This window comes from Bradyrhizobium sp., assembly GCF_035570375.1.
Lineage (GTDB): Bacteria > Pseudomonadota > Alphaproteobacteria > Rhizobiales > Xanthobacteraceae > Bradyrhizobium.
In genome coordinates, this window is the sequence record NZ_DATMLW010000259.1 from 1 (window position 1) to 46,636 (window position 46,636).

General features: G+C 61.0%; 34 protein-coding genes, 1 tRNA gene and 2 pseudogenes. 16 read left to right on the plus strand and 21 right to left on the minus strand.

Annotated elements, in window-relative coordinates; all coding sequences use genetic code 11:
* A pseudogene (locus VNX23_RS28740) lies at positions 1–281 on the plus strand (hypothetical protein); the annotation flags it as partial.
* A gap of 1,907 nt (positions 282–2,188) precedes the next feature.
* On the opposite strand, the gene VNX23_RS28745 reads toward VNX23_RS28740, so the two are convergent.
* Positions 2,189–3,958, minus strand: coding sequence for an adenylate/guanylate cyclase domain-containing protein (locus VNX23_RS28745; protein WP_325634961.1), 1,770 nt, complete (start codon positions 3,956–3,958; stop codon positions 2,189–2,191).
* Positions 3,959–4,497: 539 nt separating this feature from the next.
* On the opposite strand from VNX23_RS28745, the gene VNX23_RS28750 reads away from it, so the two are divergent.
* The gene (locus VNX23_RS28750) at positions 4,498–6,243 is read left to right on the plus strand and encodes an adenylate/guanylate cyclase domain-containing protein (RefSeq protein ID WP_325634962.1); all 1,746 of its coding nucleotides are present in this window, start codon (positions 4,498–4,500) and stop codon (positions 6,241–6,243) included.
* A 261-nt stretch (positions 6,244–6,504) separates the two neighbouring features.
* Here VNX23_RS28750 and VNX23_RS28755 read toward each other — a convergent pair whose 3' ends face one another.
* From VNX23_RS28755 to VNX23_RS28775, 5 genes are all read right to left on the minus strand, one after another.
* Entirely contained in the window at positions 6,505–7,005 is a 501-nt protein-coding gene (locus VNX23_RS28755; protein ID WP_325634963.1) for a hypothetical protein, read from the minus strand.
* Positions 7,006–7,786: 781 nt separating this feature from the next.
* Positions 7,787–10,777: a phage/plasmid primase, P4 family gene (locus tag VNX23_RS28760; protein WP_325634964.1), complete on the minus strand. Its 2,991-nt coding sequence runs from the start codon at positions 10,775–10,777 to the stop codon at positions 7,787–7,789.
* A gap of 1 nt (position 10,778) precedes the next feature.
* The gene (locus tag VNX23_RS28765) at positions 10,779–11,399 is read right to left on the minus strand and encodes a DUF3102 domain-containing protein (protein ID WP_325634965.1); all 621 of its coding nucleotides are present in this window, start codon (positions 11,397–11,399) and stop codon (positions 10,779–10,781) included.
* Positions 11,396–11,647 (minus strand): hypothetical protein, encoded by a 252-nt coding sequence (locus tag VNX23_RS28770; protein WP_325634966.1) that lies wholly within the window; start codon positions 11,645–11,647, stop codon positions 11,396–11,398. Before VNX23_RS28770 ends, VNX23_RS28765 begins: the two co-directional genes overlap by 4 nt.
* Positions 11,648–11,756: 109 nt before the next feature.
* Entirely contained in the window at positions 11,757–13,019 is a 1,263-nt protein-coding gene (locus VNX23_RS28775) for a tyrosine-type recombinase/integrase (protein WP_325634967.1), read from the minus strand.
* Between the two features lie 530 nt (positions 13,020–13,549).
* Here VNX23_RS28775 and VNX23_RS28780 point away from each other — a divergent pair.
* Positions 13,550–14,812, plus strand: coding sequence for a PQQ-dependent sugar dehydrogenase (locus tag VNX23_RS28780; RefSeq protein WP_325634968.1), 1,263 nt, complete (start codon positions 13,550–13,552; stop codon positions 14,810–14,812).
* A gap of 106 nt (positions 14,813–14,918) precedes the next feature.
* On the plus strand, positions 14,919–15,515 hold the full coding sequence (locus VNX23_RS28785) for a c-type cytochrome (RefSeq protein WP_325634992.1): 597 nt from the start codon (positions 14,919–14,921) through the stop codon (positions 15,513–15,515).
* Positions 15,516–15,665: 150 nt separating this feature from the next.
* On the opposite strand, the gene panE is transcribed toward VNX23_RS28785, so the two are convergent.
* From panE to VNX23_RS28805, 4 genes are all read right to left on the minus strand, one after another.
* Complete coding sequence (panE, locus tag VNX23_RS28790; protein WP_325634969.1) at positions 15,666–16,589, minus strand: 2-dehydropantoate 2-reductase; 924 nt, start codon at positions 16,587–16,589, stop codon at positions 15,666–15,668.
* A 217-nt stretch (positions 16,590–16,806) separates the two neighbouring features.
* Complete coding sequence (locus tag VNX23_RS28795) at positions 16,807–17,544, minus strand: SDR family oxidoreductase (protein WP_325634970.1); 738 nt, start codon at positions 17,542–17,544, stop codon at positions 16,807–16,809.
* 120 nt (positions 17,545–17,664) lie between these two features.
* The gene (locus VNX23_RS28800; RefSeq protein WP_325634971.1) at positions 17,665–18,273 is read right to left on the minus strand and encodes a 2-hydroxychromene-2-carboxylate isomerase; all 609 of its coding nucleotides are present in this window, start codon (positions 18,271–18,273) and stop codon (positions 17,665–17,667) included.
* A gap of 69 nt (positions 18,274–18,342) precedes the next feature.
* A complete protein-coding gene (locus VNX23_RS28805) occupies positions 18,343–18,951 on the minus strand; it encodes a DUF2239 family protein (protein ID WP_325634972.1) in 609 nt (202 codons plus the stop codon).
* 153 nt (positions 18,952–19,104) lie between these two features.
* On the opposite strand from VNX23_RS28805, the gene VNX23_RS28810 reads away from it, so the two are divergent.
* Positions 19,105–19,770, plus strand: coding sequence for a glutathione S-transferase (locus VNX23_RS28810; protein WP_325634973.1), 666 nt, complete (start codon positions 19,105–19,107; stop codon positions 19,768–19,770).
* 8 nt (positions 19,771–19,778) lie between these two features.
* Here the strand turns inward: VNX23_RS28810 and VNX23_RS28815 are convergent, their stop codons facing one another.
* The 3 genes from VNX23_RS28815 to VNX23_RS28825 form a co-directional block, all read right to left on the minus strand.
* Complete coding sequence (locus VNX23_RS28815) at positions 19,779–20,675, minus strand: NAD(P)-dependent oxidoreductase (protein ID WP_325634974.1); 897 nt, start codon at positions 20,673–20,675, stop codon at positions 19,779–19,781.
* 99 nt (positions 20,676–20,774) lie between these two features.
* Positions 20,775–22,520 carry a gamma-glutamyltransferase gene (ggt, locus tag VNX23_RS28820; RefSeq protein ID WP_414643104.1) on the minus strand — a complete coding sequence of 582 codons (1,746 nt, stop codon included), beginning with the start codon at positions 22,518–22,520 and terminating at the stop codon, positions 20,775–20,777.
* 71 nt (positions 22,521–22,591) lie between these two features.
* Entirely contained in the window at positions 22,592–22,777 is a 186-nt protein-coding gene (locus VNX23_RS28825; protein WP_325634994.1) for a hypothetical protein, read from the minus strand.
* On the opposite strand from VNX23_RS28825, the pseudogene VNX23_RS28830 reads away from it, so the two are divergent.
* A pseudogene (locus VNX23_RS28830) lies at positions 22,731–24,033 on the plus strand (MFS transporter). The gene VNX23_RS28825 and the pseudogene VNX23_RS28830 overlap by 47 nt on opposite strands.
* 136 nt (positions 24,034–24,169) lie before the next feature.
* Here VNX23_RS28830 and purH read toward each other — a convergent pair.
* The 3 genes from purH to VNX23_RS28845 all read right to left on the minus strand — a co-directional run bounded on the left by purH (position 24,170) and on the right by VNX23_RS28845 (position 29,208).
* Positions 24,170–25,762, minus strand: coding sequence for a bifunctional phosphoribosylaminoimidazolecarboxamide formyltransferase/IMP cyclohydrolase (gene purH / locus VNX23_RS28835; RefSeq protein ID WP_325634976.1), 1,593 nt, complete (start codon positions 25,760–25,762; stop codon positions 24,170–24,172).
* A 224-nt stretch (positions 25,763–25,986) separates the two neighbouring features.
* Positions 25,987–27,702, minus strand: coding sequence for a heparinase II/III family protein (locus VNX23_RS28840; protein ID WP_325634993.1), 1,716 nt, complete (start codon positions 27,700–27,702; stop codon positions 25,987–25,989).
* Between the two features lie 153 nt (positions 27,703–27,855).
* Positions 27,856–29,208: an RsmB/NOP family class I SAM-dependent RNA methyltransferase gene (locus VNX23_RS28845; RefSeq protein ID WP_325634977.1), complete on the minus strand. Its 1,353-nt coding sequence runs from the start codon at positions 29,206–29,208 to the stop codon at positions 27,856–27,858.
* Positions 29,209–29,401: 193 nt separating this feature from the next.
* Between VNX23_RS28845 and VNX23_RS28850 the strand changes: the two genes are divergently transcribed.
* A complete protein-coding gene (locus tag VNX23_RS28850) occupies positions 29,402–29,620 on the plus strand; it encodes a DUF1674 domain-containing protein (RefSeq protein ID WP_325634978.1) in 219 nt (72 codons plus the stop codon).
* 23 nt (positions 29,621–29,643) lie between these two features.
* Here VNX23_RS28850 and VNX23_RS28855 read toward each other — a convergent pair whose 3' ends face one another.
* A complete protein-coding gene (locus VNX23_RS28855; protein WP_325634979.1) occupies positions 29,644–30,156 on the minus strand; it encodes a L,D-transpeptidase in 513 nt (170 codons plus the stop codon).
* Positions 30,157–30,584: 428 nt separating this feature from the next.
* Positions 30,585–32,537 carry an acetate--CoA ligase gene (gene acs, locus VNX23_RS28860; RefSeq protein WP_325634980.1) on the minus strand — a complete coding sequence of 651 codons (1,953 nt, stop codon included), beginning with the start codon at positions 32,535–32,537 and terminating at the stop codon, positions 30,585–30,587.
* A gap of 389 nt (positions 32,538–32,926) precedes the next feature.
* On the opposite strand from acs, the gene VNX23_RS28865 reads away from it, so the two are divergent.
* Together VNX23_RS28865 and VNX23_RS28870 are read left to right on the plus strand one after the other, a co-directional pair.
* Positions 32,927–34,096, plus strand: coding sequence for a DNA topoisomerase IB (locus tag VNX23_RS28865; RefSeq protein ID WP_325634981.1), 1,170 nt, complete (start codon positions 32,927–32,929; stop codon positions 34,094–34,096).
* A gap of 880 nt (positions 34,097–34,976) precedes the next feature.
* Positions 34,977–35,480: a DUF2059 domain-containing protein gene (locus tag VNX23_RS28870; protein ID WP_325634982.1), complete on the plus strand. Its 504-nt coding sequence runs from the start codon at positions 34,977–34,979 to the stop codon at positions 35,478–35,480.
* A gap of 184 nt (positions 35,481–35,664) precedes the next feature.
* On the opposite strand, the gene VNX23_RS28875 is transcribed toward VNX23_RS28870, so the two are convergent.
* Positions 35,665–36,078, minus strand: a complete 414-nt coding sequence (locus VNX23_RS28875; protein ID WP_325634983.1) for an EVE domain-containing protein — start codon at positions 36,076–36,078, stop codon at positions 35,665–35,667.
* Between the two features lie 239 nt (positions 36,079–36,317).
* Between VNX23_RS28875 and VNX23_RS28880 the strand changes: the two genes are divergently transcribed.
* Positions 36,318–37,079, plus strand: a complete 762-nt coding sequence (locus VNX23_RS28880) for a haloacid dehalogenase type II (protein WP_325634984.1) — start codon at positions 36,318–36,320, stop codon at positions 37,077–37,079.
* A gap of 153 nt (positions 37,080–37,232) precedes the next feature.
* Here VNX23_RS28880 and VNX23_RS28885 read toward each other — a convergent pair whose 3' ends face one another.
* Complete coding sequence (locus tag VNX23_RS28885) at positions 37,233–38,213, minus strand: NAD(P)H-dependent glycerol-3-phosphate dehydrogenase (RefSeq protein WP_325634985.1); 981 nt, start codon at positions 38,211–38,213, stop codon at positions 37,233–37,235.
* Between the two features lie 241 nt (positions 38,214–38,454).
* Positions 38,455–39,546, minus strand: a complete 1,092-nt coding sequence (tsaD, locus tag VNX23_RS28890; RefSeq protein ID WP_325634986.1) for a tRNA (adenosine(37)-N6)-threonylcarbamoyltransferase complex transferase subunit TsaD — start codon at positions 39,544–39,546, stop codon at positions 38,455–38,457.
* A 174-nt stretch (positions 39,547–39,720) separates the two neighbouring features.
* Between tsaD and VNX23_RS28895 the strand changes: the two genes are divergently transcribed.
* From VNX23_RS28895 to VNX23_RS28920, 6 genes are all read left to right on the plus strand, one after another.
* Positions 39,721–40,452, plus strand: a complete 732-nt coding sequence (locus VNX23_RS28895; RefSeq protein ID WP_325634987.1) for a uroporphyrinogen-III synthase — start codon at positions 39,721–39,723, stop codon at positions 40,450–40,452.
* A gap of 299 nt (positions 40,453–40,751) precedes the next feature.
* A complete protein-coding gene (locus VNX23_RS28900) occupies positions 40,752–41,933 on the plus strand; it encodes a hypothetical protein (RefSeq protein ID WP_325634988.1) in 1,182 nt (393 codons plus the stop codon).
* Positions 41,934–41,940: 7 nt separating this feature from the next.
* Entirely contained in the window at positions 41,941–43,611 is a 1,671-nt protein-coding gene (locus VNX23_RS28905; RefSeq protein ID WP_325634989.1) for a heme biosynthesis protein HemY, read from the plus strand.
* Between the two features lie 175 nt (positions 43,612–43,786).
* Positions 43,787–43,862: transfer RNA gene (locus VNX23_RS28910), tRNA-Thr, on the plus strand.
* A gap of 421 nt (positions 43,863–44,283) precedes the next feature.
* Complete coding sequence (locus VNX23_RS28915; RefSeq protein WP_325634990.1) at positions 44,284–44,670, plus strand: hypothetical protein; 387 nt, start codon at positions 44,284–44,286, stop codon at positions 44,668–44,670.
* Positions 44,671–45,814: 1,144 nt separating this feature from the next.
* Positions 45,815–46,636, plus strand: an 822-nt coding sequence (locus VNX23_RS28920) for a DUF4339 domain-containing protein (RefSeq protein ID WP_325634991.1), incomplete at its 3' end; no start/stop codon positions are given.

A 46,636-nucleotide genomic window follows, 5' to 3' on the forward strand; every position in this document is an offset into this window, starting at 1 on the left:
GACATCCTACGTCCTTTAAGAGGGGTGGCTTCGAACAAAAGGTGCGCTCTTGGTACATGCTAATGTTTCAACTTCGTGGCTTCGCCGAGTGGCTGGTAAGTGTCAACGATTTTAAGCTGTTCGGGCAACTGTCCGGATTTCCGCAGGAGGTTCCGAACTGGAAGGCTGATCTCGGACGACCGGAACGCCTCACCGCGGCTTTAAATTACTACCGCGCTAACATCGCCCTTATGCTTTCCTCCGACATGGCGGGCGTCACCATCCCCGTAATGGGAATCTGACTGAGCAGCAGATGGTTAATTCCGCTCAATTCTGCAAAGCTGGTTGGCGATACGAACGTATTGATAACGTCGGCCATTGGGTGCCGCTCGAAGCGTCCGAACGCTTGAACCATCTCCTCCTTGACTATCTGCGCTGACCAAGCCGACTTGTCCGCTTTAGGATTCACACCCTTGCACCGGCCAAACGGATTGAGCAAGACCACGGCGTTGAAGCCGTGGTAGCGAATACGCCGTGACCTAGAGTGCGTATCAATATTTTCGGCGCTGGTCGCGAGGGCGTTTTACCTTTTTACCTTGATAGAGCGACTCGGTCGGCATTATTTGGGCGTGTTCGTTAGACCTCCTGCACGTGAATGAATCAATGCTGCCGGACTAATGTATAAGTTTTGCGATAACCGCACCCAGCATCCCGCGGCACCAGCGATAACGCAGGAGAGGCGGTCCCACGGTGCTATTCTTGCGCACACCGTGTTCGACGACGCGGTGCTGCTCGGGATTGAGTTCGTTTAGATATGTCGCGGCTGTCAGCACGGTTGGGCCCCCAGTATAGAATCGGTGATTCTGGGGTGAAGCACAACGTGGTGTTTTGGTCTTGGCGGGTGCCACTTTTTGGGTTCGGGAGCTGCACCTTTTCACCTAATCAGCGAACGGCACGCGTCGCGCACGTTCCCGAGCTGATCGGTGCCAATCACGCCGTAGCCGACTTCGAGCGTAGCACCATGAACCTCGGCCGTGGTGTGCTCACCGCGAGGGCTAGAACTGGGAGGCCCGTTTCTCCGATTTTGTATTGGCTACCCGGTGTCCGCTGTCCTTAGGCTTGGCGACGCAGTTTCCTGCCTTGCATGGCGCGGCCTGATCTCCGTAATTCGCTCGCTCCTTCGGCCCGAGATTTGCGGCGAGTGCCGACAAAACACCGACCACACATAAGGCAGCAAGGGCGCAGACAATAAGGCTTAGGGCACCTCGCAACACGAGATCGTTTAATGCACTTCGCCAAGGGAGGTCTCTGAACATCATTGTCTCCTCTCACATCCCTATCCCTGAAACCTTAAACCGATCTTGCAATAGCTCGGCATAGCGAGCCTCGTGCTGGATATTTTTGTGGGCCGAGATGAGCCTGCAGCGCTCGGGTATCGTAAGTATACGGATGGGCCGCGAAGGCGAGCTTGGCGACTGCCCCCGGCGCGCTCAGTTATCGAGGCATCCGAACAGTCTTAATAAGGTTTGAAGGTCAGGCTGGTGAAGCTATCAAGCGACCCGCCGCTCACCGCGCGAACACGGCGCCGTGTTCTCGGTGCAACATCTCTTTTGTTCCTTCGATGGAACGCAATTTTGGACTTTCACCCCGCCTTGCCCAGTGCAAGTTTGTAAAAGACCGGGGCGGGCATTCGGTAAGCAATCAATTTTTAGGAACCCCCGGCGCGCCCCGCAGGGCGCGAATGCTCTGCGGGACATTTTTTTTCTGTAATCAGCCTCCAGAGGTCGGGGTGTCGTGGGGCAAAGGGTGAATTGACGATGAGGTCGCTGCTCATTCTTGTTGCTATCTGCTTTTCGGGCACCGTATTCGCTCAGAGTGCGCCGCCCAAAGTCGGTAACAAACCGCTGGTTCAGCTAAAGCCGAAAGCGCCGATGGGCTGCAAACTCGTTGGAACGGTCCGGGGCACAAACCTATGGGCTGGTGATTGCGTAGGGTCAGAGCTTAGGGGCTCGACAACCACGACGGAAAATCAAGTCTTGCCTGAGCCGCAAGCGACCGGATCAATCACGCCCGATCAGAAAGAGTAAAAAACTCAATGTCCGCTATGCCCCGATAACCGACCAAATTCCGCAGCGCAGCGAAGTGACGCGATGGGCCAGAAGCCGACGTGGGACAGCAGATCAACTCTGGCGCAGCACTCTAAAAGCGCTTATTCGCGCAACCCGGCTGCCTTGAGAGCGGCGCGATATTTTTGGCGAAAATCGCTCTTGCGGTAAACCGGCAGACGGGAGGAGATCGTAAACTGAGGATCGTAAGTCAAAAGCATTTCTGCTGCCGCCCTCGCCTCTTGCTCGCGATTTAGAGACATCAAGGCCGTGATCTTGACGCGATGACCTGAAGTGAACTGCGGCCCTTCATCGATGCTTTGCTGTGCAAACGCCAGAGCCTGCTCATTGTGCCCTGCAATCAGATGGGCAAAAGCGATCCCAGTCAGAGTGGAGGCCATCTCGGGATCGCGTGGACTGAGCCTTATTGAGCGCTCGAAATGCGCGATCGCACGCTCGGTATCGGTGCAGGCATAAACCTTCACCCAGCCTAGGCTCGCCAGTATCTGCGATCCGTTCACGTTCAGGCGGGCGGCCTTCTCAAGAAGCGCAATGGAACGGTCATGTTCCCCCCAAAAGCCAAGCGTGTGACCCGCCCATCGCAGGACAGAAGGATCGTCGGAACCCAGGACAATTGCCTCTCTCGCAGCGGCAAGTCCCCTCTCGGGATCGCCGGGCGCACCCCATCCTTGTATCCAACGCGTCATGTAAGTGACGGAGAGAAACGCCTTCGCAAGCGCATAGCCGGGATCGAGCGCGATTGCCTGGCGTATGTAGTCCAGGGCGGCGTCACTGCCTTCGCGGGTGTATAGAGTTGTTTGCTGAAAAGCCCGGAGATAATAGTCATAGGCGTCGAGATTGCTGGTCGGCTTCGTGCGTGCGCGATTGATCTCGGCCTGCTTGATGGTGGGCTCGATAGCGCCGACGACTCGTTCAGTCACGGCATCCTGCAGCTCAAATACATCCTCCAGGGCACCATCGAACTTTTCCGCCCAAAGGTGTGCGCCGGTTGCTGCTTCGATCAATTGCCCGCTGATGCGCACCCGACCGGCGGCTTTGCGAACGCTACCCTCAAGCACATAGCGGACACCGAGTTCGCGGCCGACCTGCTTAATGTCGACGGCATGGCTTTTGTAGCTGAAGCTCGAATTGCGCGCGATCACGAACAGCGACGTGAAACGCGAGAGCGCGGTTGTAATGTCCTCTACCATCCCGTCAGCAAAGTATTCCTGCTCGGGATCGCCGCTCATGTTCTGAAACGGCAGCACGGCAATCGACGCCTTGTCGGGAAGCGCGAGAGGTTGAACAGGGCTGGTCGAGCGGTTCGCTGGCGAGGGAGCATCGCCGTCCAGCCGTGCGCTCCAGACACGCATCGGCTCGGCAATATTCTTCAGCGTTTGTTGACCCATATCGTCGAACGCCACATCGACCTTGGTTCGGATTTGACGTTGGGCGTCATCCGAAATGCATATCCCTCCCGGTTTGGAAATACCCTCAAGGCGGGCGGCAATGTTAACGCCATCGCCGAAAATGTCGTTGTCATCGGAAATGATGTCACCGATGTGAATGCCAATACGAAATTCAATCCTTTGATCCAGCGATACGGTGGCATTCTGCGCCGCCATCTTGCGCTGGACCTCAACTGCACTGCGGACTGCATCGACGGCGCTGGCGAACTCGATCAGCATGCCGTCACCGGTCGTCTTGACGATGCGGCCTCGATGGGAAGCTATAGCGGGGTCAACGAGGGCCTTTCTGACAGCCTTTAGTCGCGCCAGTGTGCCTTCCTCGTCATTCCCCATCATGCGGCTGTACCCGGCGACATCCGCCGCCAGCACAGCTGCAAGTCGACGTTTCACGTACTCGGTGGCCAAGGAGATGCCCCCCAGACGATCCGCAAGTTGACCTCCAAATAAAAGCATAGCTGGCTGCTCACGTTCTAGAGCAAACTTCCGAAATGGGTCAATCGCTACCCGGTCGAGCTTACATCAGTTCCGGCCATGTCCGCTGTGCCCCGAAAGCGGAAGCAAGCTCGCTGCCGTGATATGCCGTTGCGGGTTGATGGTGACGCACTTGACGTCATGCGGCCCATTGAAAGCTGGCACTGTGCCGCTTCAGGAAATTTAGCGCGGATGTTGTCTCATCGTTGCCCGGGCCTGAAGCGGTTGTACCTTTGCACTTGCTTGAACCTACTTCGTTTGGTTTGGCCGCCCAGCTGCTTGACGTGCGATCTGTCCCAATTTGATGTCAGCTATCGGGGCTGAACGGGACGTGGCGCAAACATGCCGGTTTGTCTCAGCTTGACCCAAGTCGGACCTCCAGCTCTTCCGCGATTACCGCTCGCAAGTCCGCTGCAAAGTGCTAGGCTCATGCTCCCACTGAGCGTGGCTAGTCTGGTCGTTCGGAGGTCGCTGTGACAGAGCAGCGGGTTCAAAGGCGATTAGCGGCGATCTTGGCCGCTGACGTGGTCGGCTATTCCGCTCTCATGGAACGCGACGAGGAAGCCACCTACGCTGAGTTCGAGCGGCTCAAGCGAGAATTGATCGAGCCTTGCCTCTGCCGCCACGAAGGGCGGCTTATCAAGACAACGGGTGATGGCGCGCTCGCCGAGTTCGCAAGTCCGTCGGCTGCGGTGCGATGCGCGGTGGAGATACAGGAAAGCATCGCGTCAGGCCGAAGCTCCCTTAAGCTACGCATCGGGGCCAATCTCGGGGAGGTTATCGTCGCGGCTGACGGCGATCTTTTTGGCGACGGGATCAACATCGCTGTCCGGCTAGAAGGGGTCGCCGAACCGGGCGGCATCTTGATTTCCGAAAAGGTGTACAGCGAAGTCGAAGGCAAACTGGACGCCGGCTTCGAGGATCGCGGCGAGCAGCAGCTCAAGAACATCTCCAAGCCGGTCCACGCTTACGCTGTGCGCACGGGAGCCTATAGCGCGCTGACCGAGGGGCTAAGTGTGGCCCCGCCACTTCCAGACAGGCCTTCCATCGCGGTTCTGCCGTTCCAGAACATGTCCGGCGACCCCGAACAGGAATACTTCGCGGACGGAATGGTTGAGGAGATCATCACCGCGCTCTCGCGGTTCAAATGGTTATTCGTGATCGCTCGCAATTCGAGCTTTACGTTCAAAGGCAAAGCCGTCGATATAAAGGAGGTCGGACGCAGGCTCGGCGTGCGTTACGTCCTTGAGGGGTCTGTGCGCAAGGCGTCGGGGAAGGTCCGCATCATCGGGCAGTTGGTTGACGCGGTGACGGGCGCTCACATCTGGGCGGACAGGTTTGAGCGTGACCTGACAGACGTTTTTGCTCTTCAGGACGATGTGGCGGTCGCTGTTGTCTCGGCCATTCAGCCAAAGTTGCTTCGAACAGAAATTGCGATGGCAGCGCGGCGGCGACCAGAGAACCTCACCGCATATGATCTTTTTCTTCGTGCAATTCAGCAGTTTTATCTAACGACCCCCGAAGGGGTGGCCGAGACGCTCCGGCTGGCTCATCGCGCTTTGGAGCTAGACCCTCGGTTCGGCTATGTCGCTGCTCTCGCAGGTCAATGTCACATGCGAAACGTCCTTTGGGGCTATGCTGTCGATCCGCAATTCGAGCGCAAGGAAGCGGTTCGGCTTCTTCACTTAGCCTTGAGCCTCGACGATGGTGATCCGGACATATTAGCAATGGCTGCACTAACCTCTGCGTACATGGTCGGCGATTGTGAAAGCGAGATCGAAATGGCTGACCGCGCGGTCGCGCTCAACCCCAATTCATTTTATGCATGGAACAGCAGAGGCTGGGTCTATAGAATTGCAGGGCTGCCGGAGGAAGCTATCCGGAGCTATGAACGAGCCATACGAATGAGCCCGGTAGACCCGCTGCTACACCGGTCGTTTGTTGGGATGGGGTTGGCCTTTGTTGAGCTTCGTCGCTTTGACGAGGCAATTGTGGCAGGGAAGAAAGCCCAACGTCAGACCCCCTTCTATGTGATAGCTCACCGCTGTCTCGCGTCTGCTTTCGCCCACCTCGGACGTGACGCTGAGGCGCGTGAGGCGGCGGCGCGTGTGCTTGAGCTTGATCCCGCCTTTACAATATCGGCGTGGATCGCTCGGGGCGGGCTGTCACACGCGAAGCTGTTGATCGAGGGCCTGCGGAAAGCGGGATTGCCCGAATGAATGTGTGCTGCGGAGGTGATCGAATAGGCCGCGTCACTTCCGCTCTTTGGCACAAAACCGACATGCCAGAGCAGCCGGATGATGTCCGTTCATCGGCGTAAAGCAGAACTTCATCGGCGTAAAGCAGAACTCGCGAACGTTGGTCGCGCGCTCCCTTCGAGACGAGGTAGTCGCGTGACCAACACCCACCTAGCGGTGCTCGCGCGGCTGCCAAATCAAGGCAACAAACCGGGCGCGCTCACCTGCCAATCTTCGTGCGCCTCAACACGGTGCCGGGATCAAGCGTTCTTCGATCTCAGGATCGGGAAGCCACGAGTAGCCGTCGTCAATTACCTTGGCGTTCGGAAATAAGTCGAGCTCGTGCGCGTCGGCGGCTCGTTGTGCATCGGCGCGCGTAGCAAAATACGCCGGGAGAGTATCTTGAAGCATCGGATAATCGTCGCGATAGGCGAGCCAGTGACCCTGTCGATCTTGTTCGACCCGAAGAGACACGTACACGGTGTGCCTCCAGTACAAAGCGTGGTTCTCCCGCTCCCACGGCACTGGATTTTTCTTGCAGTAGTCGATGAAGGCCGGGATTGCATCGTCGAGAGACTTGACGATGCCGACATCGCTACCCTGATACGAGGGCCTGAAGCAGGAGGTCACTTCATATTGACCGTGTTGGCCGCAAAGCGGGTAAACGCGGGCAACGATGAAGTCGGCGTCAACGTTGAGGATAGCGTGATAGTAATGTCTATTGTGAAGCATGAAGGTGGTCATGGGATTATCCCCTGATGGTTAGAGTTTGGGTAGCAAATCGTTGGGGACGATTTCATTCTGCGGACGGGACGAGCCCATCCTCTTGTAACCGTGTTACCGGCTCGACCACCGGGCATGAGACGGCGCGACTTGATCGGAATGAAGTGCAGGGCCCGCATGATGACGGCAAGCCGCCGCGCTGTACCCGTGGTCGCGGGCACCCGAAGCAGATCGAGTAGCGCGGCGGTGGAAATGGCATGCTTACCGCGGACAGCAGCTGCTACCGTGCTACACCAAGGGTCCTCGTATCGCGCATCCAACTCGGCGCGGGCCTCTGCCAATTTTCCTAGAAGCGACATCGATGCTCTCCCGGGTCAGCGATCCTCGGTCCCTTTTCGCGGGCCGATCCGCTACGGGTTTTGGTTACCATAGGGCTTATTGGGAATTGCTTAAGCGGTGGCAAATGGCTGTCTGGGCCGACAGTAAGAAGACGGCAGGGTGGGACGGGAGCATCGGTGATGATCGGGATCACCCGAGTGTATGGGAAGGGTAGCGCGGTGACCTTTTTTCCTTAGCACCTTGGCAGGAACCGATTGACGATCCTCCTCGGACGCCGCCCTGCTGGCGTCGCTGCCAGCCCATCCAGCCCATTTCTCAATTGCCGCCCTAAGGAAATGATCTTTTCATCACTGCATATCCTGAAGACCTAATAGGCACCTCCCACATGCCACATTAGAGAAATGGGCTGGATGGGCTGGCAGGGCCGACCGGGAGCGGCCCGCGCGGGCCGATGTCGTGCGCGTCATGTCGTTTTAGAGGTCCGCAAGTTCTCGACTATCTCGTCGAGAGCTACATCGCCCTCGGAGGCGCTCCCTGTATCCTCGGCCGTCTGCGTGGCCGCTGCCGGGGCGGTGGCGTAGACCACAATAGGCTCATTTTTCGACGGCCTTTTGGGTGGCGGATTGCTGATGCGCGCGCCGAGAATATTGTGCACGTCACCGCCACCCTTCCGCACGCGCTGCTCCTTGACCTTGCTGGCGGTAGCAGTGTCGAGGTCGCGGTAGAACCAGCTCTTGGAGGTAGGTGGCAGGCCGTTGTCATGGGCAAAATCGAGGTAAGCTGAATACATAACATTCTTGTCGACGGTGGCGGCGACGTCCAGCGTCAAACACTCCTGCACAAATGCCATTATTGGAGAGCCTTCACGAGCCAGTTCTTCGCGCATCTCAGCCGAACAAGCGGGCTCGGCGATAGGACCCCTCTGGCGCATTCGCCGGAGACCATCGAGTGCCCAGAGCAGGATCGCCGGAAGCTCTGGCTTGATCTTGTTCTCGAATAGGTGTCGGTCTTCCCGCCCATAGAACGACTTTCGTGTGCGGAAAGTGATAATCCGGCTTGCAAGCGCACCTGAAGCATCCTTGAGCTTCGGCATCTCGTTGCTGATCAGCAACAACTTACAGGGCAACGACCCAGTCCAATGGCTCTTGTTCTTGCGGTCAATCGTGAACAGCCCTCGACCGCTGAGCTTCAGTACATGTTCAGCGAGCAAATCTTTGTCGCACTTGGAACCAATCCGCATGTCGCCGACAACGGCGAGCTGCTTGCCGATGAGCTGTGACATGCCGAAATTGGTGCCCATACTATCGAGTGTGGGTCCGCAGATTACAGTCGGCGAGAGCAAGGATTGCAGTGTGTGTCGGATCGTATCCTTGCCGCTTCGCTTGTCACCGAGCAGCATGTACACCTTCTCCTGCGATACGTCACTCGATAGGCAATAGCCAAACATCTCCTGCAATGCCGCGATCTGATCTTGCTCACCATCGAAAACCTGATCCAAAAAGTTAAGCCATTGGGTTGGCTCGGCGGCGTTGAGGTCGTAGTCAAAGCCCACACCGTGCGGCGTGAAAAGCATTGGGTCAGATGGGGTGAACTGGTTTGAATTAATATTCAGAATACCATTCGGGAAACAGATAAGGTCCGCCGGATTGGGTCCCGCGCGACTGTCGAGCCAATGCGGTTGCTCAACCGTCGGCACCACGTGGCCGAGAGCTTTGAGTGCCTCGCTAGTTTCGCTGACGCTTGACTTGTTCGGCGCGAACGAAACCACTTCCGTTTTCGTTGGCTTCCCCTTGCAAGGGACCTTCTTGTCGCAATGGTCCAAAAATTCATAGAGGTCTGCCCGTATCGTGTCGTCGGCGATGACGGTGTAATGACCACCCTCGTGGTCATAGTAGTCATCGCGGTAATGATAGAGGTTCGGCCGCTTCCTGCTCCGGTAGATACGAGCGCGATCCATGTGGTCATCCTTGGGGACAACAAGGCGTTCGTCCCCATTATCGGCGCTTTTTTCACCTGCGTTTGGCGTTTGCTGGGCCGTTCCGCCGCTTTGGTTTGGCTCGGGCCGGATGTTAAGCGGGGACTTACCCTTCGCGAGCAGCGGGCACCCTTCGCAAGCCGTGCTGCCAGCGCCCTTAAAGGTGGCGCATGATGGGTATCCAAGTCCGAAGCTGTCTCTGTCAGCCACCTTGCGACTGAACATCTGGTCCGTACCGTCCGGGGTGTAGCGCGCATCCCCTTTGCTGATCGCGTGTGCGAGGTCATTTCCGCCCTCCATGAATGTGGTACCGAGGATTTGCAGCATCCACAGGCCCTGATTGTAGCCGTTGCCGCCTGTCTTCAATGCCTCGTCGTACATCGGGCACTGGTCAAAAACTGCCTTGGGGTGAACCAGCCGCTCCAGTCCAGCCGATAGCTTCTCGTTGTTGTCGATCCCCTTGAACACCGGGCTCGGCTTCGCGCCATTGAAGGCTGCGGCCTCGAAATACTCGGAGTGGGTCTTGGGAGCAGCAGGGGGCGCGATAACGGCGTACTGCTTCAGGTCTTGAAATGGCTTGGTGGAAAAATCGTATTCGACAATTGTGGTGGTGATGAGCGTCACTGGCTTTGGGTTGGCAAGGTCCTTGCGATTGAAGGTCGTTGGCAGACGCATCAAACGCGCCACATCAGCCGTGCACGTTGGGTCGATCTTTACCCCTTCCTTCAGGAGCAGCGCCTTGAAGCCCTCCGCGAGCGGCCTCCACTCGTCGACGGTCAGCACCGTCAGACTGCACCAGTAGACGTGTAAGCCATTCCCTGAGTGCACCACAGCGCTCGGGGCAGGTACGTTGTACTTGGCGAGAACTATGAGCAACGCCCTCATGGCGGCCCGCTCGTCCGGGTACTTCTTCGGGTCGGCGGGGTCGAGATCAAGGTCGATCCAGAGAGACTTGACCGCCAGCGCGTTCTTGGCATTGCGGAGGGCCATGTAGTTGTTGCCACTCTTGTTCGGGCCTTCGTTGTCCTTCTGCAGGGACATGCATTGCCAGAAGCCGCGGTAGCGGGGCTGTGCTTTAGCGTACTCAGCCATCCGAACGAAACCATCGAGCGTCTTGAACGCCCAGCCGGGCTTCCCCGAGCCATACTCCTTCTTGCCGGGCTTCGGCATGTAGTCGAAGTGCAGGTTGACGTGGCCGGGGTCATTTTCCCCCGGCCATGGCACCACTGCGCGCATAAAGCGCTCGATGGCATTCCAGTTGGTCGTCGCCTTATTCGCAAGGAGACCACCTGCGCGGGCATCAAGATCGGCATCTGAGGCATTGCTCGCGCCAGCCACTGTGTTCGCCGTCGGCGCGGAGGGCTGGACAGGCGCGCCCAGATCAGCGAACCCGGCGTCCGCGATCGCCGATGCGGCCTCCGGAGCTGGACTTACCGTGGCAGTAACCGGCGTGTCCTCAAAGCTGGCATCGAGGCTCATTTCACGCCGCCTTTTCTACGCTTGCTTCCGATGCCACGTGGGTGGGCTGAAGGGTCGTCGCGATGTCCATGAGGAGTTGACCCAATCGAGCAAGAACGTCCGGCTTCACGGCAGTTTTTGCGAAGCGGTCGGCTTGCCGTGTTTTGGTCAGCCTATCGAGTGTCGTCACGGCTGCGGTAAACGTAAGGTCTACTTGGTCTCGCGGGTTGACCCCCCTTCGCGAATGCGATTGAGCGCCGACATTTAGCTCGGCTAACGTTTTGTTGATGATGGCTTTCGCCTCATCGCGTCCGAGATGCCTTTCCTTCGCGGCCTTGATTACTGCGTCCGCTATCTCAGGCTGCTCATACCGCGATATCAGGAAGAGAGCGGAGGGGCCGAGGTTCAAATGCGCAACGGTTGCGTATTTGGTGACGTATTCGGCCGCCTTCACGTAGTTCTGGGCGCTCCGCTTTGACATCGAGAATTCTTTGTTCAACCACGGTAGCCATGCGCCGTGCGGTAGCTTCTCCCTTGCCTCCGCGAGCAGACCGCCGATTGTAAGGATATCAGTGGTCTCGCGCTTGAGAGCCACGTGCAGTTCACCCTTAATGATGTCAATCGTTCGATTGAGGAGTGTCATTTCACCCCTCCTTGCGAATGCATGTTTTTGTTGTCCGAGGTGGACCGCATCGGCCCACTCAATTGGGAGGCGACCCACTCATCGAGGTTGACGGGCGTATAAACCGGATCACGACCAATGCGTTGGAAGACCGGGCCGCCACCAAGCACCGCGTACTTCGCCAGTGTGCTTGGGGCGCGGACCACGCCGTGGACTTCATGAAGATATTTTGAGGCCGCCTTTCGGCGAAGAAATCGATGAGGCTCCATGTGGGCACCCTTTTCTAGAGGTGCCCGGCAATGCCGGGCGGGTGCCAGCAACCTCTTTCCGATTTCCTTAATCCAACCTTAATTCACGAAAGTGTGATCAGCCCGTTAATCAAACGGCAACTGATCGAAGCGGCACGATTTCGGCTCCCACATGTCCGTCAAGCGCCGCGCCTATGCGGGCTGCCACGCGGTCGGCTGCCGCTACGAGTGCTAAATCAGGGACGTGCGCGTAGCGCGCTGTTACTCCGGGAACCGAGTGTCCGAGCAAACCCGCAATGGTTAATTCTGAAAATCCCATTTCCGCGGCGGTCGCAGCGAAAGAATGACGCAGCACGTGCACAGTTACTCCCTCCAATCCCGCCTTCGCGCAGATGCGTGCCAAGATTTTCGGCAAGCCGATCATATGGCCTTCGCCATGTGCGGCGGGAAAGACCCAAGGACAATCATCCCGCATAGGCCGAGCTTCGATAAGCTTGATAGCCTCCTTGCCGACTGGGCGGAGTTGAGGGCCGCTCTTGGTATCCTCGAAGCGGATGCAGCCCGCGCGGCCGTCCACCCAAGCGCGCCGAAGCGCGAGGCACTCCATGCGGCGCAAACCAGTCAACAACAATAGCTGGATCGCTGCCAAGGCTGCCGCGTTTCCTCCCTCCTTCTCGGTTATGCGGATAACATGTCCCAGTTTTGTGATCTCTTCGGTCGTGAGGAACCGTCGCTGTTTGCGATCCGGCGGCTTCTTCACACCACGAGCCGGGTTCTCCTTGATCAAGTTGAGCGATTTTCTGGCGTATTCGAGGATGGTTGCCGTCATCCCTAGCGTGCGAGCGGCGACACCGGAGCCGCCCGCAGCGACGCCTCCACGCCCTACCCTCCTGCGAGGCTTTGCGGTTTTGCCAGCGATGATGTCCGCCTTCATCCGCTCGATATCGGCGGCTGTCAGGCTGCGCACCGTGAACCGCCCTATCAGCGGCTTGACATGCGTTTCGATCCTGCTGATGTCCGCAGCGAGGGTGGATGCTTTGATGCGCGCTTTCGCCTCCACGAGGTATAAGTCGCACAATTCGGACACCGTCATCGCCCCGCGAATTGCGTGACGGTCGGCCGAGGGATCCCTGCCCTTGGCTACGTCACTCAAAGTGTTTCCGGCTAATTTTCGGGCCTCGTCGGGGGCCAGCGTGCCTACCTTGCCCAGCGCGAGACGGCGCGTCCGCCCCTCCTTGTTTCGGTACTGCACCAAATAGGAAGCGACGCCGCTCGGCTTCATTCGAACGCCAAAGCCTTTCAAGGAGCCGTCCCCGGCGTCCCACAAGAAAACCTCTCTTCCGTCGACCGAGGGCCGAAGAGCATCGAGAGCGCGCTTGGTTATCTTGGGCATTGACGCCTCCGTTATTGCCGCATCGGGCAGGCCACGCCTCCCGTATTGCTTCCCCGTCGGGCAACCCGCGCTCGGGGAAGCGCGGGGGAAGCACCGGAAAGTAAACGAGGTAAAACTCGATCAAGCACCCGTAACACGGCGCTACCGAAAAAGCGTTTATTAATCAATCACAAGCAATAACGGGCAATCGCGAGGAAGAAGAAGAAATCCGCTCACTCTGACCTTGCCAAGGTCGGGGTCGAGGGTTCGAATCCCTTCGCCCGCTCCAATTTTCTCCCAACTGGCAAAAGCTTGACGAAGGCCCGCTGTGCAGGCGGGCTTTTCGTTTATGTCGTCAAACAGAAAGCCGGAAAAACTGCTCGAACCGCTTCCGCCACCGCTAATCCGCGCGATGCGCTTCTTTGCGCATGCGGATGTGGTAAGCTTTTCTGGTCTGGGCTACCTCAATTCAGACTAAAAAGTTCGTCTTCGTAGGCGGACAAACAAAACAACGTCCGCAGCCGCTCGGCTGCCACAGGGAGAGTGACGCGATGCAATCGGCTTTCAATCGATCTATTCTTGCGCTCGCAACAATCGTCATTGTCGCGGGAGCCGGACCGGCCGCGGCGCAGGATAAACCGCTGAAGAAGTACGAGTCCGGTACCAAGGATTTCTGGAACAATCCGCCGCCGGACTGGTTCCTTGGCGACGAGACGGAGGCTCAAAAGGGACTGACGCCGGTGGCAGGGCCGCCGACCGGTTCGTCGGACGCGGAACTCGCGGCTCTGATCAAGAAGATCAAGCTGCCGGAAGGCTTCAAGATCGAGGTTTACGCCTCCGGCGTGCTGGCCGCCCGGCAGATGGCCTGGGGCGACAAGGGCACGCTCTTTGTCGGCTCGTTCGGCCTCGGCAATGTTTATGCGATCAAGGACAACGGCGGCAAGAAGGAGGTCAAGACCATCCTCAAGGGGCTGAACATGCCGACGGGGCTGGCCTTTCAGGACGGCGCGCTCTACGTCATCGCCGTCGACAAGCTGATCAAATACGACAACGCCGAAGCCAATCTCGACAACCTCGGCACGGGCAAGGTGGTCTATGACGACATGCCGTCATACGCCGCGCATGGATGGAAATATCTCGCTCCGGACAAGGACGGCTGGTTCTATGTGCCGTTCGGCCCTCCCTTCAACATCGGAATCCCGCCGACCAGTGTGTCGCAGATTCGCCGGGTCGATCCCAAGACCGGCAACGCCGAACTGGTAGCGCTCGGCGTCCGCAACAGCGTCGGCGGTGACGTCGATCCGCGCAGCGGCAAATACTGGTTCACCGAGAACGCCCGCGACTGGATGAGCGACGATATCCCGAGCGACAAGCTCAACGTGATCTCGAAGCTCGGCGAGCATTTCGGCTATCCCTATTGCCACCAGGGCGATCTGCCGGATCCGAAATTCGCCATGGGTCACAAATGTTCGGAATTCACCGCACCGGTGCTCAATCTCGGCGCCCATGTCGCCCCGCTCGGCATGAAGTTCTATACCGGCAATCAATTTCCCGCCGAGTACAAGAACTCGATCCTGATTGCCGAACATGGTTCGTGGAACCGGCATAAGTATCAGGGCGCGAGGATCGTCCGCGTTACCGTCGATCCCGATGGCAAGAACGCCAAGGAGATGGAGTTTGCCTCCGGCTGGATCGAGGGGGACCGTGGCTATCTTGGCCGGCCGGCCGACGTCATCCTGGACAAGGACGGATCAATCCTTGTCGCCGATGACTGGGCGGGCGCCATCTACCGCATTAGCTACGCCAAGAAGTAGCAGGGCTTGAACAATGTCGAGGCTGCGGCCGCCCGGGAACGGGTGACCGCAGCCTTGCGTTTCTGCCTCGTCGCGTGCGCCGCTCCAGAAACCGGAAATGTCAGTTATGCGTCCCTTGTCTCTTCTCGTTGGCCTCTGCGGTACGGCGTTATCCGTCGTTCCGGCTCTGGCCGCCGATCTTGCCGCCGGCAAGGAAAAGGCGGAGATGTGCGTCGCCTGCCACGGCGAAAACGGCATTTCGCAAACCGAAAACATTCCCTCGCTCGCCGGTCAGCCCGATCAATTCATTCAATGGCAGCTGGTGTTCTTCCGCAGCGGTACGCGCAAGAACGAGCAGATGCAGCCGATCGTCGAACAGCTCGGCAACGACGATATTCGCAATCTCGGCGCCTATTTCGCCTCGCTCGATCCGCCGAAATCCCCCGGCGACGACAATCCCGATCTGTCGCAGAAAGGTGCGCAAGCCGCTGTCGGCCGGCGCTGCGCCTCATGCCATACCGATACCTATGCGGGCTCGAAAGCGGTGGCGCGCGTCGCCGGCCAGCGGGAGGAATATCTGGTGAAGGCGCTGCACGATTACAAATCAAGCGTTCGATCCGGCGGCGGCATGGCGGCGATGGCGGAAGTCGCCTTTCCGTTGAGCGAGGAAGAAATCACCGCGCTGTCGCATTATCTCGCCCACTTCAAGCAGTCTTCACCTTGAACTTGATGAAGCGCGCTTTGTGCCCGCGCCTTCCTGCCCGCCAACGCCTATAGCGTTTTCGAGCGAAGTGGATACCGGTTCGCGTGAAGAAAACGCGTCAAAACAAAAGATTAGAGCCTCGGTTCTGATTCAATCAGAACCGAAAAGGCTCTACGCCCGCTGGTTCTCGTACGCCTTCAGATGCGTATAGGCGATCCGCAATTTCGGCACCGGCACCTTGGCGGCGTCGCCGCGCGCGATCATGTCGCCCACGATATGATCGGCCTCGACCGGCGCACCGGCCTTGATGTCGCGGAACATCGATGCGGTCAGCGGTGAGCCTTCCGTCGTCAGCATGGAGTTGATGCGGGTCAGAAACGCCTCGCCTGGGGCATAGCCGGCGGCTTTTGCAACGGCGGTGCATTCATCGCGAACGCCGAGGATAAAATCGCGCCCGCCCGGCGCGGCCAGGATATGGCCGATTGCCGCGCGCATCAGCGATGTCGAACTTGCGAGCGTCGTGAGCAGGACCCACTTCTCCCACATCTCCAGCACGATTTTTTCGCTGGCCTGCGAACCGATATTTCCGGCGGCAAAATTCTCGGCGATGGCGCGGACGCGGTTCGACATGGCGCCGTCACGCTCGCCGAAGCTCAGCGATTGAAACACCGGTGCGAGCTGAACCACGTGGCGATGCTCGTTCAGCGTCGCGGCGATGCCGCACCAGCCGCCGAGGACGCGGTCCTTGCCGAAGCGGGTGTCGAGAACATCAAGATGACGCATGCCGTTGAGGAGCGGAATGATCGCGGTTTGCGGTCCGACCGCGGGGGCAAACGACTTGATGGCGTCGTCGAGATCGAACGCCTTGCAGCTCAACAGCACGACGTCGAATTTTTCGTTGAGCTTGTCGGCCTGCACGGTTGGCGGATTTTGCAGCGTTACATCGCCGTTAGGGCTTTTTATCACAAGGCCGTCGCGGGCAAGTTCCGCCGCGCGCCCCGGGCGCACCAGGAATGTCACGTCGCGCCCGGCCTGAAGCAGCCTGCCGCCAAAAAACCCGCCGATCGCGCCGGCGCCGACCGCAACAATGCGCATGCTCTACTCCCCTTTTTGCTGTTCTAGAGCATGATCCGGAAAAGTGGAAACCGGTTTTCCCTTAGATTACAAACGCGGAACGCGTTTGCGCGGAGATCATGCTAAAAACAAAGTGATGGGATCATGATGCGATTCCGCCTAATCGCATCATGATCTAAAGCGCCGGCGCGGGAGAGGGAATAGCGAATGGAACAAAAGTCCATTCACCTTTTCTTGCCTACCACTTTTCTCCGAACGGGCGGATTTCAAGCTCGAAAGTCCAGGCGCTGCGCGGCTGCTGGTAAAGCTGCCAGTAGGCAGAAGCGACCGAGGATGGCGGCATCAGCAAATCGGGATTATCAAGCGCGTCCTTGCCCCAGAGTTGCTCGCGTCGTTCGCGCACCCAGGCGGTATCGACGCCGGCATCGATAATCAGATGCGCCACGTGGATGTTCTTCGGACCGAGCTCGCGCGCCATCGATTGTGCGACCGCGCGGAGCCCGAACTTGGCGCTGGCGAACGCCGCGTATCCGCTGCCGCCGCGCAAGGAGGCGGTGGCGCCGGTGAAGAAAACATTGCCCCTGCCGCGCGGCAACATCAGCCGCGCCGACTCGCGGCCGGCAAGAAAGCCTGCCCAGCACGCCATTTCCCAGACCTTGCGGAAAACGCGATCCGTGGTCTCAAGGATAGGGAAGTTGACGTTGGCGCCCACGTTGAAGATGGTTAACTCAAGCGGCGCGTGGCCGTCGGCATCATTCAGAAATGCGGCAACCTCATCCTCCTTGCGCGCATCCAGTGTGCGGGCGACGATCGATCCGCCGGCCTCCTCGATCTCCCTGACCAGAGGCCCGAGTTTGGCGCCGTCGCGGCGCCCGGCAAACACGGTGAAACCTTCGGAGGCAAATTTTTTTGCGATCTCGGCGCCGATGAAATCGCCGGCACCGATCACCGCGACCGTCGCGTTGCGCTTTTGCATGCATCTTCTCCTGCTCTCATCCTCAAGGAGCGGCGTCTTCGCCGCGGCTCGAAGGATGAGGCTGCCTTGAGGACTTTTAGTTTGAGACGACGCTGGCGCGGCTCTCGGCCGCGAGGTTCACTATTTGCCCAAAATCGTCTCCTCGACGTCGCGCAACTGCTCCTTGCCGAAAAACATTTCCTTGCCGACAAAAAAGGTCGGCGAGCCGAATGCGCCCCGCTCGACCGCGGATTGCGTGTTCTGCACCAACTTGGCCTTGACCTCGGGCTCTTGGGCGCGCACAAACAATTTTGCGGCATCGAGGCCGGAGGCCGTGAATGCCTGCATCGCCACTTCCGGGTCGTCCATCTTCTTCGGCTCGACCCACATGTGGTGGAACGCCGCGTCCACATATTTCTCGAAAGCGCCTTCCAATTGGGCTGCGATGGCACCGCGCATCAGGTTGAGCGTGTTGACCGGAAAGAACGGGTTCCAGGTATAGGGTTTCACGTGGAAGCGCTTCAAGAAACGCTCGGTCTCAAGCGCATGAAATTCGGGCTTGTTCCTGATGCCGGCAAGCGTTTCCGCCGGCGATCTGTTGTTTGTGGCCTTGAAGATGCCCCCGAGCAGAATCGGCACATATTCAAAGTTGACGCCGATCCGCTGTTCGATCGCCGGGATCGCCTCGTGGCTGAGATACGCGTTGGGGCTGCCGAAATCGAACAGGAATTGCGGGGCTTTCGCGCTCACAGCGGTCTCCCTGAGTTTCTTATATGACATTCGTCATTCCATCGACCCTAGCGCTTCAGGCCCGCGGGATCAACCGGAACCGGCCTCCGATTTGCGGCGGAACGCAGTTTCTGCCAGCGCCAGCGCGAAATCACGCACATCCGCGGGCCACGCGGCGATCAATTGCTTGAAAAGGACGGCCTCGTTGGCGAACAACGCGCGGATAGCCTCCTCGTAATGCGGCCTGTTGCCGCCCATGGCCGACATGAACCGATGGGCCGCGCCACGGGCTTGCCCGATGCCATCCCGGCCCTCGCCGCTCCCGCGCGCTTCATCGACCAGCCGGCGCAGCGCAACCGAAGCGCCTCCCGGCTGCTGCGCCAGCCATTCCCAGTGCCGTGGCAGCAGGGTCACTTCGCGGGCGACCACGCCGAGTTTCGGCCGGCCCGGGCCGCGCGGAGCGGACGCCGCGACGTTTGCGGATGCGCCTGCCGTCTCTGATCGCGCCGCCACGCCAGCAAGGGCACCGCGCCAATCGATATCGATGGGGCCGCCAGTGCTCGAATCGAAGATCAGGATCGACGCACCCCTGCGCCGATCAATCGCCACTTTCGCGGCACGAGCCACCGCGCGAAGACTACCGGCGCCGATCCGGCGGTCCCCTTCGAAGGCGACATAAGCGGGTGGTTGCAAGCCCATCGTGGATGGCGATCCAATTAGGGAGATATTATCCGGGTAAATCAAACCGTCAATAATACCCGCCTAGAACAAATCCGCCCGCGAATGCCTCGACTTTCGTCATTGCCGCTGGCACCACCAAATGAATGCCTTCCGCCGCTGAGGACCGACTCCATGCTCACCGTCCACCATCTGAACAATTCCCGTTCCCAGCGCGTGCTTTGGCTCCTCGAAGAACTCGGCATCCCCTATGAGATCGTGCGCTACCAACGTCAGCCCGACATGCGGGCGCCGCCCGAACTGCGCGCCGTCCATCCGCTCGGAAAATCCCCTGTTATCACCGACGGCGGCAACACCATCGCGGAATCGGGCGCGATCGTCGAATACCTCGTCGGCACCTATGGCAACGGCCGCCTGATCCCGCCGGAAAAAACGCCGGAGCGACTCCGTTACACCTATTGGCTGCACTACGCGGAAGGCTCCGCCATGCCGCCGCTGCTGCTGAAGCTGCTATTCACCGTGATGCCGAAGCGCGCGCCCGCGTTGCTGCGGCCCCTCGTGCGCAAGGTCTCGAACCAGGCGCTCACGACCCTCGTCAACCCGCAGCTCAAGCAGCACATGGCATTCTGGGAGGGCGAGCTTTCGAAAAGCGAGTGGTTCGCCGGCAAAGAGTTCACCGCAGCCGACATCCAGATGAGTTTTCCTCTGGAAGCAGCCGCAGCGCGCGGCGGGCTCGAGCACGGTCACCCCAGATCGACGGCGTTTTTGGAGCGCATTCATGCGCGCCCGGCCTACAGGCGCGCCCTGGAAAAGGGCGGACCTTACGCGGTCGGGCGCTGAACGCCCGGCTAGCCCGATTTCTGAACGCCGCCCGTTGTCGCCAGCCGCGTCACGGTGACGCCGGGCGGCGCCACGTCGTCATCGGGCACAAAGAAATCCTGCGCCAGCGGCACTGTCGGGTCGACTCGGTAATGCTCGAAGTCACGCACCCCACTTGCGTAAAGCACCTTGTCGTCGATGCAGAATTGCCCGGTGAATTCGCGCGACGGCCGGGTGAGAATGGCGTGAGCCGCATCCCCCATGATCTCCGGCTTGCGGCTCGCACGCATCATCGCGTCGCCGCCGAGCAGATTGCCGACCGCGGCGGTGGCAATCGTGGTGCGCGGCCACAGCGCATTGACCGCAACGCCCGCATCCCGCAGTTCGCCGAAAAGGCCGAGCACGCACATGCTCATGCCGAACTTTGCAATAGTGTAGGCGGTCGAATGCTCGAACCATTTCACTTTCATGTCGAGCGGCGGCGACAGCATCAGGATGTGCGGGTTTTCGGCCTTCTTGAGATGCGGGATGCAGTATTTCGACACCATGAAGGTGCCGCGGGTATTGATTCCCATCATCAGATCGAATCGCTTCATCTCGGTTGCCTGCGAATTCGTGAGGCTGATCGCGCTTGCGTTGTTGACGCAAACATCAATGCCGCCGAATTCGGCGGCGGTCTTGTCGATCGCCGCCATCACCTGCGCTTCGTCCCTGATGTCGCAGAGTATCGGCAGGGCCTTGCCGCCGGCGGCGCGGACTTCATCGGCGGCGGTGTAGATCGTGCCCTTGAGTTTTGGATGCGGCTCCGCCGTCTTCGCGGCAATCGCAATGTTGGCACCGTCACGCGCGGCACGCAGAGCGATCGCGAGTCCGATGCCGCGGCTGGCACCGGAGATGAACAACGTCTTGCCCTTCAGCGATGTCATCGGCAAACCTCCGGTTGGTATCCGTTTCCGCGGAAGCTTACAGCCACTTCGCCCGCACGCGGGAGGTAATTCTTCCAAATCCTGATAGTTTGTGGCCCTCTATTGCCCGGCCGCATCCGCGCCGCGGGTTCTCGGGTCGGGTGCGCCGAGCGTTCCCTTGGAGGTCACGGCGATCGAATTGGCAGAACCCTGCGCCATCGGCCCCACCACGTGATGGCCTTTGGCGCTGAGCGCGGCCAGCGTGTCCTCGCTGAAACCGCGCTCGACCCGCACTTCGTCCGGCAGCCATTGATGGTGCAGGCGCGGCGCCGATACGGCTGCACCCGCATCCATGTCGTAATCGAGCACGTTGACGATCACCTGCAACACGGTCGAGATGATGCGGCTGCCGCCAGGTGACCCGGTCACCAGCACCGGCTTGCCGTCTTTGAGCACGATGGTCGGCGTCATCGATGACAAGGGCCGTTTGCCCGGGCCGGGCAAATTGGCCTCGAATCCGACCAGCCCATAAGCGTTGGATGCGCCAGGCGCTGCGGTGAAATCATCGAGCTCATTGTTGAGCAGGACGCCGGTTCCATCGGCGATCAGGCCGACCCCATAGCTGAAATTGAGCGTGTAGGTGTTGCTGACCGCATTCCCGAGGCTGTCGACGACGGAGAAATGCGTGGTGTTGCTGCCCTCGCGTGGTTGCGCGGCGGACAGCGCGGCTGAGGGCGTCGCATGGTCGAGATCGATGCTCGCGCGCTGCTTTGCCGCGTAGTCCTTCGAAATCAGGTTGGCCACCGGCGCTTTGACGAAGGCGGGATCGCCGAGATAGCGCGCGCGGTCGGCATAGGCGCGTTTCATCGCCTCGATCAGGACGTGCAGCGAGGGCACCGAGCCTTGCTTCATGTCCCGCAGCGGAAAGCCCTCAAGGATGTTCAAGGTCTCGAGCAGCACGATCCCGCCCGAGGACGGTAGCGGCATCGAGACGATTTCGTAGCCACGATAGGTACCGCGCACCGGCTCGCGGATGGCCGGCTGATACGATTTGAGATCGTCCAGCGTCATGATGCCACCGGCCTCCCTGATCGCCTTCACCAGCTTTTCGGCAACCTCGCCCTCGTAGAATCCACGCGGCCCGCGTGCCGCGATTGCAGAGAGAGTGACAGCGAGATCGCTCTGGGTCAGCGTATCGCCCTCGCGCAGTGACGTTCCGTCCTCGCGGGAAAAGAGCTTGGCCGATGATGTCCAGCGCGCCAGCCACGGATGCACGCCGGGCAAACTGTCGGCGATATCGTCGGTGACGAGGAAACCATTTCGCGCCAGATCGATCGCGGGCTGCAGCAGCTCCGCAAGCGTGAATTTTCCCGAACCATATTTCTCGAGGGCGAGCGCCAGGCCCGCAGGCGTGCCGGGAATGCCGATGCCGAGCGCGGAATCGCGTGATTTCGCTGCATCAGGCTTGCCGTCGGCGCCAAGGAAGATGTCGGATGTGATCGCACCGGGTGCAGTCTCGCGATAGTCGATCGCAACGTCTTCGTGGCGAGCCGCCAAATGGATGACCATGAATCCGCCGCCGCCGAGGTTGCCTGCGCGGGGGTAGGTCACCGCCATGGCGAAGCCGGTTGCCACCGCCGCATCGATCGCGTTGCCGCCGCGCCGCAGGATGTCGGCGCCAGCTCGCGCCGCCGTTTTTTCCTGGGCAACCACCATGCCGCGTTCGGCGACCATCGGCTGAGCGCTGTCGGACGGGGCTGGCTTGTAGAGAGCGCGGCCTTGCTCCTGTGCTGCTGCGGGCAACGTGAAGATCACCGCGAACGCAATGCCGATAAAAAGCCTGCGCATGGCTACTGTCAGGGACATCATCGAAAATCCGTCGGTAGTTGAGGCCGGTTCGGCCAAGAAAAGCGCAAGGGTATTGCAGCCCCCCAATGCTATATGGCTTTCGACACGAAGGGCAAAACGTCTTCCTCGTGATGGATAGGGATTATTTGCATGGCGGGGACGGCCGCGGCGGCGCCTGATGCGGGCATCCAGCAGAAATATCCTCCGCGGGCCGCCGTCATCAGCTGGATTTTCTTCGCCTGGGCAGCGGAGCCTTTTTTCACGCTGATCACCACTTTCGTATTCGCGCCTTATTTCGCCACCCATGTGGCGGCCAACCCGGCGCGCGGGCAGGCATTGTGGGGCTTTGCGACGGCGGCTTCGGGGCTGGTCATCGCCTTGCTGTCGCCGGTGCTCGGGGCAGTTGCGGATGCGAGCGGTCATCGCAAGCCGTGGATCGCCGCCTTCGGCGCACTCCTGGTCATAGGGTCCTCGCTGATGTGGTTTGCAAGGCCCGGCGATCCCAGCACGATTCCGGCGCTGCTCGCGGCTTACGGGATTGCATCGATCGGCGTCGAGTTCGCCTTCGTTCAACAATTCGATGATGCCGACGCTGGTCCCGCCGAACCGCATCGGTCGCTTGTCCGGAACCGGCTGGGCGGTGGGCTATGTCGGCGGCATTCTCAGCCTCGTTCTGGTGCTTGGCTTTCTCGCCGCAAGCCCGCAGAGCGGCCACACGCTGTTCGGGTTCACACCCCTGTTCGGGCTCGATCCCCTTACCCATCAGGGCGACCGGATCACCGGTCCCCTCACAGCGATCTGGTTCGTGGTGTTCGCGCTGCCGATGTTTGTCTTCACGCCGGATTATCCCGCCAAGCGCTCCATCCGCGAAGGCCTGCGGGAAGGAATGGTTGAACTGAAGCAAACGCTGCGCGAGCTGCCGAAGCAGAAATCGATCGCGGCATTCCTGCTCGCCAACATGATCTATACCGACGCCCTGGTATCGCTGTTTGCCTTTGGCGGCATTTACGCGGCTGGCACGTTCGGATGGAACACGATCCAGATCGGCACCTTCGGCATCATCCTTGCCATCGCGGGCACTTTCGGCGCCTGGCTGGGCGGCAAGCTCGACGACAGGCTTGGCCCGAAACGCGTGATTGCGGGCAGCATGTTGGTTCTGCTGTTTGCGATTATCGCGATTCTGACAGTGGACAAGGAGAGGATCTTGTTCGTGAGGGTCGCGCCTCCGGTACCAAATGCGCCGCTGTTTGATTCAGCCGCAGAACGCGCCTATCTGGTGCTGGGATGCCTGATCGGCATGGCCGGCGGGCCGCTGCAGGCGGCGTCACGGACGCTGTTGATCCGCATGGCACCGAGGGATCGCATTACCCAATATTTCGGTCTGTTCGCGCTGACCGGAAAGATCACTTCTTTCGTCGGACCATTGCTGATCGGCATCGTCACGGCGGTGACGATGAGCCAAAAGGCCGGCATGGCGGTGCTGGTGCTGTTTTTCGCGGCCGGCCTCGCGCTGCTCGCAAGAGTGCGCTAGCGACGGATGAAATCAGGTTGATCTTTAACAGCGCCAAAGGTGTGCTCCCTCCTTGCGGGAGAGGGAACCGTTCAGCTGAAAGATCGATTCAAAGGTCATCACGCTTTAGCGCTCGCGAAAATGACAGGAAAGTCGCTCAGTGCCGGAAGTGGCGCACGCCGGTGAACACCATGGCGATGCCGTGATCGTCGGCGGCCTTGATCACCTCGTCGTCGCGTACCGAGCCGCCGGGTTGAATGACGGCCGTAGCGCCGGCCTCGACGCAGGCGAGCATTCCGTCGGCAAAGGGGAAGAACGCGTCGGAAGCCACCACCGAACCCCTGGTCAGCGGCGCGGCGAGCTTTAATTCGTTCGCCGCATCCAGCGCCTTGCGCGCGGCGATGCGCGCGGCGTCGACCCGGCTCATCTGGCCGGCGCCGATGCCGACCGTGGCGAGGTCCCTGGCATAAACAATGGTGTTGGATTTGACATGCTTGGCGACGCGGAAGGCAAACCGCAAGTCCCGCAGCTCGGCCTCACCGGGCGCGCGCCTGGTCACAACCTCCAGCGCCATGTCATCGACGACAGCATTGTCGCGGCTTTGCACCAGAAAACCTCCGGCGACCGTCTTTGCGGTCAGTCCGCTCGCGCGCGGGTCGGGCAGCCCGCCGGCCAGAAGCAGCCGCAAGTTTCGCTTGGCGGCGACGATGGCAACAGCTTCCTCGGTGGCATCGGGTGCGATGATCACTTCGGTGAAGATTTCGGTGATGGCGCGCGCGGCTTCTTCATCCAGCGTCCGGTTGAGCGCGACAATGCCGCCAAAGGCCGAGGTCGAATCGCAGGCCAATGCTTTTCGGTAGGCGCTGACGAGATCGACGCCTTCAGCGACCCCACAGGGGTTGGCGTGCTTGACGATCACGCAAGCCGCGGTGCGCGCCGCATCGAATTCGGCGATGCATTCGTAAGCCGCGTCCGTATCGTTGATATTGTTGTACGATAGTTCCTTGCCCTGCACCTGCCGCGCGGTTGCCACGCCCGGCCGGGAATCGGCCATGCGATAGAACGCGGCCGTCTGGTGCGGGTTTTCGCCGTAGCGCAGCGGCTGGATCAGCCGCCCGCCGAAGGCGCGGAAATCCGGTGCCTCGGTCTTGAGCTCGCGCGCGAACCAGTTCGAAATCGCCGCGTCATAGGCCGCGGTGCGGGCGTAGGCTTTTGCAGCAAGCCGCCGTCGCAGCGAAAGCGTGGTGGCGCCTTGATTGGCAGCGAGCTCGTCGAGCACGGCCTGGTAGTCCTGCGCTTCCACGACCACGGCGACGTCTTCGTGGTTCTTGGCCGCCGCGCGGATCATGGCAGGGCCGCCGATGTCGATGTTCTCGACGCAGTCGGTAAAACCGGCGCCCTTGTCGACGGTTGCTTCGAATGGATAGAGATTGACCGCGAGCAGATCGATCGGCGCGATGCCGTGCGCCGTCATGGCGCTGGCATGTTCGGCGTTGCCGCGGATCGCCAGTAATCCGCCATGGACCTTCGGATGAAGGGTCTTGACCCTTCCATCCATCATCTCCGGAAATCCGGTCAGTTCCGCAACATCCTTCACTTTCAACCCGGCCGCGGCAATCGCCTTGGCGGTGCCGCCGGTAGAGACGAGTTCGACGCCATGGCCGGCCAGTGCACGGGCGAATTCGATCAGCCCGGATTTGTCAGAAACGGACAGGAGGGCGCGGGTAACTCGGCGCGGGCGGTCGGTCATGCCTCAATCCCAAATGACTAAAAGCGTGATCCGGAACAATGGGAGCCGGTTTGCTCCGCGACCAACGTGAAAAATGCGTCGGCGGAGTTCATGCTTGAACGACAATTCCAGAGCGCGGTTGCGATTGGACGATAAGCCCTCGCGCCTCAAGGTTGGCCGGGTAGCACGGTTTTGCCAGCCACGAAACCGGCACTCGTTCAATAGCGACATCTTGGTCACAAGAATCATAGCGGCAGTTCCGGTTCGCGCCGCGCGCTGCGTTTCGCCGAGGTGGCGGAGGCCGATGTGGCCGAGCGCAGGAAGGTCCAGCGGATGGAAGGCGCGTGGCGCGAATCCTGGCGAATTACGATCTGGGCGGAGCGGCGGGGACCGTCGTTGCCCGCCAGAAACACGCTGTCTTCCAGCGAGACCTTGTCGTCGAGCGCCTCAAAGGTCCAGACGTCGCGGTTGGGCAACACCAGCATGACGCCGCGCGCGTCGCTGAGACGGCTGGCCTTGACGGAAGGGTGCAGGTGAAACCGCAGCACATAGCCGATCTCCTTGCCCTTGATCCGGCCACCCGGCGGGGGCGAGATCGTATCCTCGCCGTCAAGTCTTTTACCGTCATGCGAGAGCAGCAAGGTTCGGCGATGCAGCACACCGAACCTGTCGAGATAGCCGTCGTGGGACATCGTCAGTAGCACGCCGTTGTCGACAATCTCGCGACGGCTTTCCACCTCGCTCGGCCCGCTGACGATCGGGGCGCCCTGCAACAGCCGCTTCACTGCCGAGAGTTCGACGAACTGGCATGAGGAAACGTCGTGGCAGGTCAGAGTCGAATGCGCCGGCGTGCTGCGGGCAAAGCTGCGCCAGTTGTCGCGGCTGGTCGACGGCATGCCGCAATTGATGACGATGCGGCTTGCTCCCGACGACAATTCGAACGAAAGACAGCCGGCGTGGGCATCCTGGCTGACGCTCGGCGGCGGCGAGGGGCCAGCATCCGTGATGAGGGTGGTGGTGCCGGCATCGAGGCGCTGAAAGCCGGTGTGCGGCATGCTCGCCATCGGCGCACCATGGGCGTCGTCATAGGCAAGCAACGTCGCCAGTACGTCGGAAGGCGCGCTGCTCATGCCGTTGAAGAGCGCGAAGCTGCCGTCGCCGTGACGGAAAAAACGCAGCATCGGCATCATGCGGTCGATCGCATTCAACAAGGCCGGAGGCGGCGCGATGTTTCGGGCTGCAAAGGTCTGCCGCAGCGGCAGCAGGTCGGTCAGAAGTTCGATCAGCGCGCCGGGATTTCGCGAAATGTGTCCGCCATCGGGGAGAATCTGTCGTTGCAATTCGTCGGAAAGCTTTCGCGCCGCGTTACGAATGTGCCGTACCTGATTGGCGAGGCAGAGCGAAGCGTAAGAAAGCGCGATCAGCACCTGCAACCGCGCCACACCGTCGGGAATATCGATCATGGTGTAGCGCAGGTAGCGGATTTCGCGGGTCAGTCCGCGCAGATAGCGCCGATAAAACTTGCCATCGGTATCGCCGAGGACGAGCGGGGCCTGCGACAATAGCGAGATCACGCGGCGCGCCAGCACGTCGGCACGACGGCCCACCGGTCGTTTATTGGCCTGATTTGAAAGCCAGTCATCGACCAGGGAACGTGCATTGGCGCGGGTAAGCGCGGTATCGGCGGCGCGCAAATGCCGAAGCCATCCGAAGCCGAGGAGCGCCACTTCCCAATCTTCCGACGGCGGCTCGAGATCAAAAATCGAACGGCCGTGGCAGGTCACGATCTTGCCGGCGAACACGAAGCGCCCGGCATAGATTTCGGCGGCGCGGGTAGCGTCAGCCGTACGCAGATCGTGCGGTGCGATGATGAGACGATCGGTGCGGCCCGGCCACAGGCGCGACAGCGCCAGCGAACTGCCGCTTGCGCGCGCCAGCGTGCTGCGGGCGAAGCGGGCCATGACCAGCGTCGAGATACGTCTGCGTTGAGCGACCGACACGCCTTGCCTTGGTTGGGAGGATTCTTTGGCGAATCCTTTTAATCCGGAAACGTGGCCAAGACACCCTCTTGAAACCGCGCGAATCAGCGCGGCAGGGCTAAAAACGGTGTAGAATCAGGATTTAACGAGGCGGGCGGCGTAGAAACCGTCGAGCCCGCCAAGCCGCGGGTCCTGGTGCGGCATGTGGCAGGGCAGGGTGCGCAGATCGCCCTCACTGGTGAGGATTTCGATCAAGCCCGCGACCTCGCCCGGCTTGATCGGCAGGCGCTTGATCGCCGATTCCGACGCCATGAGTTCCGATACCGCCTGTTCACCCTCCTCAGGCTCGAGCGAACAGGTGCAATAAACCAGCGTCCCGCCGGGCCTCAGTGCCGCCACCGCCCCTTGCAGAAGACGCTTCTGCGCCGCCACCAGTGGAGGGATATCGGATTCAAGCCGCAGCCAGCCGATATCGGGATGCCGGCGAATGGTCCCGGTCGAGGTGCAGGGAGCGTCGAGCAGAATGCCGTCGATCTTTCTATGGTGATTTTTTTCCAGCCATTCGGCCCCTTCGGCGACCACCATTTCCGCATTCAGCGCAAGGCGAGCCAGATTATCGCGAAGCCGCCCCATTCGGGTGGGCGAACGGTCGACGGCGATCACACGCGCCCCGGCCTGAACGAGTTGCGCGGTTTTGCCGCCCGGCGCGGCGCAGAGATCGACGACGGTCTTGCCGGCCACGTCGCCCAACAATCGCGCCGGCAAGGCGGCGGCCGCGTCCTGCACCCACCATTGTCCTTCCGAGAAGCCCGGAAGCATCGTCACCGAGCCCTGCAACAGCGTGCGCACGGATCCCGTCGGCAGCATTTCGCCGTGCAGACGGGTCGCCCACTGCGCCGGATCGGACTTTACAGTAAGATCAAGAGAGGGCTCATGGCCGATCGCAGTCGCGATGTCACGTGCGACGGAGGGGCCGTAATGGCTGCTCCAGCGCGCCATCAGCCAAGGCGCGACGTCAAGCGCCTGTGATTTGACCTCGTCGATCAGCGGCTGGCCCTCACGCGCGCAGCGGCGCAACACCGCGTTGACGAGCCCCGCATATTTCGCGGCCCGCCGATCCGACTGCACCAGTCGCACGGAGAGATCCACTGCGGCGTGGTCGGGCACGTCCATCCAGAGAATCTGGGCAGCGCCGATCAAAAGCGCGCTCTGCGCACGCGGTGCATCGGTCGGCACGCCGCGATCGAGCAGCCGCGACAGGACATGGCCGAGCGTCCCCAGCCGGCGCAAAATGGTCGCCACCAGGCGGCGCATCAGGGCGCGGTCGCGATCGGAGAGGTTCCTCAGTCCCGGATGGGCCGCAGCGCCATCGAGCTGTTCGTCGAGGGTACGGTGCTTGTGCAGGACGCCGTCAAGAATATCCGCCGCGATCCGACGCGCCGGCAGACCGGGCGCTTCGGACGACTGGGCGAATCGTTGTTGGGGCATGGAGCTCCAATATCTTGCGAAATCGGACAGCAGTTCGCATTTCAGCTGTTGCCATCGACTAAGGGTTGGCGAATCCCTTTGGCAGCAGAATATGCCAAATGTAAGAATCTACTCTGTGACTTCACGGATCGGAAGTGACCTGCGCCGCCGGAGGCTGAATGAAGCGGGCTGATAAGGCAGCTGGAATCTATCGATGACGGACGATCTTTCCCGCTCAACAGCGGATGCATCCGGGCCAAAACGCAAGCCGCTTTCGCCCGCAGCACAACGCGCGCTCGCAGAGGCCGAAGCACGACGGCTCGCGGTTGCACCCGCCAGCAAGCCCTGGCCCAGGGAATTTCAGGGGCCTGAGGGCCCCGAGCCCACGAGATATGGCGACTGGGAAGTCAAGGGCATCGCCTCGGATTTTTGACCCGGACGTCACAAAGATAACGATCAGTGCGTCACCACCACGGTCGTGCCGACAGATACCCGCCCATAAAGGTCGGTGATGTCGGGATTGAGCATGCGGATGCAGCCATAGGAGACAAAGCCGCCGACCGAACCCGGCATGTTGGTCCCGTGGATCGCGTACTCGCCACCGGCCAGTGTCATCGCGGCGACGCCCATCGGGTTGCGCGGCGAGCCGCCAGGGATGACATCCGGTATATGCGGCTTGTCCCGCCTCACTTCGGCCGGCGGCGACCAGGCCGGATGGAGGTATTTGCCGTTGATTTGAGTGGTACCGGCCCATTGCTTGCCGTATTTGCCGACGCCGACCGGATAACGAACGGCGTGGTTCTGATCGATGACGTAATAGAGCCTGCGCTCGTTGGTCCTGATCACGATGGTCCCGGGCGAATAGTCGCCCCGGAATCCGACCACATCCGGCTGCGCCTGAGCTTCGGTGGTGCCCAACGCTCCCAATCCGATAGTGGCCGCCAGAGCCACCGCAATCCTCAACGACATTGACCTCTCCGATACCGAGCCTGACCTTCCGAGGCGGTCCACTTCCGACCGGCGCCGCCAGAGAAACCGCTTTCCCACGAAATCTTAACCGCGCGAGTTAACTGAATGTTTGTCACGCCAGGGCTGGGACTGGTTCTGCGACAGCAAAAAAGAAAATGTTCAAAACAAAGTAAATGACCGGAAAACCACACCCCCGCAGCAAACCTCCGTGAAACGCCCGCCTCCGGATGACAATGGCGTGAGCGGCATGTTCGCGATCGCTCATGCCCATGGCTGCCTATCCTGATCGGCGCGCGCGGACGCAACCGAATCCGCATCGACCGATGTCGACGACGCCGTATTGATGTCTGTGATTCCAGCCGCCGGTCAACCGCAAAAGGCGCGGTGAAGGATCGCGCCTTCGCGGTTCAACCCCGAAGTTGCGCGCGTTACGCCGGCGCGTCCTTCTTGTTCTGGCGATGTTTGACGAGATCGTCGACCACCGCAGGGTCCGCAAGTGTCGAGGTATCGCCGAGGCTTCCCGGCTCGTCCTCGGCAATCTTGCGCAGGATCCGGCGCATGATCTTGCCGGAGCGGGTTTTCGGCAAACCGGGCGCAAACTGGATCTGATCAGGGGAAGCGATCGGGCCGATCTCCTTGCGGACCCACGCCACCAACTCCTTGCGCAGTTCCTCACTCGGCTCGGTGCCGGCCATGAGCGTCACATAGGCATAGATGCCCTGGCCCTTGATGTCGTGCGGATAGCCGACGACCGCGGCCTCGGAGACCACCGCATGCGCCACCAGCGCGCTTTCGACCTCGGCTGTGCCCATGCGATGGCCGGAGACGTTGATCACGTCATCGACGCGCCCGGTGATCCAGTAATAACCGGCGGCATCGCGCCGGCATCCATCACCGGTGAAATATTTGCCTTTGTAGGTCGAGAAATAGGTTTGCTCGAAACGGGCGTGATCGCCATAGACCGTGCGCATTATTCCAGGCCATGGTCTGGTGATACAAAGGTTGCCTGTGGCTTCGCCGGCCATCACCTGGCCGTCGGCATCGACGATCTCGGGCACAATGCCGAAGAACGGCAGCGTGGCCGAGCCCGGCTTGAGCTTGATGGCGCCGGGCAGCGGCGTGATCAAAATGCCGCCGGTTTCGGTTTGCCACCAGGTATCGACGATCGGACAGCGGTCCTCGCCGACCACGCGGTGATACCATTCCCACGCTTCCGGATTGATCGGCTCGCCGACGCTGCCCAGCAGGCGAAGCGATTGGCGCGACGTCTTCTTCACCGGCTCATCGCCGCCCTGCATGAGCGCGCGGATCGCGGTGGGCGCGGTGTAGAAGGTGTTGACCTTGTGCTTGTCGACGACGTTCCAGAACCGCGAATTGTCGGGGTAATTCGGCACGCCTTCGAACATCAGCGTGGTCGCGCCATTGGCGAGCGGCCCGTAGAGAATGTAGCTGTGGCCTGTGACCCAGCCGACGTCGGCGGTGCACCAATAGATGTCGCCTTCATGATAGTCGAACACGTACTGGTGCGTCATCGCGGCGTAGACGAGATAACCGCCGGTGGTGTGCAGCACGCCCTTGGGCTGGCCGGTCGAGCCGGAGGTATAGAGGATGAAGAGCGGATCTTCCGCGTGCATATGCTCGCACGGGCATTCCGTCGTCACCATCTCGGCAGCCTGGTGGTACCAGAGGTCGCGTGACGGCTTCATGTCGACTTTGGCGCCGGTGCGCTTGACAACGACCACCCAGTCAACGCCCTCGGTCTTGGCGAGCGCCGCATCGACATTGGCCTTCAGCGGCACCTTCTTGCCGCCGCGCAATCCCTCGTCCGCGGTGATAATGACCTTGGACTGGCAGTCATTGATACGCTGGGCGAGGCTGTCCGGCGAGAAGCCCGCGAACACCACCGAATGAATCGCGCCGATCCGCGCACAGGCGAGCATCGCATAGGCCGCTTCCGGAATCATGGGCAGATAGATCGTGACGCGGTCACCCTTCTTGACGTTGCGGGTGCGCAGGATGTTGGCAAACTTGCAGACCTCGTCGTGCAGCTGACGATACGTGATGTGCTTCGACTCCGAAGGGTCGTCGCCTTCCCAGATGATGGCGGTCTGGTTGCCGCGCTTTTCGAGATGGCGGTCGACGCAGTTCCAGGCCGCGTTGAGAACGCCGTCCTCGAAATACTTGATTGAAATGTTGCCGGAAGCGAACGACCAGTTCTCGATCTTGTGGGGAGGCTTCATCCAGTCGAGGCGCTTGGCCTGTTCGGCCCAGAAGCCGTTGGGGTCCTTGATCGAGCGCGCATACATTTCGCGATATTTGGCGTCGTCGATCCAGGCGCGCCTGGCCCAGTCGGCCGGTACGTCGTAAATTTTCTCGGACATTCTTTTCCTCCACCGTGCGGCGCACTCTCGAGCCGTCTTGATTGTTGAAATAAGTATGCGCCGGGCCTGACGGCGCCGACAAGCGGAACAACCATGCCCGATCACTACAACCTTCGGCGGGGCGCGCGTTGCGCGGGATCAATTGATGAATTTGATCGCAAGCGCGCCAGGTCTCGGCAGCCCGTTTGGCATTTTCGGCTACGTCGAATCGACGCAGGCAGGCTCCGTCGGTCGATGCAGGTAACATATAACCGCAATGATCCGACCGGGGGGACTAGCGCTGCGCGCGATAACCCCCTAAATGGCGCCCCAGGGCCAAACGGCCGGGCCGGAACAAACTCGAAAAACCGGCATTAGCAGGATACGAGCGGAGCAAGGCGTCTAAAGCTATGGCGGATCAGCAGAATTTGGAGACTGCACGGCCCGATACGGCCGATCCTGCCGTCGCTTTGGCCAAGGCGCTCGGGCAATGGCCGCCGGCGCCGCCGAAGGCGCTTGCCTCCCGGACGCCGGGCAAGGTGCCCGGCATGCCCGGTCCTACCGTGGAATCGCTGGCCCAGGAGCTCGGTCTCAAGCTTGGCGACCAGAATCAGCTGACCATTCGCCGCATCAAGCGCGGCAAGGGCTATGCCTTCGTCCGCGCCAACGGCGCGCATATTCGCGATGCCCGCACCGTCCGCCGCCTGCATGCCATGGCGGTGCCGCCGGCCTATGCGGAGGTGCGCTATTCGCCCGACCCGACTTCGCATCTGCAGGCCGTGGGGCGCGATGCCGCCGGCCGCCTGCAATATCGCTATCACGCCGATTGGGAAAAGGTTCGCGAGCATCGCAAGGCGCATCGGCTGGCCAAGCTCGTCGCTGCCTTGCCGAAAATTCGCCGCAACGTCTCGATGCACCTGTCCGGCGAGGAGCCGACGCGTGAATTCGCTCTCTCCGCGGTAATCGAACTGATCGCGCGCACCGCGATCCGGCCGGGGAACGAATCCTATGCGCGGCTGAATGGCACACGCGGCGCCACCACGCTTTTGAAATCCAACGTCACGCTGGAAGACGACAGCATCGTGCTGACCTTCAAGGCCAAGGGCGGCAAGGCGGTGAAGAAGGAATGCAACGCCGCCAAGCTGGTGCGCGCGATCGGCATTCTGCAGAGCCTTCCGGGAAGACGCATGTTCCAGTATCGCGACGCTTCCGGCGTCGTGCGCACCGTTTCCACCACGACCGTCAACGGCTTCCTGCGCGAGATCGCCGGCATCAAGATTTCGCTGAAGGATTTTCGCACGCTGATGGCATCCGCCGTGGTGCTGGAATCGCTCTCGCGGATTTCGCCCGCCAAAAGCGCCCGCGGCCGCAATCGCCAGGTTCTGGACGCGATCCGCGCCGCCGCCGACCGGCTCTCCAACACGCCGGCGATCTGCCGCAAGAGCTATGTGCACGACACCATCGTCACGGCGTTCGAGGACGGCATTCTCGAGCGCTTTGCCGCGACCATGAAGGGTTGCCGCTCGCAGAAGAAGCGCGAGCAGCTTCTGGCCGAGGTAGTGATGGCGGCCGCGGCGTAAGGCTTGCTCCCTACCTTCTCCCCTTGCGGGAGAAGGTGACGCGGACGCAGTCCGCGTCGGATGAGGGGCCTCTTTACACACGTCAGACCTACCCCTCACCCGCCCTCGCCATCGCTCGGGCACCCTCTCCCGCAAGGGGAGAGGGGTAAACCGTCGCTAGCTCTCGCATAGTCGATAAGACACACATCCACATTCCCGCGGCACGAATCTGCCCGGGCTTTTGCCAGCCATGCCCCCGAAAATCAGAGGGCGCAGGGAATGCCGGATGCGCGGCGCGCACCCATAGCCTCGCGTGTAAAAGGAAAAACACACGAGCAAAGTCACCACAGGTACGCCGGAAGCGACCCGGCATTCCCTGCACGATGGTTTTAACGGTTTCCTTCGCGCTCTCCCTGGTGAGCCGGGCTTTGTTGCCACCATCACCTGCGAGATCATCGCCTCGACAGGCTTGACATAAGCGTCGGGATGTCAGGACCACACGACTTCGCCGTCCGCGATTCAAGCGCATTCGTCTTCCGCCAACCGCGTCCACCGCATCCCGCGCCCAACGTTCGTGACGATCGCGAAGCGCCCCTCTTCGAAAGCGCGGGACGGCGCGAATCGTGCCGGTGATTTGGGGGCGAGATCAACGCCGCGTGCGTGCGGCGAATTGGCACGACGGGCAAATCAGCGTTGGTGCGGGAAATCGTGTCAAGAGCTTCCTTCGCGTTCTTGCCAGGCTCACACTGTCATTTTGGCGCGCGCATGGGCGCGAAACGGATATTCCGGGAATCCCCAGCAACATTCAAAATCTTGAAACAAGATTTTACGTTTCATGCAACGAAATGGATACGCGTGCGATAGTCGATCTCCGCTTGGAAACACGCGATAGGGGAAATCTATGGTCAGCCGCATTGTTCGTCCGCTGTTCGGCGCGCTTGTTCTGCATGTTTTCTTTTCGTCGGGTTTGGCGCAGGCCCAGGCGCCCGCCCCCGAAGCCATAGCTGCGGCCAGGGAGTTGGTCGAGACCATGCATCTGAACGATCAATATAATGCAATCGTTCCGGGGTTCATCAAGAAGTTCAAGCCGACCATTGTTCAGGGGCGCGCCGACGTCGAACGGCAATACGATGCTCTCACCCCCGCGATAATCGATGTCTTTCGGCAGCGGGTGTCGGAGATGAGCGACGCGGCGGCGCTCGTCTACGCAAACAATTTTTCAATTGACGATCTTCACGCGCTCAACGAGTTCTACAAAACCCCGACCGGGCGGAGATTACTGCAAAAACTGCCAACCATATCGCAGGAGATGTTGGTTGCCGGGATGAAGTTCGGTCGATCCGTTGGTGAAGAGGTGCAACGGCGAATGATCGAGGAACTGCGTAAAAAAGGCGTCACTCTTTGAAGCGCAATATGCATCGACGGTCCTGCAACCGGTTTTTGGCAGCATAATCGCGCGTGCGCGCCCGGGATCCATGATCATAAATGGTGCGTATTGCGCTACGCCGGGGCCGATGCTTGCTCCACGATCAATGCTGGTGGCTATGGGTCCCGGCTTTCGCCGGGACGACGTTAACGCTGTGGCGGCTTCACACCCCGCCCATCTTGCAGACGATTTTCCATTCGTCCGCCGTCACCGGCTGCACCGACAGCCGCGAATATTTCACCAGCGCCATGGTGGCGAGTTTTTTCTCGGCCTTGATTGCCACCATCGTCACCGGCGTTTTCAGCGGCTTGTCGGCCTTGATGTCGACGCAGACGAATTTTCCGGTCTTGTCGGTGGGATCGGGATAGGCCTCCTTGATCACCTCCGCGATGCCGACGATCTCCTTGCCCTCGTTGGAGTGATAGAAGAAGGCCTTGTCGCCCTTCTTCATGTTCACGAGATTCTGCCGGGCGGTGAAGTTGCGCACGCCGGTCCAGGCCTCGCCCTTGGCGCCTTTGGCAACCTGCTGGTCCCACGACCAGGACGAAGGTTCGGATTTCACCAGCCAGTAGTTCATGGGGTTCTCTCCACCCGTCATGGTCGCGCTTGGCGCGGGCATCCACGCCTTTCTCTCCCGTGCAAGAAAAGCAAGACGTGGATGGCCGGGTCAATATGTTTAAAGACGCGCTTCGCGCTTTTGCCCGGCCATGACGAGGGCCGCCATCTCGGGCTTGTTACATCTCCAATACCCCGAGCGAGATATAAGCGCCGTCAAGGGCGAAGCTGTGGCCCACGCATCCCATACAAGGAAATCAGATGTTCAATCGTCGGGAGTTTGTAACGCTTGCCGCGGGCGCCATGGCCGTGGGCGGGCCGTCCGGACAAGCCTTCGCGGACAACATCAAGCCGATCAAATTCAAGGCGGTCGCCTTCGATGGTTTCCCCATCATCGATCCGCGCCCGGTGTTTGCCAGGCTGGAAGAAATGTTTCCGGCCCATGGACCGGAGCTCGGTAATGCCTGGCGCTCGCGGCAATTCGAATACACCTGGCTGCGCACGCTCGGCGGGCGTTACGTCGATTTCTGGCAAGTGACGGAGGAGTCGCTGATCTTTGCGGCCAAGGCGCGCGGAGTCAATTTGTCCGTCGCAGAGCGCGACCAGCTGATGCAGACCTGGCTTTCGCTGAAAGCCTGGGGCGATGTTGCGCCGGCGTTGCGGCAGTTGAAGAATGCCGGCATTCGCATGGCGTTCCTGTCCAACCTCACCGAAACCATGCTGGATGCCGCGGTAAAGAATTCAGGACTTGAGGGATATTTCGAACCGCATCTTTCGACCGATCGGGTGAAGGCTTTCAAGCCTGATCCGCGCGCCTACCGGATGGGCCTCGATGCGTTCAAACTTCGAAAAGAGGAAATCGCCTTCGCTGCGTTTGCCGGCTGGGATGCGTGCGGCGCCAAATGGTTCGGATATCCGACCTTCTGGGTCAAGCGCATGAGCACGCCGGTCGAGGAATTGGGCGTGATGCCGGATGGAATGGGTTCGGGGTTACAAGACCTGGTCAATTTCGTGCTGGGGTGAGGGGATGCGGGAACTCCCCCAACTCGTCATGGCCGGGCATAGCCGTGCGAAGAACGGCGTCGCTTCCGCTCGCCTATGCCCGGCCATCCACGTCTTCCTCTTGCGTTCAAGACGTGGATGCCCGCGACAAGCGCGGGCATGACGAAAGAAAATTCACCCCTCCGCCTTGAACGGCCGCGCCAGCAAACCTTCGATCGCATCGTCGATCGTCTTGGCGCCGCGCAGGATGTCGGCGACCGCGTTTGACACGGGCATGTCGATGTCCTGCGAAGCCGCCAGTTCCGTCAGCACCGGTGCGGTGAATTCGCCCTCGGCGAGCTTGTCGCGCGGCCGCCCCTCGCCGCGACCGAGCGCCAGCCCGAGCGCGAAATTGCGTGATTGCGGGCTTGCGCAGGTCAAAATGAGATCGCCAAGGCCGGAGAGGCCGACCAGCGTCTCGGCGCGCGCGCCAAGCGCGCGGCCAAACCTCGCAAGCTCCGAGAAGCCGCGCGTGGTGAGGGCTGCCTGCGCCGAGGCGCCGAGATTTTTGCCGACTGCGATGCCGACCGCGATTGCCAGCACGTTTTTCGCGGCCCCTCCGATCTCGACGCCGCGGACATCGGAGGTGTGGTAGGGCCGGAACGTCGCCGAACCCAGCGCCCGCACCAGCCTGCTTGCGAGTTCGGCATTTTTGGCCGCGAGCGTCACCGCGGTGGGCAGGCCGCGCGCCACATCGACAGCGAAACTCGGCCCGGACAGAATCGCCGGGCTTGCGTTCGGCGCAGCCTCCGCAATCACTTCGGTCATGAATTTATGCGTGCCGCGTTCGATGCCCTTGGCGCAGGCGACGACCGGCGTGTCCTTTGCCAGATGTGGAGCCAGCGCAGTCACCGCCGCGCGCAAATTCTGCGCCGGCGTTGCGACCAGAACGATCGCGGCCTTCGCGGCCAGCGCGATGTCGTCGGTCACTTCGACCCTGGCGTCGAGTTTTGCTCCGGGCAATTTCGGATTGGTGCGCGCGGCGGCGATGCTGGCAGCAGTTGCCGAACTGCCGGCGCAGAGGACGACCTCTCTTCCGGCGCGCGCGGCGACGCCGGTGAGCGCCGTCCCCCACGCACCGGCACCTATCACTGCGACTGAGTCAAGCGAGGACATTATCGGGCCTCGTCTTTGCGCGCCCTTATCCCTCCCCCCGCGAGCGCAGCGAGTGGTGGGGTCCGAGGCGAGCAAGCTCGCTCTCGAGGTCGACGCGAGCTACGGGCGAGCGTCGGGGCGGGGGGACTTTCCACAACACAGCCCCCCACCCTGGCCTCCGCTTCGCTCCCCACCGCTTCGCGGGGGGAGGGATAAGAAACCGCGAGCATCAACAAATGCGACGGTGCGTCCATGACTTGCCTCAAAATCCCGCGCGGGTGTTGGCGAACTTCGCCGGCGGTCGGGCATTCTGATCGAGCAGCCAGCGCGCGCGAGGCGCGACATCCATCGCGTCGGTCAGTCCGATCGCCAGGCGTTCCGCGCCGGCCCAGGCGATCATGGCGCCATTGTCGGTGCAGAGCGAGGGCGGCGGGATGATCAGGGTGGTCTGTGCCTGCGCGGCGACGCCCTGCAGCGCGGCGCGAATCGCCTGATTGGCGGCGACGCCGCCGGCGGCGACCAGCGCGCGCGGCGGTCCGAACTGTTCGTGGAACAGCCGCAAGCCCATGCTGAGCCGATCCGCGGTCGATTCGAGTACCGCCGCCTGAAAGCTGGCGCAGAGATCGCTGATGTCCTGCGGCTCCAAGGGCGACAGCCGGCCGACTTCGTTGCGCACCGCCGTTTTCAACCCCGACAGGGAGAAATTGGCATCGGCGCGGCCGAGCATCGGCCGTGGAAAAGCAAAACGCTGCGCGTCGCCGCCGGCTGCGGCCCGCTCGACCTCCGGCCCGCCAGGATAAGGCAGTCCGAGCATCTTTGCGACCTTGTCGAAGGCTTCGCCCATGGCGTCATCGACCGTGGTTCCGAGCCGCACATATTGGCCGACGCCGATCACCGCGACGATCTGGGTGTGACCGCCGGAGGCGAGGAACAGGCAATATGGAAAAGCCAGCGCACAGGTCAGGCGCGGGGTCAGCGCGTGGGCCTCGAGATGGTTTACGGCGATCAGCGGGGTGTCGTGCACCATCGCAATCGCCTTGGCGGTCGTGAGCCCGACGATGACGCCGCCGATCAGGCCGGGGCCGGCCGCTGCGGCAACGCCCGAGAGCTGCGCAAAGCTCACGGCCGCCTCCCTCATCGCGCGGTCCACGATGCCGTCGAGCAGGTCGACATGGGCGCGCGCGGCGATCTCCGGCACCACGCCGCCAAAAATCGCGTGCTCCTCGGTTTGCGACCGCACGATATTGGACAGGATCCGCCCCGCCCCGTCGCTGTGGCGCTCGACCACGGCGGCTGCGGTTTCATCGCAGGTGGTCTCGATTCCCAACACCAATGTTGGCGTGTCGTTGGTCAATCTGGTGCCCACTTTTCGAAGTTCGTACTCGATCGCAGCGCCCCTTTTTACGAACTTCGAAAAGTCAGGGGCACCGCAGCAATGATGCGGACTTCTGACCCGCCACACTAGTGCGGTAGCATTGCCAGGCCGTAAAGTGCAATTGGGGAATCCGCGGCTTCAAGGGTTTGATGCATGGCCATTCTCGTCACACGCCCGCACCCGGATGCGGAGACCACCGCCGCGAGCCTGCGGGCGCGGGGGTTTGAGGTGCTGCTCGCGCCGATGCTACGCTTTGAGCCCGCGGCTTTCCACGACGACACCGAAGCGCAGTACGGTGGCCTCATCGTCACCAGCGCCAATGCGTTGCGCGCGATCGAATCCGACCTCACGGCCAGCCGGTTGCTCAAGCTGCCGCTGTTTGCGGTCGGGGAACATACCGCAGCTGTTGCCCGCAATCTTGGATTCGAACAGGTCATTTCGGCTGGCGGCGACGCCACAGCCTTGCGCGACTGCGTCCTTGCCGCCGTCAAGTCGAAAGTCTTGAAAAAAGCGCATCCGCTGCTCTATCTGGCGGGCGCCGATCTTGCGCGTGATCTCGCCGCAGATTTTCGGGAACGCGGATTTACCGTCGTGAGGCAAACCACCTACCGGATGGTTCCGGTCTTGCGCCTGCCGCGCGAGTCCTGCGAAGCCTTTGCCGCCAATCATATCGAGGCGGTGCTGCATTATTCGAGGCGAAGCGCCGGCGCCTTTCTGGAGGCGGTTCGCGCCGCCGGCGTGGAAATATCGGCACTTTCCGTTCCGCAATTCTGCGTTTCCGCGGGCGTAGCCGCGGTCCTGCGCGACGCCGGCGCAACCCGGGTCATGGTGGCGGGATCACCGGACGAGAATGCCTTATTTGCGCTGCTATTATCCCGGTTCTGACCTTTCTTGTCGGGCAGGACCGTGCGTTGCGCAGCCAATCGCGCTAAAACGCGAGAACCTGGTGTCCTGATTGTGGCGGCCTCTTTCGCGAACTTCGGATTCGAAAGGACACTAGAGACCTATGATTCTAGTGTGGTTTTGGTTCAGAAGTTCTCTTGGTGGACTGGCGGCGAAAATGAAGAGAACTTCTGAACCACCACACTAGCCCTCCGCAGGCTTGATGCGGGGTGGACGCGCTTTTGCAACCAGACCGATTCGTTTGCCGGGTTCGGCTGACACCTAAAGAGGAACCGAAGGGAATGGACGAACACAAGCCCGAAGACTCCTCGCAGCCGTCCGAACAGGGCCGGGCAAAGCGACCGCCGCCGACCATCGACCTCGAAGCCTCGGAGGTATCCGCGCCAGCCGATGATCCCGATGCCGGCGCGCAGCCAACGCAAGCGTCCTCCTGGTCCTTCCCGCGGCCACTGGCCAAGGTGCTTTCTGCGACCATGGTGGCAGCCGTTACCGCAGCGCTCACGGCGGCGGTGATCGTCGCCATCGCCTGGGGTATCGGATGGCCGGGCGAGACGTCGCCGCCGCTCGCCAGTCCACAGAACAATGCGAGCGCCATCGATACGCTCGCCTCCCGCGTCGCCGATCTCGAGGCGCGCTCCGTCAAGCCCGTGCCCGCGCCGACCGACCCGGCGCTGACGGCACGGCTGGATGCGCTGGATAAATCGCTCGCCTCGCTGCGAGCCGAGACCGCCAGCGCCCGCGCGCAGTCGGAGAAAATGGCGGGCGATCTCAACGCGCTCAAATCGGCGCCGCGCGAGGTTGCCGCGCCCGATCTTTCCGGCATCAACGAACGTTTGAACGAGCTCGAACGTTCGCGACGCGCCGAGAGCGCCGAGATCGCGCAAGCCGCCAACAAGCCCGCCGACGATACCGCGCTTCGACGGGTCGTGGCCGCATCCGTGCTCGACATTTCGGTTCGCCAGGGTGAGCCCTTTGTCGCCGCGCTCGCCGCCGCCAAGGCGCTCGCGCCCGATCCGGAACAACTGAAGCCGCTCGATGGCTTTGCCTCCACCGGAGTTCCGAGCCATGCCAGCCTCAGCCGCGAGCTGTCGGCGCTGGTGCCAAAACTGTCGCCGCCGGCGCCGGAGAATAAAACCACCGGCACCGGAATCATGGATCGCCTGCAGGCAGGGGCCGCGAAGCTCGTTCGCATCGAGCGCACCGATGCCGTCGGCAATGACCGCAACGCCGTGATCGCCCGTGTCACGGCGGCGGCGCTGCGCAATGATCTCGCCGATGCGCGGCGCGAGCTGAATTCGCTTGCGCCGGCCGATCGCGCCGCGGCACAAGCATGGCTCGACAAGGCCAATGAGCGCGACGTGGCGCTTGCCGCCGCCCATCATTTCGCCGAAGAGGCGATGGCGGCGCTTGCCGGGCGAGCCCAGCCGGACAAGGCGGCGCAGCCCGGCAAGCCGGCGCAATAGGGTCTCGATGTACCGGATCATCCTCTTCCTGTTGCTGATTGCGCTGGCAGCCGCGGGCGCCGCCTGGGTTGCCGATCAACCGGGCGACGTCGCGCTCTCCTGGGGTGGCTGGCGCGTGCACACCACGCTTCCGGTGTTTGCGCTGGCGCTTGGCGTTGCGATCGTCGCTGCGATGATGGCCTGGGGAATTCTGCGCGGCTTGTGGCGCCTGCCCGAGCAGATCCGCCGCCATCAGCGCGAACGCCGGCGCGCGCGGGGCCGTCACGCCATCACGCACGGCCTGCTCGCGATCGGCCACGGCGATTCCAGTGCCGCCCGCATGCACGCCGACGTCGCGCGCCGCCATGCCGCCGAAGATCCGCTGTCGCTTTTGCTGCACGCGCAGTCGGCGCAGCTCGAAGGCGACCGTCATGCCGCGCGCGAAGCGTTTCGGGCCATGGCCGAGCGCCAGGAGACAAGGCTGCTTGGCCTGCGCGGCTTGTTCATCGAGGCCCAGCGCGCCGACGATCCGGTCGCTGCAGTCTCCATCGCGGAAGAGGCCTTGAAGCTTTCGCCCTCCTCGACCTGGGCCTCGCACGCCGTGCTCGGATTTCGCTGTGCGAGGGCCGACTGGAGCGGTGCGTTGGCGATCCTCGACAACAACCTGGCTTCGGGCCTGATCGACAAGCCGACCTATCGGCGGCAGCGTGGCGTGCTGCTGACGGCGCGAGCGCTCGAGCTGGAAACGGTCGATCGCGACGCCTCGCGCGACAATGTGATGGAGGCGGTCAAGCTGGCGCCGACGCTGGTTCCCGCCGCGGTGCTCGCCGCCAAATATCAAAGCGAGGCACATCAAATCCGGCGCGCGATGCGGATCGTGGAAGCGGCGTGGCTTGCGCATCCGCATCCCGATCTGGCGGACGCCTATGCCCATGTCAGATTAGGCGATTCCGCGCGCCAGCGTCTGGTGCGAATGGAAACTTTGGCGGCAAAAGCGCCGGGTCATCCCGAAAGCGCGCTCGCGGTGGCACGCGCGGCCATCGATGCATCGGAATTTGCGCGCGCGCGCGAGGCGCTCGCTCCCTTCATCGAGGCTCCGACGCAGCGCGTGGCGATGCTGATGGCGGAGATCGAACGCACCGAGCATGGCGACAGTGGAAAGGCGCGCGCCTGGACGCTGCGCGCGGTGCGCGCACGTCACGATCCGGCCTGGACCGCGGATGGCTACGTTTCCGACCGGTGGCGGCCGGTGTCGCCGGTCTCAGGAAGGCTCGATGCGTTCCAGTGGCAGGTGCCGGTGTCGGCGTTGCCCTCCGACAAGAGCGGCGCGATCGAACCTTCGCCCTTCGAGCAGGCGATGCTCGCGACCCCGCACCGGATCGAGCCGCCGCACGAGGCCGAGGCACCGCCACCTGCGGCGCAGGACAATTCGCCCCCCAAGCCCGCAATCGGCGAGGCGGCATCCCCGCCCGCTGCCGAGGCCGTTGCCGCCTCAGCGCCGCCCCCCTTGTTCCGCGCGCGTACCGATTTTGCGAAAACAGGCGAGAAACCAGCCCCGCCGATCCCGGCCATCATCCCGATTGTCCGCGCGCCCGACGATCCCGGGGTCGACGACGAGCCGGATTTCGCCGAACGGGCCGGCCCGGCGGAGGGCCAGGCCGGTGGCTGGCGCGGTTTTTTGTCCCGCTGGGGCGGCTAAAGCGGTTTTTTGAGTTGGAGACAGGGTGACCAGCAGGCGATTTTGCCGTCGAAACCGGCCCAAAAATCTGTCGTAAAGGCGGATGAGCGTTGTTCTTGCCAATCGCAGCGGTGCCCGATATCAGGTGCGGGCGTTGTCGGCCCCGCAGCCGAACGCGGAAAATTAAGTCTGGTCCGCCGCAATAGCTCAGTTGGTAGAGCACGTCATTCGTAATGACGGGGTCGGGGGTTCGAGTCCCTCTTGCGGCACCAAGGAAATCAACAGCTTAAGCTCGCATGACGGCGCAGGGTCCTGAATTAATCAATGTCATAACCAATGTTACGACGGGGTTTCGCTACGGTGCGATTTCCTGGGCACCAAGCCCATTGAAATCACTTGGATATTTTTGATTTTTCCACCTCTACCCATACACGTTCCCACAAACGAGGCTTCCCCTGTGAGTTTTGATGCTCCCGGCTGTGGGGGGCCTTCGATCAAAAATAACTCACGGGGAACCGGATACGGGGCGTTTCACGGGGTCCTATTAGGGACCGACACGTCCGCCTCTCGATTGATTTCTGGCTGGCTGTCCGACTCCGAACCCTGAACGTGCATCCGGGGGCGCACGACCTGATCGATACAAAATTCAGTGGATCAATTCGGGGTTGCCGGGCGGGCGGGGGTAATTCTCTGATGGTCAAGAAAGCGATCAAGGCGAAGAAGGAACGCGTCCGTCGGCCGTTTCCTCGCGCAACCCTCGAGCAGGCGCTCAAAATCCCATCCGCGATCAAGGACCACAATGGTGGAAATCCCTGGGAGCCTGAAGAAATAAGAAGGCGATCGGAGCAGGCACCGGGGGCAATGCGTGGTTCTATTTGTGTGCTGCATCCCGCGACTATTGGTCTGACAATTGGCACATCAAGTGCCCAGAAGATCGAACTCGCCGAAATTGGTCGCGAGATCGTTTATGCGCCAAACCCTGAAGCAGAGAGAAAAGCAAAGCTAGGAGCCTTCCTAAGCGTCGAAATCTTCAACCGAGTGCTTCAGTACTACAAGGGCAGCAACCTAGTTAAAAGCTAATGACACGTCGCTGATAGGAAGCTTCGGATTGGCGCTCACGTCCCATCGCGTATCGGATGAAGGATTAATCGCATCGCTGGCGAAATCGCCCTTGATGTCGCCAGAGCCGGATGCAGCAAAAGCCGAAGCCTGTTTCGAGCGAGCGCACGCGGTTGCACGTCAGCAGGCAAAGTCCTGGGAACTGCGCGCTGCGATGAGCATGGCGCGGCTCTGGCGTGATCAGGGGAAGCCGCAGCACGCGAACTGCTCGCGCCCATCTACGGCTGGTTCACCGAAGGCTTCGACACTGTTGATCTGAAGGAGGCGAAGGCGCTGCTGGGGCAAATTGCCAGATCATACGACCCATCGAGGCTTTCCACTTGAATGAGATGCAGCCCACGACCCATTTTTATCGTCTTGATGCCTGCTCTAGAATTCTTTGTGCGAAATTTATCCTGACGCTTCTCTGCAAATCGTCCGACGCATTGTTACCTCGCCGCAACATGCCCTTCACGTTTCGGATTATTTGAAACGGCGTGATGAGAAACCCTACAGGCATCCACCATCCAAGCAATCCCGAAAACGCGAGCGACTTCAACTGATGTTTCCGCCCGCAGGATTGGCAGCAGAAATGGCTCTCGGTCTTCCATGTCGTGTAAACCATGGCCGACCAAATGCGGTGCGACTTGTGTATGTCGACACTCGTAAGTCCTCCGCATTCCGGGCAAGGCTGCGACCGAACACGCTCAATTTCCTCATCCACAATAGATGGAGCGACGTAGTCCAAAACCTCCAGCACTTTACCGCGATCCCGGCATTGATGCGTGCAGAACCGAAGTTTGCCGTGCACGGCTGCCCCGCCCCGGTACGTCGTCCCGCAATAGTCGCAAACGGCCATGTATGTTCCGCCCCCCGCTCAATGGGCAGTTCGATTTACTGGTTCACATTCTCTATCCTAAAACTATAAAGTTAGCTGTGTTTTTTTCCGGTTCGGTTTGGGTGTTTAATCTTGAAGGCGCCGCGGGGCGCAGCGCCAGAAACGTGGCCGACAAAGGACCCCTGCGCGGGGCGACGGTCCTTTATCTTTAGCAATTAGCACGGTGAGGTTGCAGCCCGTTCTAAGCCTGATAATATTGGAGCATAAATTGGGCGGGGGCTCCCATCCGTGACGGCAGCCGAGTGGTACGTCTTTGACGGCGCTTCTCAACGTGGGCCTATGTCCCATGCCGACGTTATCCAATTCCTCACGAAATTCGATGATCGGAAAGTCGTCAGCGTATGGCGTCCCGGTCTGGATGACTGGATGCCAGCTAGCCAGCTGTTCGACATTGTCGTCCCAGACAGATTAGTAAAGGCATCGGAGCAGATTTCGCGCAAGCGACAATATTCCCTCTATGGAATGTACGTAGGTCTGACAGTCGTGCTCACAGATTATCTTTTCGAATGGAGAGGGCCAAAATTCAAACGCTGGGAGGGTAGCGGCCTCTTCGAAAACGTTGGGTTCATAATCGGGACGGTCGCAATTTGTGTGGTGCTCGGGTTCATTGTTGGCGGGGTAGTCGATTTTGCATCGGGAAGGTCTCGACGGAAGAGCGTGCTGGACCCAAGCACATTCGAAGAGCCAGAGAATATTTTCGAGACACCGTTGGACCCGAACAGGCGAAACAACTTCATCGCGCGGTACTGGCGCGGGGAATATTCGCTGGGCATTTCTTACTGGCTGTTTGGTTTCATCGGAAATATTGCTGTCGCTTTTCTTGCTGTCAGTATCGTTATGCTATTTCAAACCGACAGAGGATATGAGCCACGTGCAATCTTCGGTTCTTTGACCTGCGTTTGGCTGCTGATAATCGCTTTTACCGTCTGGCAGGTCACAGGCGTGTGGCGATCCGCAAACCGTTTAATTGCTAGACGCCAAAAAGTCGGAAAGCGGGCAGGTTGGGCAACGGTAGCCAAGGTTGTCGTCGTCTTAGGACTGTTGAATTCT

Coding starts and splice junctions, on each gene's coding strand:
- VNX23_RS28875 (WP_325634983.1), bottom strand. CDS start 36,078: ATGAACTACTGGCTGGTGAAATCCGAACCTTCGTCCTGGTCGTGGGAC.
- acs (WP_325634980.1), bottom strand. CDS start 32,537: ATGTCCGAGAAAATTTACGACGTACCGGCCGACTGGGCCAGGCGCGCC.
- VNX23_RS28870 (WP_325634982.1), top strand. CDS start 34,977: ATGGTCAGCCGCATTGTTCGTCCGCTGTTCGGCGCGCTTGTTCTGCAT.
- VNX23_RS28840 (WP_325634993.1), bottom strand. CDS start 27,702: ATGGCCCGCTTCGCCCGCAGCACGCTGGCGCGCGCAAGCGGCAGTTCG.
- purH (WP_325634976.1), bottom strand. CDS start 25,762: ATGACCGACCGCCCGCGCCGAGTTACCCGCGCCCTCCTGTCCGTTTCT.
- VNX23_RS28775 (WP_325634967.1), bottom strand. CDS start 13,019: ATGCCCAAGATAACCAAGCGCGCTCTCGATGCTCTTCGGCCCTCGGTC.
- VNX23_RS28760 (WP_325634964.1), bottom strand. CDS start 10,777: ATGAGCCTCGATGCCAGCTTTGAGGACACGCCGGTTACTGCCACGGTA.
- VNX23_RS28765 (WP_325634965.1), bottom strand. CDS start 11,399: ATGACACTCCTCAATCGAACGATTGACATCATTAAGGGTGAACTGCAC.
- VNX23_RS28885 (WP_325634985.1), bottom strand. CDS start 38,213: ATGTCCTCGCTTGACTCAGTCGCAGTGATAGGTGCCGGTGCGTGGGGG.
- VNX23_RS28755 (WP_325634963.1), bottom strand. CDS start 7,005: ATGACCACCTTCATGCTTCACAATAGACATTACTATCACGCTATCCTC.
- VNX23_RS28855 (WP_325634979.1), bottom strand. CDS start 30,156: ATGTCGTTGAGGATTGCGGTGGCTCTGGCGGCCACTATCGGATTGGGA.
- VNX23_RS28880 (WP_325634984.1), top strand. CDS start 36,318: ATGTTCAATCGTCGGGAGTTTGTAACGCTTGCCGCGGGCGCCATGGCC.
- VNX23_RS28895 (WP_325634987.1), top strand. CDS start 39,721: ATGGCCATTCTCGTCACACGCCCGCACCCGGATGCGGAGACCACCGCC.
- VNX23_RS28795 (WP_325634970.1), bottom strand. CDS start 17,544: ATGCAAAAGCGCAACGCGACGGTCGCGGTGATCGGTGCCGGCGATTTC.
- VNX23_RS28815 (WP_325634974.1), bottom strand. CDS start 20,675: ATGACATCGCTGAAGGGCAAGACGTTGTTCATCTCCGGTGCCAGCCGC.
- VNX23_RS28780 (WP_325634968.1), top strand. CDS start 13,550: ATGCAATCGGCTTTCAATCGATCTATTCTTGCGCTCGCAACAATCGTC.
- VNX23_RS28845 (WP_325634977.1), bottom strand. CDS start 29,208: ATGCCCCAACAACGATTCGCCCAGTCGTCCGAAGCGCCCGGTCTGCCG.
- VNX23_RS28850 (WP_325634978.1), top strand. CDS start 29,402: ATGACGGACGATCTTTCCCGCTCAACAGCGGATGCATCCGGGCCAAAA.
- VNX23_RS28805 (WP_325634972.1), bottom strand. CDS start 18,951: ATGGGCTTGCAACCACCCGCTTATGTCGCCTTCGAAGGGGACCGCCGG.
- VNX23_RS28905 (WP_325634989.1), top strand. CDS start 41,941: ATGTACCGGATCATCCTCTTCCTGTTGCTGATTGCGCTGGCAGCCGCG.
- VNX23_RS28865 (WP_325634981.1), top strand. CDS start 32,927: ATGGCGGATCAGCAGAATTTGGAGACTGCACGGCCCGATACGGCCGAT.
- VNX23_RS28770 (WP_325634966.1), bottom strand. CDS start 11,647: ATGGAGCCTCATCGATTTCTTCGCCGAAAGGCGGCCTCAAAATATCTT.
- ggt (WP_414643104.1), bottom strand. CDS start 22,520: ATGTCCCTGACAGTAGCCATGCGCAGGCTTTTTATCGGCATTGCGTTC.
- VNX23_RS28915 (WP_325634990.1), top strand. CDS start 44,284: ATGGTCAAGAAAGCGATCAAGGCGAAGAAGGAACGCGTCCGTCGGCCG.
- panE (WP_325634969.1), bottom strand. CDS start 16,589: ATGCGCATTGTTGCGGTCGGCGCCGGCGCGATCGGCGGGTTTTTTGGC.
- VNX23_RS28810 (WP_325634973.1), top strand. CDS start 19,105: ATGCTCACCGTCCACCATCTGAACAATTCCCGTTCCCAGCGCGTGCTT.
- VNX23_RS28785 (WP_325634992.1), top strand. CDS start 14,919: ATGCGTCCCTTGTCTCTTCTCGTTGGCCTCTGCGGTACGGCGTTATCC.
- VNX23_RS28900 (WP_325634988.1), top strand. CDS start 40,752: ATGGACGAACACAAGCCCGAAGACTCCTCGCAGCCGTCCGAACAGGGC.